Origin of the sequence: Enterobacter sp. BNK-8 (assembly GCF_048685095.1) — a bacterium.
Lineage (GTDB): Bacteria > Pseudomonadota > Gammaproteobacteria > Enterobacterales > Enterobacteriaceae > Enterobacter > Enterobacter quasiroggenkampii.
In genome coordinates, this window is record NZ_JBLQTN010000001.1 from 1,874,883 (window position 1) to 1,930,029 (window position 55,147).

The 55,147-nt window shown below is 56.9% G+C and carries 58 protein-coding genes (1 of these 58 running past the window's edge); 31 read left to right on the forward strand and 27 right to left on the reverse strand.

The genetic code is table 11. The features are described from left to right. Positions 1–15 precede the first annotated feature (15 nt). The 4 genes from ACMGGU_RS09015 to ACMGGU_RS09030 are packed head-to-tail and all read left to right on the forward strand — an operon-like array spanning position 16 to position 2,509. Complete coding sequence (locus tag ACMGGU_RS09015) at positions 16–519, forward strand: hypothetical protein (protein ID WP_420300452.1); 504 nt, start codon at positions 16–18, stop codon at positions 517–519. Positions 520–528: 9 nt separating this feature from the next. Beyond that, the gene (locus ACMGGU_RS09020; protein WP_008502280.1) at positions 529–975 is read left to right on the forward strand and encodes a DUF421 domain-containing protein; all 447 of its coding nucleotides are present in this window, start codon (positions 529–531) and stop codon (positions 973–975) included. An 11-nt stretch (positions 976–986) separates the two neighbouring features. After that, positions 987–1,505, forward strand: a complete 519-nt coding sequence (locus ACMGGU_RS09025; RefSeq protein WP_420300453.1) for a 2-oxo-tetronate isomerase — start codon at positions 987–989, stop codon at positions 1,503–1,505. 17 nt (positions 1,506–1,522) lie between these two features. Next, entirely contained in the window at positions 1,523–2,509 is a 987-nt protein-coding gene (locus ACMGGU_RS09030) for an SDR family oxidoreductase (RefSeq protein ID WP_196364597.1), read from the forward strand. Here the strand turns inward: ACMGGU_RS09030 and ACMGGU_RS09035 are convergent, their stop codons facing one another. The 8 genes from ACMGGU_RS09035 to ACMGGU_RS09070 all read right to left on the reverse strand — a co-directional run bounded on the left by ACMGGU_RS09035 (position 2,510) and on the right by ACMGGU_RS09070 (position 9,048). Then, positions 2,510–4,135, reverse strand: coding sequence for an alpha-amylase family protein (locus tag ACMGGU_RS09035; RefSeq protein ID WP_395299265.1), 1,626 nt, complete (start codon positions 4,133–4,135; stop codon positions 2,510–2,512). It abuts the gene before it with no gap. 8 nt (positions 4,136–4,143) lie between these two features. Continuing rightward, complete coding sequence (cydB, locus tag ACMGGU_RS09040) at positions 4,144–5,154, reverse strand: cytochrome d ubiquinol oxidase subunit II (RefSeq protein WP_420300454.1); 1,011 nt, start codon at positions 5,152–5,154, stop codon at positions 4,144–4,146. Beyond that, on the reverse strand, positions 5,154–6,557 hold the full coding sequence (locus ACMGGU_RS09045) for a cytochrome ubiquinol oxidase subunit I (RefSeq protein WP_045910508.1): 1,404 nt from the start codon (positions 6,555–6,557) through the stop codon (positions 5,154–5,156). The genes cydB and ACMGGU_RS09045 overlap by 1 nt, the downstream gene beginning before the upstream one ends. A gap of 67 nt (positions 6,558–6,624) precedes the next feature. Next, positions 6,625–7,497, reverse strand: coding sequence for a manganese catalase family protein (locus ACMGGU_RS09050; protein ID WP_008502274.1), 873 nt, complete (start codon positions 7,495–7,497; stop codon positions 6,625–6,627). A 17-nt stretch (positions 7,498–7,514) separates the two neighbouring features. Then, positions 7,515–8,021, reverse strand: coding sequence for a ferritin-like domain-containing protein (locus ACMGGU_RS09055; protein WP_014883791.1), 507 nt, complete (start codon positions 8,019–8,021; stop codon positions 7,515–7,517). 25 nt (positions 8,022–8,046) lie between these two features. Next, the gene (locus tag ACMGGU_RS09060) at positions 8,047–8,250 is read right to left on the reverse strand and encodes a hypothetical protein (RefSeq protein WP_013096662.1); all 204 of its coding nucleotides are present in this window, start codon (positions 8,248–8,250) and stop codon (positions 8,047–8,049) included. A gap of 23 nt (positions 8,251–8,273) precedes the next feature. Continuing rightward, on the reverse strand, positions 8,274–8,768 hold the full coding sequence (locus ACMGGU_RS09065) for a ferritin-like domain-containing protein (protein WP_023311678.1): 495 nt from the start codon (positions 8,766–8,768) through the stop codon (positions 8,274–8,276). A 94-nt stretch (positions 8,769–8,862) separates the two neighbouring features. Next, complete coding sequence (locus tag ACMGGU_RS09070; protein WP_004150795.1) at positions 8,863–9,048, reverse strand: general stress protein; 186 nt, start codon at positions 9,046–9,048, stop codon at positions 8,863–8,865. Between the two features lie 527 nt (positions 9,049–9,575). Between ACMGGU_RS09070 and ACMGGU_RS09075 the strand changes: the two genes are divergently transcribed. After that, on the forward strand, positions 9,576–10,919 hold the full coding sequence (locus ACMGGU_RS09075) for a VOC family protein (RefSeq protein ID WP_420300455.1): 1,344 nt from the start codon (positions 9,576–9,578) through the stop codon (positions 10,917–10,919). Positions 10,920–10,962: 43 nt separating this feature from the next. After that, on the forward strand, positions 10,963–12,468 hold the full coding sequence (locus ACMGGU_RS09080) for a carboxylesterase/lipase family protein (protein ID WP_420300456.1): 1,506 nt from the start codon (positions 10,963–10,965) through the stop codon (positions 12,466–12,468). Here ACMGGU_RS09080 and ACMGGU_RS09085 read toward each other — a convergent pair. Next, positions 12,455–13,297 carry a LysR family transcriptional regulator gene (locus ACMGGU_RS09085; RefSeq protein ID WP_063621593.1) on the reverse strand — a complete coding sequence of 281 codons (843 nt, stop codon included), beginning with the start codon at positions 13,295–13,297 and terminating at the stop codon, positions 12,455–12,457. The genes ACMGGU_RS09080 and ACMGGU_RS09085 overlap by 14 nt on opposite strands. Positions 13,298–13,411: 114 nt before the next feature. Between ACMGGU_RS09085 and ACMGGU_RS09090 the strand changes: the two genes are divergently transcribed. From ACMGGU_RS09090 to rimL, 4 genes are all read left to right on the forward strand, one after another. After that, entirely contained in the window at positions 13,412–14,581 is a 1,170-nt protein-coding gene (locus tag ACMGGU_RS09090) for a pyridoxal phosphate-dependent aminotransferase (RefSeq protein ID WP_045910512.1), read from the forward strand. Between the two features lie 22 nt (positions 14,582–14,603). Further along, complete coding sequence (locus ACMGGU_RS09095) at positions 14,604–15,377, forward strand: transporter substrate-binding domain-containing protein (protein WP_420300457.1); 774 nt, start codon at positions 14,604–14,606, stop codon at positions 15,375–15,377. 242 nt (positions 15,378–15,619) lie between these two features. Then, entirely contained in the window at positions 15,620–17,275 is a 1,656-nt protein-coding gene (locus ACMGGU_RS09100; RefSeq protein ID WP_252073308.1) for a glucan biosynthesis protein D, read from the forward strand. 102 nt (positions 17,276–17,377) lie between these two features. Continuing rightward, the gene (gene rimL, locus ACMGGU_RS09105; RefSeq protein ID WP_063417384.1) at positions 17,378–17,917 is read left to right on the forward strand and encodes a 50S ribosomal protein L7/L12-serine acetyltransferase; all 540 of its coding nucleotides are present in this window, start codon (positions 17,378–17,380) and stop codon (positions 17,915–17,917) included. On the opposite strand, the gene ydcK is transcribed toward rimL, so the two are convergent. Beyond that, entirely contained in the window at positions 17,912–18,892 is a 981-nt protein-coding gene (ydcK, locus tag ACMGGU_RS09110) for a YdcK family protein (protein ID WP_223540484.1), read from the reverse strand. The two genes, rimL and ydcK, sit on opposite strands and share 6 nt — an antisense overlap. 134 nt (positions 18,893–19,026) lie before the next feature. Between ydcK and tehB the strand changes: the two genes are divergently transcribed. After that, positions 19,027–19,620, forward strand: coding sequence for a tellurite resistance methyltransferase TehB (tehB, locus tag ACMGGU_RS09115; RefSeq protein WP_048030510.1), 594 nt, complete (start codon positions 19,027–19,029; stop codon positions 19,618–19,620). On the opposite strand, the gene pepT is transcribed toward tehB, so the two are convergent. Then, a complete protein-coding gene (pepT, locus tag ACMGGU_RS09120; protein WP_420300458.1) occupies positions 19,617–20,846 on the reverse strand; it encodes a peptidase T in 1,230 nt (409 codons plus the stop codon). The genes tehB and pepT overlap by 4 nt on opposite strands. Before the next feature lie 111 nt (positions 20,847–20,957). Here pepT and ACMGGU_RS09125 point away from each other — a divergent pair, with 111 nt between their 5' ends. Together ACMGGU_RS09125 and ACMGGU_RS09130 are read left to right on the forward strand one after the other, a co-directional pair. After that, positions 20,958–22,553 carry an ABC transporter substrate-binding protein gene (locus tag ACMGGU_RS09125; protein ID WP_420300459.1) on the forward strand — a complete coding sequence of 532 codons (1,596 nt, stop codon included), beginning with the start codon at positions 20,958–20,960 and terminating at the stop codon, positions 22,551–22,553. Between the two features lie 135 nt (positions 22,554–22,688). Next, positions 22,689–23,363 carry a DUF3313 domain-containing protein gene (locus tag ACMGGU_RS09130; protein ID WP_045910520.1) on the forward strand — a complete coding sequence of 225 codons (675 nt, stop codon included), beginning with the start codon at positions 22,689–22,691 and terminating at the stop codon, positions 23,361–23,363. A gap of 34 nt (positions 23,364–23,397) precedes the next feature. Here the strand turns inward: ACMGGU_RS09130 and ACMGGU_RS09135 are convergent, their stop codons facing one another. Continuing rightward, positions 23,398–24,294 (reverse strand): DMT family transporter, encoded by an 897-nt coding sequence (locus ACMGGU_RS09135; RefSeq protein ID WP_420300460.1) that lies wholly within the window; start codon positions 24,292–24,294, stop codon positions 23,398–23,400. Between the two features lie 173 nt (positions 24,295–24,467). Here ACMGGU_RS09135 and ACMGGU_RS09140 point away from each other — a divergent pair, with 173 nt between their 5' ends. Next, on the forward strand, positions 24,468–25,340 hold the full coding sequence (locus ACMGGU_RS09140; protein WP_420300461.1) for a helix-turn-helix transcriptional regulator: 873 nt from the start codon (positions 24,468–24,470) through the stop codon (positions 25,338–25,340). Here ACMGGU_RS09140 and ACMGGU_RS09145 read toward each other — a convergent pair. Then, a complete protein-coding gene (locus tag ACMGGU_RS09145) occupies positions 25,320–26,486 on the reverse strand; it encodes a benzoate/H(+) symporter BenE family transporter (RefSeq protein WP_126533892.1) in 1,167 nt (388 codons plus the stop codon). The two genes, ACMGGU_RS09140 and ACMGGU_RS09145, sit on opposite strands and share 21 nt — an antisense overlap. 92 nt (positions 26,487–26,578) lie before the next feature. Here ACMGGU_RS09145 and ACMGGU_RS09150 point away from each other — a divergent pair, with 92 nt between their 5' ends. Both ACMGGU_RS09150 and ACMGGU_RS09155 read left to right on the forward strand, forming a co-directional pair. Further along, a complete protein-coding gene (locus tag ACMGGU_RS09150) occupies positions 26,579–27,106 on the forward strand; it encodes a helix-turn-helix domain-containing protein (protein ID WP_420300462.1) in 528 nt (175 codons plus the stop codon). 80 nt (positions 27,107–27,186) lie between these two features. Next, positions 27,187–29,151: a peptidase U32 family protein gene (locus tag ACMGGU_RS09155; RefSeq protein ID WP_023618976.1), complete on the forward strand. Its 1,965-nt coding sequence runs from the start codon at positions 27,187–27,189 to the stop codon at positions 29,149–29,151. Here the strand turns inward: ACMGGU_RS09155 and ACMGGU_RS09160 are convergent, their stop codons facing one another. The 3 genes from ACMGGU_RS09160 to ftrA all read right to left on the reverse strand — a co-directional run bounded on the left by ACMGGU_RS09160 (position 29,152) and on the right by ftrA (position 31,251). Continuing rightward, positions 29,152–29,382 carry a DUF2554 family protein gene (locus tag ACMGGU_RS09160; protein ID WP_045910627.1) on the reverse strand — a complete coding sequence of 77 codons (231 nt, stop codon included), beginning with the start codon at positions 29,380–29,382 and terminating at the stop codon, positions 29,152–29,154. Between the two features lie 291 nt (positions 29,383–29,673). Continuing rightward, complete coding sequence (locus tag ACMGGU_RS09165) at positions 29,674–30,210, reverse strand: dihydrofolate reductase family protein (RefSeq protein WP_047075346.1); 537 nt, start codon at positions 30,208–30,210, stop codon at positions 29,674–29,676. 33 nt (positions 30,211–30,243) lie between these two features. After that, positions 30,244–31,251 (reverse strand): transcriptional regulator FtrA, encoded by a 1,008-nt coding sequence (gene ftrA, locus ACMGGU_RS09170; protein ID WP_045910525.1) that lies wholly within the window; start codon positions 31,249–31,251, stop codon positions 30,244–30,246. Positions 31,252–31,324: 73 nt separating this feature from the next. On the opposite strand from ftrA, the gene ACMGGU_RS09175 reads away from it, so the two are divergent. The 8 genes from ACMGGU_RS09175 (at position 31,325) to zinT (ending at position 39,344) form a co-directional block, all read left to right on the forward strand. Continuing rightward, on the forward strand, positions 31,325–31,738 hold the full coding sequence (locus ACMGGU_RS09175) for a rhodanese-like domain-containing protein (protein ID WP_048223169.1): 414 nt from the start codon (positions 31,325–31,327) through the stop codon (positions 31,736–31,738). Between the two features lie 156 nt (positions 31,739–31,894). Beyond that, positions 31,895–32,998 carry a cobalamin-independent methionine synthase II family protein gene (locus tag ACMGGU_RS09180; protein ID WP_045910526.1) on the forward strand — a complete coding sequence of 368 codons (1,104 nt, stop codon included), beginning with the start codon at positions 31,895–31,897 and terminating at the stop codon, positions 32,996–32,998. Between the two features lie 203 nt (positions 32,999–33,201). Beyond that, on the forward strand, positions 33,202–34,473 hold the full coding sequence (urtA, locus tag ACMGGU_RS09185; RefSeq protein ID WP_023618714.1) for an urea ABC transporter substrate-binding protein: 1,272 nt from the start codon (positions 33,202–33,204) through the stop codon (positions 34,471–34,473). Positions 34,474–34,497: 24 nt separating this feature from the next. Further along, positions 34,498–36,072 carry an urea ABC transporter permease subunit UrtB gene (gene urtB / locus ACMGGU_RS09190; RefSeq protein ID WP_063621601.1) on the forward strand — a complete coding sequence of 525 codons (1,575 nt, stop codon included), beginning with the start codon at positions 34,498–34,500 and terminating at the stop codon, positions 36,070–36,072. Further along, a complete protein-coding gene (urtC, locus tag ACMGGU_RS09195) occupies positions 36,072–37,145 on the forward strand; it encodes an urea ABC transporter permease subunit UrtC (RefSeq protein WP_420300463.1) in 1,074 nt (357 codons plus the stop codon). The genes urtB and urtC overlap by 1 nt, the downstream gene beginning before the upstream one ends. Then, on the forward strand, positions 37,145–37,942 hold the full coding sequence (urtD, locus tag ACMGGU_RS09200; protein WP_045910529.1) for an urea ABC transporter ATP-binding protein UrtD: 798 nt from the start codon (positions 37,145–37,147) through the stop codon (positions 37,940–37,942). The genes urtC and urtD overlap by 1 nt, the downstream gene beginning before the upstream one ends. A 9-nt stretch (positions 37,943–37,951) precedes the next feature. Continuing rightward, positions 37,952–38,650: an urea ABC transporter ATP-binding subunit UrtE gene (gene urtE, locus ACMGGU_RS09205; RefSeq protein WP_229225857.1), complete on the forward strand. Its 699-nt coding sequence runs from the start codon at positions 37,952–37,954 to the stop codon at positions 38,648–38,650. A 52-nt stretch (positions 38,651–38,702) separates the two neighbouring features. Continuing rightward, the gene (zinT, locus tag ACMGGU_RS09210; protein WP_045910531.1) at positions 38,703–39,344 is read left to right on the forward strand and encodes a metal-binding protein ZinT; all 642 of its coding nucleotides are present in this window, start codon (positions 38,703–38,705) and stop codon (positions 39,342–39,344) included. 43 nt (positions 39,345–39,387) lie between these two features. Here the strand turns inward: zinT and ydeE are convergent, their stop codons facing one another. Continuing rightward, entirely contained in the window at positions 39,388–40,605 is a 1,218-nt protein-coding gene (ydeE, locus tag ACMGGU_RS09215) for an efflux MFS transporter YdeE (protein WP_277718894.1), read from the reverse strand. Between the two features lie 194 nt (positions 40,606–40,799). Here ydeE and eamA point away from each other — a divergent pair, with 194 nt between their 5' ends. Then, positions 40,800–41,705 carry an O-acetylserine/cysteine exporter gene (gene eamA, locus ACMGGU_RS09220; RefSeq protein ID WP_420300464.1) on the forward strand — a complete coding sequence of 302 codons (906 nt, stop codon included), beginning with the start codon at positions 40,800–40,802 and terminating at the stop codon, positions 41,703–41,705. Between the two features lie 32 nt (positions 41,706–41,737). Here eamA and marB read toward each other — a convergent pair whose 3' ends face one another. From marB to marR, 3 genes are read right to left on the reverse strand one after another with little or no spacing between them, the layout of a single operon-like run. Next, a complete protein-coding gene (gene marB, locus ACMGGU_RS09225; protein ID WP_008502238.1) occupies positions 41,738–41,956 on the reverse strand; it encodes a multiple antibiotic resistance protein MarB in 219 nt (72 codons plus the stop codon). Positions 41,957–41,989: 33 nt separating this feature from the next. Then, positions 41,990–42,370 (reverse strand): MDR efflux pump AcrAB transcriptional activator MarA, encoded by a 381-nt coding sequence (marA, locus tag ACMGGU_RS09230; protein WP_008502237.1) that lies wholly within the window; start codon positions 42,368–42,370, stop codon positions 41,990–41,992. 22 nt (positions 42,371–42,392) lie between these two features. Continuing rightward, a complete protein-coding gene (marR, locus tag ACMGGU_RS09235; RefSeq protein ID WP_008502236.1) occupies positions 42,393–42,827 on the reverse strand; it encodes a multiple antibiotic resistance transcriptional regulator MarR in 435 nt (144 codons plus the stop codon). A 255-nt stretch (positions 42,828–43,082) separates the two neighbouring features. Here marR and ACMGGU_RS09240 point away from each other — a divergent pair, with 255 nt between their 5' ends. Further along, entirely contained in the window at positions 43,083–43,748 is a 666-nt protein-coding gene (locus ACMGGU_RS09240) for a MarC family NAAT transporter (protein ID WP_032651801.1), read from the forward strand. Positions 43,749–43,844: 96 nt separating this feature from the next. Here ACMGGU_RS09240 and ACMGGU_RS09245 read toward each other — a convergent pair whose 3' ends face one another. Continuing rightward, positions 43,845–45,041: a sugar transporter gene (locus ACMGGU_RS09245; protein WP_223540495.1), complete on the reverse strand. Its 1,197-nt coding sequence runs from the start codon at positions 45,039–45,041 to the stop codon at positions 43,845–43,847. A gap of 177 nt (positions 45,042–45,218) precedes the next feature. Between ACMGGU_RS09245 and ACMGGU_RS09250 the strand changes: the two genes are divergently transcribed. Both ACMGGU_RS09250 and ACMGGU_RS09255 read left to right on the forward strand, forming a co-directional pair. Beyond that, the gene (locus ACMGGU_RS09250; RefSeq protein ID WP_111966680.1) at positions 45,219–46,007 is read left to right on the forward strand and encodes a PhzF family phenazine biosynthesis protein; all 789 of its coding nucleotides are present in this window, start codon (positions 45,219–45,221) and stop codon (positions 46,005–46,007) included. Between the two features lie 27 nt (positions 46,008–46,034). Continuing rightward, entirely contained in the window at positions 46,035–46,826 is a 792-nt protein-coding gene (locus tag ACMGGU_RS09255; RefSeq protein WP_252077146.1) for a PhzF family phenazine biosynthesis protein, read from the forward strand. Here ACMGGU_RS09255 and ACMGGU_RS09260 read toward each other — a convergent pair. The 6 genes from ACMGGU_RS09260 to ACMGGU_RS09285 form a co-directional block, all read right to left on the reverse strand. Then, entirely contained in the window at positions 46,823–47,500 is a 678-nt protein-coding gene (locus tag ACMGGU_RS09260) for an SDR family NAD(P)-dependent oxidoreductase (RefSeq protein WP_032640183.1), read from the reverse strand. The genes ACMGGU_RS09255 and ACMGGU_RS09260 overlap by 4 nt on opposite strands. Position 47,501: 1 nt before the next feature. After that, positions 47,502–47,972 carry a YhcH/YjgK/YiaL family protein gene (locus tag ACMGGU_RS09265; protein ID WP_234083139.1) on the reverse strand — a complete coding sequence of 157 codons (471 nt, stop codon included), beginning with the start codon at positions 47,970–47,972 and terminating at the stop codon, positions 47,502–47,504. Further along, a complete protein-coding gene (locus ACMGGU_RS09270) occupies positions 47,969–49,132 on the reverse strand; it encodes a sialidase family protein (protein WP_420300465.1) in 1,164 nt (387 codons plus the stop codon). Before ACMGGU_RS09270 ends, ACMGGU_RS09265 begins: the two co-directional genes overlap by 4 nt. 1 nt (position 49,133) lies before the next feature. Continuing rightward, the gene (locus tag ACMGGU_RS09275) at positions 49,134–50,546 is read right to left on the reverse strand and encodes a sodium:solute symporter family protein (protein WP_032640176.1); all 1,413 of its coding nucleotides are present in this window, start codon (positions 50,544–50,546) and stop codon (positions 49,134–49,136) included. 76 nt (positions 50,547–50,622) lie between these two features. Continuing rightward, positions 50,623–51,507 carry a dihydrodipicolinate synthase family protein gene (locus ACMGGU_RS09280; RefSeq protein WP_420300466.1) on the reverse strand — a complete coding sequence of 295 codons (885 nt, stop codon included), beginning with the start codon at positions 51,505–51,507 and terminating at the stop codon, positions 50,623–50,625. 17 nt (positions 51,508–51,524) lie between these two features. Next, the gene (locus tag ACMGGU_RS09285; protein ID WP_104948567.1) at positions 51,525–52,667 is read right to left on the reverse strand and encodes an iron-containing alcohol dehydrogenase; all 1,143 of its coding nucleotides are present in this window, start codon (positions 52,665–52,667) and stop codon (positions 51,525–51,527) included. 173 nt (positions 52,668–52,840) lie between these two features. On the opposite strand from ACMGGU_RS09285, the gene dtnK reads away from it, so the two are divergent. The 3 genes in view from dtnK to ACMGGU_RS09300 are tightly spaced (at most 1 nt apart) and all read left to right on the forward strand, a layout consistent with a single transcriptional unit that may run on beyond the window. Further along, positions 52,841–54,058 (forward strand): D-threonate kinase, encoded by a 1,218-nt coding sequence (gene dtnK / locus ACMGGU_RS09290; RefSeq protein ID WP_229225865.1) that lies wholly within the window; start codon positions 52,841–52,843, stop codon positions 54,056–54,058. Further along, positions 54,051–55,037, forward strand: coding sequence for a D-threonate 4-phosphate dehydrogenase (locus tag ACMGGU_RS09295; RefSeq protein WP_063621615.1), 987 nt, complete (start codon positions 54,051–54,053; stop codon positions 55,035–55,037). Before dtnK ends, ACMGGU_RS09295 begins: the two co-directional genes overlap by 8 nt. 1 nt (position 55,038) lies before the next feature. Then, positions 55,039–55,147 carry the 5' portion of a DeoR/GlpR family DNA-binding transcription regulator gene (locus ACMGGU_RS09300; RefSeq protein ID WP_023311787.1) on the forward strand. Its footprint extends 653 nt past the window's final position, so the window shows 109 of its 762 coding nt (coding positions 1–109); it begins with the start codon at positions 55,039–55,041; its stop codon lies off the right edge, out of view.

Genomic DNA, 55,147 nt, shown 5'->3' on the forward strand with positions numbered 1-55,147 from the left:
ACGGTGACGATGACCATGAAGCGTGAAAATGAAAAGTTGCCCGGGATAGATGAGAGTTATCGCTTGCTGACGTTTGAATACGCGTTTCGTCAGGTGGGTTTTATTGTTCTGTTGGCTATTATCATCGCAGCCATTGCCGGTCTGTTTTCAAGCGGGTGGGTCAGCGATACGGTTAAAACCAATTCCGCTAAATCACTGACCATAAGCTATGAACGGTTTGGCCGCCGGGAGACGGAGACGCGAATGGAGCTGGGGTTCCCGGTGCGAACAGAGGGAAAGTATGTTCTCAGTATGGCCAGCGAGGGCAGCGATGTTTACGAGCCTGGCAGCGTCTGGCCGCAGCCGGACAGCATGTTCAGCCGTGGCAAGACCCTCTATTTTGTCTATAACAACCTGAAAAAGTCAGACCGCTTCGCGGTGTTACTCTTCACCACGCCTTCGAGAGCCGGTAAATGGAACACGACCGTTCGTGTAAACAACGAGCCGGAGATAACCCTCTGGCAATTTATTTACCCCTAGGAGGCTGATATGGATATGGTCTTTCGTGCGCTGGCGATTTATCTGTTCCTCGTGGTGGTATTTAAAGTGGCCGGGCGGCGTGCGCTGCTACAGATGACCAGCTTCGATCTCATTCTGCTCCTGATAATTAGTGAAGCTACGCAGCAGGCGCTTCTCGGACAAGATTTTTCCGTCACCGGTGCGATGATTACGATTACCACCCTGGTGGTAGTGGATATTATTTTTGGCCTTATGAAGAAGTATTTTTCCCCGGTGGAGAATATTCTTGACGGCACTCCTGTGATTCTGGTGGAAAACGGCGTACCCCTGGCGGATAAACTCAAAAAAGTCGATGTCTCTTGCGATGATATTCTGGTGTCAGCGCGTCAAAATAATGGTATTACCGAAATAAGCCAAATTAAATATGCCATACTTGAGCGCAATGGACATATTTCAATCATTCCTTTTGAGAAATAAGAGGCGAAAAGATGAGCAATCTTTTTCACGACAACAATTATACCGTGGGTGAACTGACGAAAAAACTGGCGAGCAAACTAACCGATCTCGGGCTTCGCTTAACCACGGCGGAATCCTGCACCGGCGGAAAACTATCGGTAGCACTTTGCGCCGAAGAGAACACGGCCGATTTTTATGATGTTGGCCTGGTCGTATTCAGCGACGAAGCCAAAGGGCGGATCCTCGGCGTTCGTCCTGAGACGCTCGCGCGCTATACCGCCGTCAGTGAGCAGACGGTGACCGAGATGGCCGCCAGCATCCGCGACATCGCCCAGGCGGATATCAGTATCGCCATCAGCGGCTATGCTGGCCCGGAAGGGGGCGACGATGGCACGGCGGCGGGGACGGTCTGCTTTGCGTGGAACATCCAGGGCGAGACGCAAACCCGCACCGTGCTTTTCTCCGGCGACTGTCAGGACGTGGTGAAAAAAGCGGTGCATTTTTCGCTGGCCGAGCTGGTGACAGCATTGTCGGACGGGCATAACGGTTGATTTCGCGTGGAGGTTCTATGGCTGTCATAGTAATTACCGGTGGGACGGCGGGCGTGGGAAAAGCCACGGCGCTGCACTTTGCAAAAGCAGGTTACGATGTCGGCCTCATCGCCCGCGATGAGGCAAGCCTGCACTCCACCCAGGAAGAGTTGCGCCGCTTCGGCGTAAATGCACACGCCGTGCAGGCTGACGTCGCCGACAGTCAGGCGGTGGTGGACGCGGCTAACGACATTGAGTATCGCCTCGGCGCGATTGATGTCTGGGTTAACAATGCCATGGGGGCTGTGCTGGCGCCGTTTCGCACCCTTACGCCGGACGAGTTTCGTCGCGTGACTGAGGTGACGTACCTCGGCTACGTGAACGGTACCCGCGCGGCGCTCGAGCTTATGGTTCCGCGCGACAGGGGCGTGATTATCCAGGTAGGGTCCGCGCTGGCCTACCGTTCCATTCCCCTGCAGTCCGCCTACTGCGGGGCCAAAGCGGCGATCCGCGGGTTTACCGACGCGGTACGTACCGAGTTGATGCATGAGAACAGCCGGGTTCAGCTTTCGATGGTGCAGATGCCGGGGCTTAACACGCCGCAGTTTGAATGGGCAAGGAACAAGTTCGCGTGGGCGATGCGCCCGGTACCGCCGGTGTTCGAGCCTGAAGTCGCCGCCAGCGCCATCTTCAGGGTGGCGCAAAAGCCGGTGCGTGAGCTGTGGGTAGGCAGCAGCACCATCCAGTCGATTGTCGGGCAGTTCCTCTTCCCGGGGTTTCTGGACCGGCTGATGGTGAAGAAAGCCTGGGAAGGTCAGATGACGGACGATCTGAACGCGCCGGACCGCCGGGATTATCTCGACCAGCCGGTTAACGACCTGCACAGAATCCATGGCCGTTTCACTGACGAAGCGAAAACCCGCGCGACGTCCGTGACCTCCGGTATGCCGGGCAAAGTGGCGTTAGGGGGGCTGGCGTTGGCGGGGATTGTATTAACGCGTTTGCTCACCCGCCGGAAACCGTAATCAGCGCAGCGCGCTGCGGTGCGTCCAGAACCAGCGATAGCCGTAGCCGCCAAGGCTGAGCTCGACGGTTTTACCGCAAACCAGCGCGTCATCGTAGCGTTTGTCCGCAAGACAGGCGGTCCAGGTGGCGTTGCGGATCCCCTTGACGGTGAACCGTACCGGCTGGTCGCTGAAGTTAACAAAGGTCAGGATGCTGCGTTCTTCGGTCTCGTAATAGATCCCCAGCACCGCGTCACTATCGATCGTGAGGAGCCGAAAGGGCGCAACGGCGATTTCGGGGAACTCCGAGCGGGTATTGGTGATATCAATGATCCGGTGCAGAAGCGAGTTGCGGTGGAGCAGCGAATCGGCGACGTTGATTTTCTGATAGCGATAAGGGCCGCGGTCGATAATCGGCGCGATAAATTTTTCCGGGTCGGCTGCCGAAAAACCGCCGCCTTGCGATCCCGCCCACTGCATCGGCGTGCGGACGGCGTAGCGCTCCTCCAGTTCGAGGTCATCCCCCATGCCGATCTCATCGCCATAGCGCATCACCGGAACGCCAGGCAGGGAAAAAAGTACCGCGTGGCAGAACGCCAGCCGCTTCAGATCGCCGTTGAGCATCGGGGCCAGGCGACGGCGGATCCCGCGCTGGTAGACGTTCATCTCGTCGTCAGGGGCGAAGGTATCGAGGACAAACTGTTTGTCTTTCTGGCTGATGCCCTCCAGATCCAGTTCGTCGTGATTGCGCAGCCAGTTGGCAAAACAGCATGAATCGGGCGGGACGATCATCTTCTTCACCGCGTTGCGCAGCGGGCGGGCGCTTTTTCGGGCCAGGCTGACGTAAAAATACTTGTTGAGCCAGAAATTGAGCACCAGATTCAGGCGGTCATTATTGCCAAAGTAGTCCTGATAGGCCTCCACCTCGACGTCCACTTCACCCAGCAGGATCGCCTCCGGATTATGCTCCTCAATAAGACGGCGCATATGCTCGAGGATCCACAGACCCTTTTTTTCATCACCATTTCCCGCCTGCGTGGTCAGGTGCGAGGCGGCATCCAGGCGGAACCCCGATACGCCCAGCTTGAGCCAGAAGAGGATGATGTTCTCAATCTCTTTTAGCACCGCGGGTGAGGTCAGGTTCAGGTCCGGTTCGTGGCGATAGAACATGTGCCGGTAGTATTGTCCCGCCTCGTCGTCCCAGCTCCAGATGCTCTCCTCCACGCCGGGAAACATCGGGGGCGTATCGTCCTCGTCAGTATCTGACCAGAGGTAGTAATCCCGGTAGGGTGACGCCGGGTTACGGCGGGCCTGCTGGAACCAGGGGTGCGCGTCGGAGGTGTGCTGGATCAGCAGCTCAATAATGACCTGCATGCCCAGCTCGCGGGCCTGTTCGATAAGGGCGATGATATCGGCCAGTTTTCCGAAGCGGGGGTCCACCTGGAGATGGTCGCTGACGTCATAGCCTTCATCGAGAAAGGGCGTGAGGTAAAACGGGGTGATCCAGATAACCGTCGCCCCCATCCGGCGAATGTAGCGCAGCTTGGCCGCTATCCCGGCGATGTCCCCGCAGCCATCGCCGTTCAAATCATAAAAGAGCGCGGTATCAATCTGGTAAATAATGGCCCGTGTATGCCAGTCCGTCATAGCGTTCCTCAGTGATAGCCTTCAGTATCCGAGACCTTGCCCCGGAAAACGTAGTAGCTCCAGGCGGTGTACACCAAGATCACTGGAATAATCAGTAACGTCCCAACCAGCATAAACAGCTGGCTGGCAGGCGGGGCTGCGGCCTCCCACAGGGTGATGCGTGGCGGAATAATATTTGGCCAGAGGCTGATGCCCAGCCCGCTAAACCCGAGGAAAATCAGCCCCAACGTCAGCAGGAAAGGGCGAGAGTGGCTGTCCGGATTGCGGGTCAGGCGCCAGATCAGCACGCTGAAGATACCGACCAGCAGAGGAACCGGCAGGAACCAGAAGAAGTTGGGCAGGGTAAACCAGCGGTCGGCGACGTACTGCCAACCGAGCGGCGTCCAGACGCTGACTACCGCGATAACCACCATTAGCGCCAGCAGCACGTGGCGGGTCAGCTCGCGCATGCGTTGTTGCAGCGCGCCTTCGCTTTTCATAATGAGCCAGGTGGTGCCCAGCAGCGTGTAGGCGACGACCAGACCGATGCCGCAGAAAAGGTTAAAGGGGGTGAGCCAGTCCAGCGCCGAGCCGACAAAGCGTCGGCCCTCCACGTCAAAGCCGTTGATCACCGCCCCCACCACCACGCCCTGGCTAAAGGTGGCGAGCAGGGAGCCGCCGGCAAAGGAGTAGTCCCAGAACCGGCGGTGTGAGGGGGTGGCTTTGAAGCGGAACTCAAAGGCGACGCCGCGAAAAATGAGACCGATCAGCATTGCGCTGAGGGGGATCGTCAGCGCATCAATAATCACCGCGTAGGCCAGCGGAAACGCACCGAACAGCCCCGCACCGCCGAGCACCAGCCAGGTCTCGTTGCCGTCCCAGACGGGCGCTACGCTGTTGACCATCACATCGCGCTCTTTCGCATCGCCCACGAAGTTAAACAGCAGGCCAATGCCCAGATCGAAGCCATCCATAATGATGTACATCAGCGTGGCAAACACGATAATGGCAAACCAAATCACTGAGATATCGACGCCCATCAGATTCTCTCCTCTTCCGGAACAGACTCAGCGGCAGACAGCGGACGGGCAGGCGTGCCCGAGGTGTTTGACGTCAGCGTATCGACGGGCTGAGGTCCTTTCTTAATCAGCCGGATGAGATAAACATAGCCCACGCCAAACACGGATGAGTAGACGACGAAGAACGCCAGCAGGCTGATGCTCATCTGTAGGGTACTGTGCAGCGATACCGCGTCGATGGTGCGCAGGTAGCCATAGACGACCCACGGCTGACGGCCCACTTCGGTTGTCACCCAGCCGGCAAGCAGCGCCAGCAGCCCGGCAGGCCCCATGCAGAGGGCAAACCACTGGAACGGACGTGAGTGGTAAAGTCGATGGCGATAGCGTAGCCAGAGGCTGACCAGACCAAGGGTAATCATCAGCAGTCCCATCCCGACCATCACGCGGAACGACCAGAAAACGATGGTCGAGTTTGGGCGATCCTCTTTCGGGAAGTCTTTCAGCGCCGGGACCTGCTTGTCCAGACTGTGCGTCAGGATCAGGCTGCCGAGCGCGGGGATTTCCAGGCCGTATTTGGTGCGCTCTTCCTCCATATCCGGCAGACCAAACAGCAGCAGCGGGGTGGCTTCACCGGGGGGATTTTCCCAGTGACCCTCAATCGCGGCAATTTTTGCCGGCTGATGTTCAAGCGTGTTAAGGCCGTGCATATCGCCCACTACCGCCTGAATGGGCGCGACCAGCAGCGCCATCCACATCGCCATCGAAAACATGGTGCGAACGGCGGGCGTATCGTTACCGCGCAGCAGATGCCATGCCCCCGATGCTCCGACAAACAGCGCGCTGCTCAGAAACGCGGCGATAGCCATATGAATAAGACGGTAAGGGAAGGAGGGGTTAAAGACGATGGCCAGCCAGTCCTGCGGGATCACCTGGCCGTTCTCGATAGTAAAACCCTGTGGCGTGTGCATCCAGCTGTTAGAGGCGAGTATCCAGAAGGTCGACATCAGCGTGCCGAGCGCCACCATGCAGGTCGAAAAGAAGTGCAGCCCCGGGCCGACCTTGTTCCAGCCGAACATCATAACGCCAAGGAATCCGGCCTCCAGGAAGAAGGCGGTTAACACCTCATAGGTCAGAAGCGGGCCGGTAATGCTGCCCGCGAACTGGGAGAACCCGCTCCAGTTGGTGCCAAACTGGTACGCCATCACCAGCCCGGAAACGACGCCCATGCCGAAGTTAACGGCAAATATCTTGAGCCAGAAGTGGTACAACGATCGCCAGACGTCGTTTTTGGTGCGCAGCCACATGCCCTCCAGCACCACCAGGTAGCTGGCGAGACCGATGGTGATCGCGGGAAACAGGATGTGGAACGAGACGGTAAAAGCGAACTGAATTCTGGCCAGATGAAACGCATCGAGTTCGAACATGGTCCGTACCTCTGAGACGATGGGGCACGCGAATTGCCGGGCAGTTCAGGCCTGCCCGGCAAACCGATTACGGTTTAGTCTTTCCGGCACCCAGCTCGGCACCGGTCAGCGGGTCGGAATGTGGATCGGATTTCGTGCGGGCAGACATCGCCTTGACCAGGGTTGCCTGCTCGGTTGTGAGCGTGACGCTGGCACTGCCATCGCCGCCATCCACCGCAGGCTGGGGGGACTCAACGTAATCGAAGTGTTTATCGCTGTTCCAGCTTCCGCGAACCTCTCCACCTTCAGACATATTGTAGTACTTGTTGGTGAATTCCTCGATTGGCGGCAGTTTTCCCGGCGGGAAATTATTACGGATGGACTGCAGCGCCTTCTCAAAGGAGAGCTGATGCGCCGCCTCACGCGTCATCAGAAACGCCAGGGCATCTTTAACGCCGGGATCGTCAGTCACGTTGATCAGCCGTTCATAGATGATTTTGGCTCTGGCCTCGGCCGCCACGTTTGAGCGCAGGTCCGCCGTCGGCTCGCCAATGGTGTCGACGTAGGCCGCCGTCCACGGCACGCCCGCCGAGTTGGTGAGCGGGGTACCGCCGCCGTAGAGCAGGGAGGTGATGTGGCTGTCATTGCCGTTTTCGGTCATGGAGCGATACAGCTCGGCCTCATTTTCCACCCCTTCCGCCAGCGCGCCCTTGGCACCTTTATTCAGCATACCGACCAGGGTACCGATGATTTCGAGGTGGCTTAACTCCTCGGTCGCGATATCCATCAGCATATCCTTGCGGCCCGGATCGTCATCGCTCAACCCTTGCGTAAAGTAGCGGCAGGCGGCGGCCAGTTCACCCTGCGGTCCGCCAAATTGTTCCAGTAAAAGGTTGGCCAGGCCGGGATTCGGTTCGGCGACGCGAACCGTGTATTGCAGCTGTTTGACGTGTCGAAACATAGGCACTCTCCTGTGGATTATTTTTTCGCTTCGACACCCGATGCGTCTGAGCGCAGCAGGAACTGTTCCGTCGTTTGCGGGATATGGCGAATCAGCCAGTCGGCCATTTCGCGCTCTTCTGCGAGGATCGTCTCAATAGCGGGTATCGAAGCGGTGTCCCCGGCTTTTTTGGCCGCTGCCAGCAGGGAGGTATAGCAGGCGATTTCAAACTGTTCGAAGACATAGCCGCTGATCGAGCCCTTCACGATTTCGTCTGAAGGGAACATGCCGCCGATGGATTGCCCCAGCGCCGCCATTTTGCTCATCGAGTCTTTTAAGACCGAACGAGAAATATCATTACGGTCGAGGATTTCCTCCAGCAATGTGATTTGCCGTTTTGTCTCATTAATATGCTGTTCAATTCTGGCGCGAACATCAGGATAATTATCGATACGGCTGGCCATGGATTCCAGCATAGATTCGGCTTGCTTTTCCATTGCATGGGCATCGCGTAGCCAGTCATGGTAGTGTTCTACGTGATTCATCATTGTATCCTCATTAGGGGTTCGCTTATTTGGTCTCACTTTCAGCAGCCTGATCGGCACGTGCGGCACTGTAGCCAGATAAATGGCCGACAATATTGGCATAGATACTGATGATAATGACCCATAGCACGCTGTTCTTCCACCATATTACGGAAGGGATAGCGAGTATGAACCATATTATAGCTGCCGTTAAATGGCACCGTTTAATTGTCCTGGGACTGATGCTCATTTTATTTAACCTGTGTTATTGCGTCATTTCTGCGCTTTTTGGTTAATATTTCCAACGGCCAGGTCGGTGAGTTTAAGGTCGGTCTCTTTTTCTTCTTCCAGCGTTTCGGCAAGAAGTTTAACGGCTTTTTTATAGCCCAGTTGTTCTGCTAATGTGGCAAGGGTACCGTAGCTGGCTATTTCATAATGCTCAACTTTTTGTGCAGCAGCAATTAACGCGGCATCACGCACTTCATTTTTTTCCGTGCTTTCGATAACTTCGTTGGCTTCTTCAATTAAGCCTTCCATCGCCACGCATTTCATGCGTTTGATCTTAATACCGTCTTCCTGCTCGACGATCTGGTCGATACGTTCAATCTGACCTTGCGTCTCTTCAAGGTGTGCGGTAAAGGCGGCGCTCAGCTTCTCGCTGGAGGCGGCGCGGGCAAGTTTACTTAACGCTCGGGTAAGCTGCTTTTCTGCGCTGTAGGTATCCGATAGAAGATGAATAAATACATCCTCAACACTTTTCATATTCATAATAATTACGCTCCGGTAAAATAATGAAAGGGTACTGCGAGCTTTTCAGCCCGCAGCATGCTCTCTGGTTTTATTAAAAGAGTACTAAATAAGATCAGGAGTTATCAGACTTACGGCCTCCGCCGTGACTGTTCTGTCCCCCTTTCTTACCCGCTTCAGATGCGCGTTGCGGATCGTTTTTAAAATTACCACCGCTGTGCTGGCCACCTTTACGTCCAGCTTCTGATGCTTTTTCACGGTCTTCTGCGAAATTACCGGAACCACCACGATGCTCTGCCATATTAAACCTCATAGTCATATATTGGTTATGTCAGTACGATACGAAAATATTCCGTATCACTCGTCGTTCGAGTAATAACTCTAGTCGCTGTGCGTCATCCGTCAAATGCGTTTTGCTATTTGCGGCTGCGTTATTTTTAAATATTTGTAAATTTACGCTTCGCTTAAAATGGAAATATGGATAGGCAGGAGGGACTTGTAAACAACCATTCGGATTAATCCTAACTTCGAACTAAAAATTTGAAAGGTGAGGAAAAAATAATGGCGCACTCAAATTGGTTAATTTGCAGTCAGGAAAAAAGCAAAAAATACTCCTTTATAGCTAGCAAGCGGAACCCTAAATAATTATAAGGAAAATCCTGGATAAAAGCGTTCAGGTTGAAAGGGCGGTTTCGTTAAGGCTCGTTCAGAGGCATGTAGCACACGGTTTGACCACTGTCGTCTTAAGATCACAAATCAGAAATTCTTCCCCCCGGAAGGAACGGGTTTCTCTACACTCCAGGTAATATTCACTGGAGGCATGACATCATGGCGAACACCATCACGGCTGATGACATTCGGGAACACTTTTCGCAGGCTATGTCGGCGATGTACCAGCAGGAAGTTCCGCAGTATGGCACCTTGCTCGAACTGGTTGCGGACGTAAACCTGGCGGTGCTGGAAAATAACCCACTATTACATGAACAAATGGCAAACGCCGATGAGCTTGCGCGCCTGAACGTGGAGCGTCACGGGGCGATCCGCGTTGGCACAGCACATGAACTTTCAACCCTGCGTCGTATGTTTGCCATTATGGGGATGTACCCGGTCAGCTATTACGATCTCTCCCAGGCGGGGGTGCCGGTCCACTCAACGGCGTTTCGCCCGATCGATGATGCGGCGCTGTGCCGTAATCCGTTCCGTATCTTTACGTCGCTGCTGCGCCTTGAGCTGATTGACAACGTCGCGCTGCGCGAACGGGCGGCGAAAATCCTCTCTCACCGAAACATCTTTACCCCGCGCTGCCTGGCGCTGCTCGATCTGTATGAATCTGAGGGGCAGTTTACTGACGAACAGGCGCACGAGTTTGTGCAGGAAGCGCTGGAAACCTTCCGCTGGCACCGTCATGCGACGGTCGATCAGGAAACCTATCAGGCGCTGCATAACGAGCATCGCCTGATTGCCGATGTGGTCTGCTTCCCGGGCTGCCATATTAACCACCTCACGCCGCGCACGCTGGATATTGATCGGGTGCAGGAGCTGATGCCGAAGTACGGTATCGAGCCGAAAATTTTGATTGAAGGGCCGCCGCGTCGCGAGGTGCCCGTCCTGCTGCGTCAAACCAGCTTTAAAGCCCTGGAAGAGCCGGTGCTGTTTGCCGGGGAACATAAGGGCACCCACACTGCGCGCTTCGGTGAGATTGAGCAGCGCGGCGTGGCGCTGACCCCGAAAGGGCGTGAACTGTACGATAGCCTGCTTTCCCAGGCCGGTACCGGCAAAGATAACCTGACGCATCAGCTGCATCTGCGGGAGATCTTTAGCGCCTTCCCGGACAGTGAACTGCTAATGCGCCGTCAGGATCTGGCGTATTTCCGCTACCGTCTGACGCCTGCGGGTGAAGCGCATCGCCATGCGTTCCGGCCGGGCGATGATCCGCAGCCGCTAATCGAGCGCGGATGGGTGGTCGCTCAGCCGATCACCTACGAAGATTTCCTCCCGGTTAGCGCCGCCGGGATATTCCAGTCCAATCTCGGGAATGAAACCCAGGCCCGTAGCCACGGCAACGCCAGCCGCGATGCGTTTGAAGACGCGCTGGGCTGCCCGGTGTATGACGAGTTCACGCTCTACCAGGAGGCTGAAACCCGCAGCAAACAGCGTTGCGGTTTGCTCTGAAATCGTTACTCTGCTGGGGTGTGATGGAAAAAATAAGGTCGTTATGCAAAATCCTTCCGCCCCTGTGGTTGAAACGCGCCAGGGCGCACTGTCTGGTTTAACCGATGAAAATGTCCACGTCTGGTGCGGCATTCCCTACGCCGCACCGCCCGTGGGCGAGTGGCGCTGGCGCTCCCCGCGGCCCCCTGAACCGTGGGATGGCGTTCGCGAGGCCACCGCCTTTTCGGCCTCAAGCTGGCAAAGCAGCGAATATTGTCAGGAGTTGGGCGGGGGCGATCCCGGTCAGTTCTCGGAAGACTGTCTTTATCTGAACGTCTGGTCCCCCAAAGAGCGCGCCGGGGCGCTTCCGGTTATGGTCTGGCTGCACGGGGGCGGGTTTACGATTGGTGCAGGCGGTCTGCCGCCTTATAACGGCAAATCGCTGGCCACACGCGGGGTGGTTGTGGTCACGATTAACTACCGTCTCGGCCATCTCGGCTTTTTCGCCCATCCCGCGCTGGAAGGCGAGGAAGATCGCGTGGTGCATAATTTTGCCCTGCTGGATCAGATCGCGGCCCTCGAATGGGTTAGGGAGAATATCGCCGCATTTGGTGGCGATCCTGGCAATGTGACCCTGTTTGGCGAATCCGCCGGTGCGCGCAGCGTACTCTCTCTGATGGCATCGCCCCTGGCGGCTGGCTTGTTCCACAAGGCGATTGTGCAAAGCGGGTATACCTTGCCGGACACGCCGCGTGAACAGGCGCTGCAAAAAGGGGAGGCGCTGGCCGCCCATTTTGGCCTGGAGAAGGCGACTGCTGAACAGCTGCGCGCCATTCCGCCGGACGCGTTCTGGCCGCTCACCGCGCCGCTGAACGTCGCCCCGGCGCCCATCGTTGGGGACTGCGTTCTGCCCGAAGCGATGCTGGACGTCTTTTTCGCTGCCCGCCAGCATCCCGTACCGGTGATGATTGGGTCGAACAGCGATGAGGCCAGCGTGATGGCGGTGTTTGGCATCGATCTCGCCGGGCAAATCCAGAAGCTCCGCCGGGAGCGGCGCTTCGGGCTGGGGCTGATTAAGCTGCTCTATCCGGGCGTCAAAGGTGATGAGGAGTTGGGCAGGCAGGTGTGCCGTGACATGGCGTTCACCACGATGGGCTATGTCGTGATGCAGGCGCAGCAGCGCGTCGGCGGACTGTGCTGGCGTTACTGGTTTGACTATGTCGCGGAAGCAGAACATACCACCTATATTAACGGCGCCTGGCACGGCAATGAAGTGCCCTACGTCTTCGATACCCTCGGCCAGGTGGAGCCTTCACGCCAGTATGTCAACGAACGGGATTTACAGTTTGCTGCCCACGTGGCCGATTACTGGGTGAGCTTTGCGCGAGACGCAGGGCCTCGTGAGATCCTGCCAGGGCCGACGCACTGGCCCGCATGCCGAAAAGGGCGGGACGTTTTGTTACGCATTGGTGTGAATAAACATGCAGGATTCCGGCTTGAAAACCGCTTTATGCGCGCCCGCATGAGCCTCTTCAAACGGGTAATGAAGCACCACGTCAGCCTCGATTAAGCAAACAGGCGCGAAACGCCGCCAGTCCATTTTCCTCCCCTGGCGTTTCGCGCAGCACCAGCCGGTAGCTCGCGCCGGTTTTTATGCTGGTTTCATAAGGCCTCATCAGTCTTCCCGCGCGGACATCTTCGGCCACCAGCGTTTCGTCGGCAATGGCCACGCCCAGCCCCTGAATGGCGGCCGTGATGGCGAGATCCATCGTGTCGAAGTGTTGATTTTTGTGCATGGCAAAGCCCGGACCTTCCTGTTTCGTCAGCCACAGCGACCAGTCTGTCTTATCCCTTGTGGGGTGCAGGAACGTCAGCGATCCCAGCGCTGCACCCGCCCGTACCGGGCTTATCACCGGGGTGAGCGCCTCTTCGAACAGCAGGTCGCCTGCGCTCATGTGTGTGCCGAACACGATGGCCGCGTCGTAAGATTCGGTTTTGAAATTGACGTTGTGATCGGTGGTGGTGGTCAGGGCGATCTGCAGATCCGGCTGCTCACGCTCCACCTCCAGCAGGCGCGGCACCAGCCAGCGCATGGCACAGGTGGGCGCCTTAAGCCGGATCACGGTCTGCTGGCTGCGGGCCTGGTCGGCCACGGTCAGCAAGTGTTCGAAAGCAGACTGCAGTTCCGGGAGCAGGGCGCTGCCCTGCGAAGAGAGACGCAGGCCGCGTGCGTGGCGTTCAAAAAGCGGAAAGCCAAACCACGCTTCAAGGGAGGCTATTTTGCGGCTCACGGCCCCCTGCGTCAGGCAAAGTTCTGCGGCAGCATGGGTCAGATTCAGGTGACGCGCGGTGACTAAAAATGCGTCGATGGCATTGAGCGGGAGCGAACGGCGCGACATGGAAACACCTCAGCTATGCATTTTTCTCATGGCTATTATGACAACAATTCGATTGTCCCGACAACAGAGATGTTGTTTGAATAGTTATGCAATGTCCATGAGAAGGGAAAGAGGATGACTTTACGAACGCCAGTGCAAACGCGCTCTAAACTGCCCGATGTGGGCACCACCATTTTTACCGTTATCGGCCAGCTCTCGGCGCAGCATAACGCGATTAACCTTTCTCAGGGCGCACCGAATTTTTCCTGCGACCCGAAGCTTGTTGCGGGCGTTACCCGCGCAATGGAGGCGGGGCATAACCAGTATGCGTCGATGACCGGTCTGCAGCCGCTCAAAGAGCGCATTGCTGATAAAATTGCCACCCTATACGGCACGCGGTATGACCCGGCCAGCGAGGTGCTGGTGACCGCCAGCGCCAGCGAAGGGCTCTATTCGGCAATCAGCGGGCTGGTGCACCCGGGTGATGAGGTGATCTACTTTGAGCCGTCATTTGACAGCTACGCGCCGATTGTCCGTCTGCAGGGGGCAACGCCGATTGCCATCAAGCTCACCGTGCCGGATTTTGCCGTCAACTGGGACGAAGTCCGGGCTGCCATCTCCCCGCGCACGCGCATGATCATCATCAATACGCCGCACAACCCGAGCGGCCAGGTTTTTTCAGCCAACGACCTGCAGCAGCTGGCGGCGCTGACGCGCAATACCGACATCATTATTTTGTCTGACGAAGTGTATGAACACGTGGTGTTTGACGGTGAGCCGCACCACGGGATGGCCACGCACCCGCAGCTGGCGGAGCGTAGCGTGATTATTTCCTCTTTCGGAAAAACCTATCACGTCACCGGCTGGCGCGTGGGTTACTGTGTTGCACCGGCGGTGCTGATGGACGAGATTTGTAAAGTCCATCAATTTTTAATGTTTTCTGCCGATACGCCAATGCAGCACGCGTTTGCTGAACATATGGTCGACCCGCAAACCTGGCTGTCGCTGTCGGCGTTTTACCAGCGCAAGCGCGATCTGCTGCAGAGTCTGCTGGCCGATTCGCCGTTCACGCTGCTGCCCAGCGCCGGATCGTTCTTCATGCTGGCGGACTACAGCCAATTCAGCAACGAGCGCGACAGCGAGCTGGTGAAACGGCTGATCGTTGAGTACGGTGTAGCTACCATTCCGCTGTCGGCGTTTTATGCGGACGGTACGGATAATAAATTGATTCGTCTCTCTTTTGCGAAAGATGAGGCGACGTTACGGGCAGGTGCCCAAGCCCTGTGTCGGGTTAAACCACGCTGAGATAGGCTCTGAGGAGTTTGAGATGAAAATACGCGCGCTAGTTGTCGGCATGGGATTGCTGTGTACCTTTTCCTCCTTCGCGGCGTCCGAGCTGCGTTACGGTCTGGAAGCCGAGTATCCGCCGTTTGAAAGCCGCAATACGGCAGGCGAACTGGAAGGGTTTGACGTTGAGCTGGGGAATGCCATCTGCAAAGCGGCAGCGCTGAAGTGCAGCTGGGTGGAAACCTCGTTTGATGCGCTGATCCCGGGCCTGGTGGCGAAGAAATTCGACGCCATCAACTCGGCGATGAATATCACCGAGCAGCGCCGCAAGAGCATTGATTTTACCCAGCCGATTTACCGTATTCCGTCGCAGCTGGTCGGCAAGGCCGGCACGGCGGTTGAGGCGACGCCAGAAGGGCTGAAGGGGAAAACCATCGGCGTGCTGCAGGGATCCATTCAGGAAACCTATGCCAAAGAGCACTGGGAAAAGCAGGGTGTCACCGTGGTGTCGTATAAAGATCAGAATATGGCCTGGGGCGATCTGCTGAATGGCCGTATCGACGCCTCGCTGGTCATGTCCGCGGCCGGGCAGGCAGGTTTCCTCAGCAAGCCGCAGGGAAAAGGGTTTGGTTTCATCGGCAAACCGGTGTCTGACGACACTATCCTCGGCAGTGGGATCGGCTTTGGGTTGCGTAAAGGTGACGAGGCCACCAAAAAGCAGCTTGATGCCGCAATTGATAAAGTACGTGCCGACGGCACGATCGCCAAACTCGCTGATAAGTACTTCCCGGGTATCGATGTCAGCGTAAAATAACCGCCTCATTCGCCCCGTCAGCTGATGTCCTGACGGGGCATTTTTATACACATTTTCCAGGCTTTCTTTACACCACTTTCGGGCCGTTCTGGTCGACAGAAAATATTTCTCACTTTGTTCAGATAATTACCGGCCAACAATTGGATTCTTAACCATTTTTGTTTAGGCTGTGCGTTCTTTCTTGCCGTCATTTCGCCGAGCGCGAAACACATTCACACGACCATAAGGACGTTTTTCCAGGCATGAATCGCAGACGTTTTCTAAAAGGCTCGCTGGCAGTGGCAGCCCTGAGCGGCACATCCGGCCTTGCTTCCCTGTTTTCCAAAGCGGCTTACGCTGCTGACTCTGACATTGCTGACGGCCAGAGCCGTCGTTTTGACTTCTCCGTCCTGCAATCCATGGCGCATGACCTGGCGAAAACCCCGTGGGGTGGTGCGCCGCGCCCGCTGCCGGAGACGCTGGCCACGATGACGCCGCAGGCGTACAACGCCATCCGCTACGATGAAAAGCAGTCACTGTGGAACAACATTGAAGGGCGTCAGTTGGACGTGCAGTTCTTCCATATGGGAATGGGGTTCCGCCGTCGCGTGCGGATGTTCTCGCTGGACCAGTCCACCTCTATGGCGCGCGAGATCCACTTCCGTCCGGAGCTGTTCAGCTACGGTGAAACGGGAGTGGATACCAAACAGCTGGAAGGGCAAAGCGATCTCGGCTTTGCGGGCTTCCGCGCGTTTAAGGCGCCGGAGCTGGCGCGTCGCGATATCGTCTCTTTCCTGGGCGCGAGCTATTTCCGCGCGGTGGATGACACTTACCAGTACGGCCTTTCCGCCCGCGGCCTGGCGGTAGATACCTTCACCGACACGCCGGAAGAGTTCCCGGACTTTACCTCCTTCTGGTTTGAGACCGTCAAGCCCGGCGACACAACCTTTACCGTCTATACGCTGCTCGACAGCCCGAGCATCACGGGTGCCTATAAATTCGTGATCCACTGCGAGAAGAGCCAGGTGATCATGGATGTGGAAAACCACCTCTACGCGCGTAAGGACATCAAGCAGCTCGGCATTGCGCCGATGACCAGCATGTTCAGCTGCGGCAATAACGAACGCCGCATGTGTGACACTATTCACCCTCAAATCCATGACTCCGACCGCCTGGCGATGTGGCGCGGCAACGGGGAGTGGATCTGTCGTCCGCTGAACAACCCGCAGAAGCTGCAGTTCAATGCCTATATGGACAAAAACCCGAAAGGGTTCGGTCTGCTGCAGCTCGATCGCGATTTCTCGCACTATCAGGACGTGATGGGCTGGTACAACAAGCGTCCAAGCCTGTGGGTGGAACCGCGTAACGACTGGGGTAAAGGCGCGGTTGGCCTGATGGAGATCCCGACCACCGGTGAAACGCTGGATAACGTGGTCTGCTTCTGGCAGCCGGAAAAAGCCGTCAAAGCGGGCGACGAGCTGGACTTCAAATATCGCCTCTACTGGAGCGCGATGCCGCCGGTGCGCTCCCCGCTGGCCAACGTCTACGCCACCCGCACCGGCATGGGCGGCTTCCCGGAAGGCTGGGCACCGGGCGAAAACTACCCGAAAGTGTGGGCCCGTCGCTTTGCCATCGACTTCGTCGGCGGCGACCTGAAGGCTGCTGCGCCAAAAGGCATCGAGCCGGTGATTACGCTCTCCAGCGGTGAAGCGAAGCAGGTAGAGATCCTCTACGTTGAGCCGTTTGACGGCTATCGCATTCTGTTTGACTGGTACCCAACGTCGGATTCGACGGAACCGGTGGATATGCGCCTGTTCCTGCGCTGCCAGGGCGATGCCATCAGCGAAACCTGGCTGTACCAGTATTTCCCGCCAGCGCCGGATAAACGTCAGTATGTTGACGACCGGGTAATGCGTTAACTTTTGTGGGATTGTGCCGGGTGGCGGCTTCGCCTTACCCGGCCTACGTTTCAGTACTGTAGGCCCGGTAAGCGCAGCGCCACCGGGCGATGACGAGGCACCATGACATCTGAAATCATCCCCGTTTCACAACACATCGAACTACGTTCCGTCGAAGAGCGCTACACCGCCGACCTGCACAATCTCGTCGTCAAAAACAGAGCCTTTCTGCAAACCGCCTTTGACTGGGCGCAGCACGTGGGCAGCGAAGAGGATACCCGCCGCAACGTGCAGAGTAACCAGATGCTGCACCAGCGCGGCTACGCCAAAATGTTTCTGATCTTCAAGGATGATGCGCTGGTTGGCGTCCTGTCGTTCAACACCATTGAACCGACCAACAAAGCCGGCTACATCGGCTACTGGCTGGATGAAGCCCACCAGGGTCAGGGCATTCTCTCTCAGTCACTGCAGGCGTTTATGCGCTACTACGCTGAACGCGGTGAGATCCGTCGTTTTGTGATCAAGTGTCGGGTGGCGAATCAGCACAGCAACAGCGTTGCCGTGCGCAACGGTTTTACGCTGGAAGGGTGCCTGCGGGAAGCGGAATACCTGAATGGCCGCTTTGACGATGTCAATATCTACGGCCGGATCTATACCCTATAACGCGCCCAGCAGCGGCGTGCGGGTGATGCGCTGGTCGCCATTAATCACTTTTTCGCCGCGCAGGTGAATGCTCTCGCCGGCAAACGCTTCAATGACCGCATCGTCGGTGATTTCAACCCGGTGTTCGATAAGCACATCTCCGCTGATGCGCGCGCGCCCCTGGATCACCACTTTATCATCCAGCATGATTGGCCCGCCGCGCAGCCAGGCCTGCCCGCCAATCAGGACGTGATGCTTAATGACGCAGTTGCCTTCGACCACGGCATTCTCCGCAATCTGAGAGCTATAGCGCACCGTGGGGATGGCATCGTCGTCAAACCCGGCTATCACGCGGGCGTTACCATAGACTTTTGCGCAGTCGCACACCCAGACGTTGTTGAGTTCGTTACCCTCCAGGATCGCGTTGTCAAAGACCTCGGCCCGGTGTTCAACAAAGGCAAAATTGACCATCGCCTCGCCGTAGATTTGCGCCTGGTGCACAATCCGCGACTGGCTCACCGTCGCCTTGTCGTAGATTTGCAGGATCTGTTCATGGTCCGGCGTCAGCCCTTTGGCGGCAATGACAACACTGTGATGCAGCACGCGCGCGTCGCCGGAGATATGACACTCGCCCCGTACGCAGGATTGCTGAATGGTGACGTTGTCACTTATTCGCGCCCCGTGGCTGACCTCTGCGCCGTCCAGCCAGCAGCTGTCGCCGATATGCGCGTTATGGCTAATGATGCACGGAAGGGTAAGACGCGCGTTGCCGGAGACGACTGCACCCGCGAACACCACGCTGTTTTCATCGTAGATCCAGCAGTCGCCGTCCTGCGCGAGGGCGCGCTCATCGTCAATCCAGCCGCCTCTCGTGCCGACTGTCACGTCGTTAAAGTCCGCCGTGGCGATAATCTGCCGCAGCGTGGTGGCGTGGGTGGTTTCGCCGTTTTTCCATTGCCAGAGGCGGGTCTCGTCGCTAAGGCGATATTTGTTCATCTTCATGTCTCTGATAAGCGTCTTCACTAAACGTAGCAAAGTTTTCGCTTTTCGAGCGGCTGGCAACCAGACGGCAAACGCCTTAAAATGGCATGTAAAATGCACTTTCACTTTATGCGAACGCAGGAAAAACAATGACCGTCGATGAGAATTACTTCACAGAGAAATATGGCTTAACCCGTACCCATTCAGAGGTGCTGTACAGCGCGGAGATTGTGAAGCCCGGTAAAACGCTCGATCTGGGCTGCGGCAACGGCCGTAACAGCCTGTACCTTGCGGCCAACGGGTACGACGTGACCGCATGGGACAAGAACCCGATGAGCATCGACAATATCGAGCGCATCAAGGCGGAAGAAGGGATTGCTAATCTGCATACCGCGATTAAGGATCTGAACAACCTGAGCTTTGACGGCCAGTACGATTTTATTCTCTCTACCGTGGTGATGATGTTCCTGGAGGCAAAAACCATCCCGGGCCTTATCGCCAATATGCAGCGCTGCACGACGCCGGGCGGTTACAATCTGATCGTTGCCGCCATGGATACGGCAGACTACCCCTGCACGGTCGGCTTCCCGTTTGCCTTCAGGAGCGGTGAGCTGAGCAACTACTACGAAGGCTGGGAGTTGCTCAAATACAACGAGGACGTTGGCGAACTGCACCGCACTGATGAAAACGGCAACCGCATCAAGCTGCGCTTTGCCACGATGCTGGCACGCAAGCCCGCTTAACGGGCGGCCAGCAGGCAGATCTGCAGGGCAGTCTTATAAGACGCCTCGAACGAGGAGAGCGGCAGGAATTCAAACTTCGAGTGGAAGTTATGCGCCCCGGTGAAGAAGTTCGGCGTGAGTAGCCCTTTAGCCGAGAGCGCCGCGCCGTCGGTGCCGCCGCGCATTGGCGTCGGTTTCGGCGTGATGCCGAGCGATTCCATCGCCTCGAACATCAGATCGATGGCACGCCGGTCTTCGCCAATCGCATTGCTGATATTGCTGTAGGTATCTTCAATGCGATAGTCCACGCTGGCCGTCGGATATTGGGCGGCAATCAGCGCGGCTACGTCGGCAATCTGCTGCTTGCGCGCGGCAAAGCTCTCCTTATCAAAGTCGCGTATATTGGCCTTAAGAACGGCCTCGTTCTGTCCGGCCTGAATGCCGTTAAACCAGATATAGCCTTCACGTCCCTCGGTGCACTCGGGCGTTTGCTGGCGGTCAAAATGGGTGATGTAATCAGTCGCCATCAGCAGGGGATTCACCAGCACGCCTTTGGCGGACATCGGGTGCGCCGTCACGCCGGTAAAACGGATTTCCGCGGCTGCCGCATTAAAGTTCTCGTAGACAATCTCACCCAGCTCGCAGCAGTCAATGGTCCAGGCAAAGTCGACGTCGAAGCGCTTAAGATCCAGCGCTTTGGCACCGTTCAGGCCGATCTCTTCGTCAGGCACAAACGCCACGACGATATCGCCATGCCGGTGCTCCGCCGTCAGGTTTTCCAGCACCGTCATGACCACCGTGACCGCCGATTTATTATCGGCGCCCAATACGCTGGTTCCGTCGCTGAAAATAATCTCCTCGTTCGGATAAGCCAGAATTTCGGGATGCTCGTTTACCCGTAGCCAGATGTCTTTCTCTTTATTCAGACAGAGATCTTCACCGGTAAACGTTAATATTTGTGGATGAATATCCGGTGAAAGTCCCACGTCGACGGTATCAATATGGGTAATAAAGCCGATGCGCGGCGCACCGGGCACGTTGCCTTTTTTAACCGCCGTCACCGTGGCGAATTCATCAATCACAATGTCGTCTAACCCCAGCTGTGCCAGCTCCTGCGCCAGCTCGCGCGCCATGTCATGCTGGCCCGGCGTTGAAGGCAGGGTTTTGACTCTGGGATCGCTCTGGCTGGTGATCGCGAGATAGCGGAAAAAACGGTGCGTTAATTGTCTGGAAAGCGGCGAGCCCATAGTGATTTATTCCTTATTTATTTTTCAGGTGTTTGCCACATCACTTTAATGTTATTTATGAAATGGCAAAAGAATTAATTAGCCGTCGAATTAAAAAGACAGGAATAAATGATGACAAGCAAACTCACAACTTTCACATTGGCGCTCGCGGCACTCACGGTCAGTTCCGCTGTCGCTGCGAAAACGCTGGTGTATTGCTCCGAAGGATCGCCGGAAAACTTTAACCCTCAGCTTTACACTTCGGGAACCAGCGTCGACGCCAGCGCCGTGCCGGTCTATAACCGTCTGGTCGATTTCAAACCCGGCACCACGGAGCTGGTGCCGAGCCTGGCGGAACGCTGGGAGGTGAGCGACGACGGCAAGGTTTACACCTTCCATCTGCGCAAGGGCGTGAAGTTCCAGAGCAATAAATCCTTCACGCCGACCCGTGACTTTAACGCCGACGACGTGATCTTCTCGTTTATGCGGCAAAAAGACGTGAATCATCCCTACCACAACGTCTCTAACGGCAGCTATTCCAACTTCGAAAGCCTGGAGTTCGGCAGCCTGATTACCGCCATTGATAAAGTCGATGACCACACCGTGCGCTTTACCCTGGCGCACCCGGAAGCGCCGTTTGTCGCCGATCTGGCCTGGTATTTTGCCTCGATCCTTTCAGCGGAGTATGCCGACGCGATGCTGAAAGCGGGCACGCCGGAGAAGGTGGATATGGAACCCATCGGCACCGGACCGTTTAAGCTGGCGCAGTATCAGAAGGATTCCCGGATCCTGTTCACGGCGTTTGCCGACTACTGGCAGGGGAAATCGAAGCTGGACAGGCTGGTGTTTAGCATCACCCCGGATGCCTCCGTGCGTTTTGCCAAAATTGAGAAGAACGAATGTCAGGTGATGCCGTTCCCGAACCCGGCCGATCTGCCGCGCATGAAGGCCAACAAAGATATCAACCTGATGAGCAAGGCCGGACTGAATACCGGCTTCCTGGCGTTCAATACGCAGAAGCCGCCGCTGGATAACGTGAAGGTCCGTCAGGCGCTGGCGATGGCCATCAATAAACCGGCCATTATTGATGCGGTGTTCCACGGTACCGGCACCGTGGCGAAGAATCTGCTGCCGCCGGGCGTCTGGAGTGCCGACAGCGAGCTTAAGGATTACGACTACGATCCTGAAAAAGCCAAAGCGCTGCTGAAAGAGGCCGGCTTTGCCAGCGGCGTCAGCATCGATTTATGGGCGATGCCGGTCCAGCGTCCCTATAACCCGAATGCGAAACGCATGGCGGAGATGATTCAGGCGGACTGGGCGAAAATTGGCGTACAGACCAAAATCGTTACCTACGAATGGGGCGAGTATCTGAAACGCGTGAAGGGCGGAGAGCATCAGGCCGCGCTGATGGGCTGGACGACGGCCACCGGCGATCCGGATAACTTCTTCGGCCCGCTCTTTACCTGCACCTCGGCGAACGGCGGATCAAACTCGGCGAAATGGTGCTACAAGCCCTTCGATAACCTCATTGCCGAGGTGAAATCGATAACCGATCATGATAAGCGCGTGGCGTTGTATAAAGAGGCGCAGCAGATGATGCATGACCAGATGCCTGCGGTGATGATTGCGCATTCAACGATTTTCGAACCGGTACGCAAGGAGGTGAAGGGCTATGAAATCGACCCGTTTGGCAAACATCTGTTCTGGCAAGTGGATATAAATCAGTAATTTTTCACTGCCCGGCATGCGTCCGGGCAATCTTTTTGCAATTTGTGCTCACCGCATCATTTTTTGTCACAACAAACCCGCCCGTCTTTTGCTATAACTTCAAATGCATACTTGCAGATAACATGGAAAACTATCATGCGTACTCAAACTTTTTTTAAAGTTGCAGTGCTTACTGGTCTGTTGGCGTTGGCGGGCTGTTCTTCAAAAGTCGCCGCTCCAGAACAATACTCCGGCTTTTTAAAAGACTACTCAGGCTTGCAGCAGACAACGTCTGCGACGGGTAAACCAACGCTGCGTTGGGTTGACCCTTCTTATAATGAAGCTAACTACGACAGTATTCTCTGGACACCGATTACCTATTACCCAACGCCAAAACCGACCACGCAAATTGGTCAAAAAACGCTTGATGAGTTGTTGAATTACACCAATAACAAAATGAAAACGGCGATTGGTACGCGTAAGCCGGTTGTGACCACGCCGGGTAAACATAGCCTGATTTTCCGCGGCGCGATTACCGGGGTGAGTTCACAGAAAGAGGGGCTGCAGTTCTATGAAGTGGTGCCTGTTGCGCTGGTGGTGGCCGGTACGCAGATGGCAACCGGACACCGCACCATGGATACGCATCTCTTCTTTGAAGGCGAGCTGATCGATGCGGCCACCAATAAACCGGTCATGAAGGTGGTACGTAAAGGCGAAGGTAAAGAGCTGAATAACGAAAGCACACCAATGACCTTTGCGACGCTGAAGCAGGTTGTTGATGATATGGCGACGGATGCCACCATGTTTGATGTGAAAAAGACCGCAAAATAAAATAAAACGGCCTGCGTAATGCAGGCCTTTTTATTTACGCCATCCGTAAGCGTCTGAACCAGGTTTCCGGTTTGGTAAACATCACCATATTTCCTCCCAGGATCAGCACTAATCCCACGATACCGTTGACATGCCAGACGTAGCCTTCATAGACCGTGGAGAAGGAGAGCGCCACCAGCGGAAAGAGCAGCGTGCTGTAGGCCGCTTTGCCCGGACCAATGCGTCCCACCAGCGTGAAGTAGGCACCAAAAGCAATCACCGAGCCAAACAGGGCCAAATACACCAGCGCGCCGAGATAGCTCACCGTCCATTCCGGTACAAAGCTATCGCCTCTGAACAGCGCAATGCAGCCCATCACCAGCGTGCCATAGAGCATCGCCCAGGCGTTGGTGGTCATGGTTTCCAGGCCTCTGCGCTGATGGCGCATGCTGATCATATTGCCCAGCGAGAAGCCGTAGGTTCCGAGCGCGGAAAGCCCAATACCGGTCAGGAGTGACGCGCTCCAGCCACTGGCCAGCAGATCGTCCCAGAAGAGGGTGACAATCCCAACCAGCCCCAGTGCCGCCGCCGTCCAGAAACGCGCGGGCGGGCGCTGCCCGAAGAAAATAAAGCTGTTAATGGCGTTATAGAGCACCGCCATGGAGAAGATCACCGACTCCAGTCCGGTATTGATATGTGCCGCTGCCGTGTAAAAACACCAGAAGTTAAAGCAGAAAACACAGCATCCCTGAAGCAGGCAAAAAAGATGATCCCGAAGCGCCAGCGTGCGCAGGCGACGCAGGGCGAGTAACACCACCATCATGGTGAGGCTGGCGACGGCGAAGCGCCAGAAAATCGACACCGGCGCCGCGACGGGGCCCTGCTGCAGGAAAATCGCAATCCAGGTGGTTCCCCAGATAATGACCACGAGTCCATATAATAATGCGTTCATAGTTGTCTCTTCTCAAACCGCGGAAGCCCGCAGTATGGCGCTGAACTGCGTAACGGGCTTTCACCTGCTTGCGGGTGACTTGCAAAATCTTGCGCTTTTTTCTTCCCTGGGGTCTGGCAACGGGGGACAACTCTTTTTAGACTGATATTCCGATCATTCATGCGCTAACGGTTATGTCTCACGCTTACGATACCTTTGAAACGCTTTGCCAACAGAATGCGGTCCTGCGGGAAACCGTCTCGCTGAATTCGGGTATTCAGCTGGCAGCGTGGTACAACAAGCACGACACGATAACCGTTAAAAGCAACCATCATACCCTCAGCCTGTACGTGGCGGACGGCTACGAAAGCTATCAAAAAACGCCGGGCGGTTGGAAGAACGGTGGGGGGCCGGACCGTTTCTGCCTGATGCCCAAAGAGAGCGAATCGACGTGGGACATCCGTGATGATCTGTCGTTTGTGCATCTCTACTGCACCGATGAACACCTGCGCGATGTGGGGGAGAAAATCTGGGACAAGCGACCGCTTTCGCTGACCCTGGACGAGCGCATTTTTGGCAGCGATCCGAAGATCACCACGCTGTATCGCCAGTTTTTACTGGGCTGTGACTGGCAGCAGCACGCCAACCAGCTGACCCTGAGCACGGCCTCCACGCTGCTGCTGACCCATCTGCTGCAAAACTACTCAAACGTGCAGTGGAAGCTGCCGGTTGTCACGGGAGGGTTGTCGCCGTTTGTGCTGCGCAATGTCCTCGCCTTTATCGAAGAGAATCTCGGGCAGCCCCTGACGCTGGCCGAACTGGCGGCGCAGGCTGCCCTCAGCGAATACCATTTTGCCCGCATGTTCCGCCAGTCGACGGGGCTGGCGCCGCATCAGTATGTGATGCAGAGGCGAATGGATAAAGCGAAAGCCCTTGTCCAGCATACGACGACGCCGCTAACGGAGATCGCGTTTGCCTGCGGGTTTAACTCCGCCAGCCACTTCAGCAACCGCTTTCGCAGCGCGACGGGCATGACGCCTTCGCAACTACGCGCGGCGAGCGCGTGAAAACAGGGCGTAGCATACTCCGCCCAGCACCAGCCCCCAGAATGCCGAACCGATGCCCAGGATTGTCACGCCGCTTGCGGTCATCAGAAATGTGACGATAGCCGCGTCGCGCTCCGCTTCGTGACTCAGCGCCTGATATAAACTCCCGCTGATGGTGCCCAGCAGTGCCAGACCGGCCAGCGTCTGGATCCAGCTGAGCGGCAGCGCGGCCATCAGCCCGGTAATGGATCCCCCGAAAATTCCCGCCAGCAGATAAAACCCTCCCGCAGCGATGGCCGCCAGCCAGCGTTTACCCGCATCCGGGTGTGCATCCGGGCTTTGGCAAATGGCGGCGGTAATGGCCGCAATGCAGATTGAAAAGACACCAAACGGAGAAAACAGCAGCGCCATTCCCCCCGTAACGATAATGAGCGGTGAGACCGCCAGCGGGTAACCGGAGGCTTTCATCGTGGCGAACCCCGGCGCGTTTTGTGAGGCCATGGTGACCAGGAAGAAGGGTAAGCCAATACTCACCAGGCTGGTGAAGGTGAAGGCGGGCGCAATAAATTCGGGCATCACCAGTGAAAGCGTGAGCTTATCCGTGACAACGTCACCACCGACCCATGCCACCATACCGCCCACCAGGAGCGTGACCACGATGGCATAGCGCGGCGACAGCGCTTTGGCGATCAGCCACGCCGCAATCATGCTGCCGCACAGCAGAAAGTGCCCCTCAAGATGCGCAAACGCGTGGAGGCCAAACTGCAGCAATACCCCGGCCAGCATGGCGGCAGCAAGCGAATGGGGGATCAGCTTCATCAGACGGGCGAAAAGCCCGGTAACGCCGCAGAGCAAAATAAGCGCGTTCGCAAAGATGAACACGCCAATGGTTTCCGCCAGCGTGACGCCGTGCAGGCTGGTAGCGAGCAGCGCCGCGCCGGGCGTCGACCAGGCGGTCAGTACGGGTGCTTTGTACCACCAGGAGAGCGCCAGCGTGCTGACGCCCATCCCAATCCCCAGCGCGGTCATCCAGCCCGCAATCTGCTGCGCGCTGGCGCCAGCCGCGGCGGCGGCCTGCCAGATGATGGCTGCCGAGCTGGCGTAACCGACCAGCACGGCGACAAATCCAGCCAGTGCGACTGGAATAAGATGAGAGGAAGGGCGCATGAAAACTCCGTTGTGCGTTATAACGTCCGCAGTAAGGTAGCACTGTGCGCTATAGCGTACAAGTGGTATGCTGAATGTCACCAGGAGGGAACATGGACATCACACGACATCTTGCAACCACATTGAAAACGCTGCGCCAGGCACGCGGCTGGAGTTTGTCGAAGCTCGCGGACGAGACCGGCGTGTCAAAGGCCATGCTCGGGCAAATCGAGCGAAATGAATCCAGCCCCACGGTGTCGACGCTGTGGAAAATTGCCACAGGACTGAACGTGCCGTTTTCCGCCTTCATCACGCCTGAGGCGGACCGACAGGCGGTGTTTGACCCGCAGCAGCAGGCGATGGTCGTCAAGCCGCTCTTTCCGTGGGACGAGGCGCTCCGGTTTGATTATTTCTCCATTACCCTGGCCCCCGGCGCCCTGAGTGAATCCACGCCGCATGAGGCGGGGGTGATTGAACATGTGGTGGTGATCAGCGGCGAGCTGGAGATGAAGCTCGAGGGCAAGTGGCAGACGATTTCTGCCGATTCGGGCGTCCGCTTCGCCGGCGATAAACCGCATGCCTACCGCAACAGCAGCGACCGGACGGTGCATTTTCACTCCATGATTCATTATCCCCGCTGAGGCTACGCAAAACTGTTTCGCTGACGCAGACTTCTGACTACAATAGCCGCCATTTTGACCATAACGGATAACGACGAAGTATGCGCCTGCAATCCCATCATCTTGAACTTTTAAGCCCGGCCCGTGACGCCGCCATTGCCCGTGAAGCGATCCTTCATGGCGCAGATGCCGTCTACATTGGTGGTCCTGGCTTCGGTGCCCGCCATAACGCCAGCAACAGCCTGAGCGATATTGCTGAACTGGTGCCGTTCGCCCACCGTTTCGGGGCGAAAGTGTTCGTGACCCTGAACACCATTCTTCATGATGATGAGCTGGAGCCTGCGCAACGTCTGATTACCGATCTCTATCAGGCCGGGGTGGATGCCCTGATTGTTCAGGATATGGGCGTGCTGGAGCTGGATATTCCGCCCATTGAACTACACGCCAGTACCCAGTGTGATATCCGCACGGTTGAGAAGGCGAAGTTTCTCTCTGACGTCGGCTTTTCGCAGATCGTCCTGGCCCGCGAGCTGAACCTGAATCAAATCCGCGATATTCACCAGGCGACAGACGCGACGATTGAATTCTTTATCCACGGCGCGCTGTGCGTCGCCTATTCCGGTCAGTGCAACATTTCCCACGCGCAGACGGGGCGCAGCGCCAACCGCGGCGACTGTTCACAGGCCTGCCGTCTGCCGTATACCCTGAAAGACGATCAGGGCCGCGTCGTGGCATTTGAAAAACACCTGCTCTCGATGAAGGATAACGATCAGACCGCCAACCTGGGCGCGCTGATCGACGCGGGCGTGCGTTCCTTCAAGATTGAAGGGCGCTATAAAGATATGAGCTACGTGAAGAACATCACCGCGCACTATCGCCAGATGCTGGATGCCATTATCGAGGATCGCGGTGACCTGGCGCGCGCGTCGGCCGGTCGTACCGAGCATTTCTTTATTCCGTCGACGGACAAAACGTTCCACCGCGGCAGCACGGACTATTTCGTGAATGCCCGTAAAGGGGATATCGGCGCGTTTGACTCACCGAAGTTTATCGGCTTACCGGTTGGCGAAGTGCTGAAAGTGGCGAAAGATCACCTTGATGTTGCGGTGACGGAGCCGCTGGCGAACGGCGATGGCCTTAACGTGATGATTAAGCGTGAAGTGGTGGGCTTCCGCGCCAACACAGTCGAAAAAACCGGCGAGAACCGCTACCGCGTGTGGCCGAATGAAATGCCGGCCGATCTCTACAAGGCGCGACCGAACGCGGCGCTTAACCGTAACCTCGATCATAACTGGCAGCAGGCGCTGCTGAAAACCTCCAGCGAACGTCGTATCGCGGTGGATATTGAACTGGGCGGCTGGGAAGAGCAGCTGATTCTGACCATGACCTGTGAAGACGGCATCAGCGTAACGCATACGCTTGATGGCCTGTTCGAGGTGGCAAACAACGCGGAGAAAGCGCTCAACAGCCTGAAGGATGGCGTCGCGAAGCTGGGTCAGACGATTTACTACGCCCGCAACGTTGAGGTCAACCTGCCGGATGCCCTGTTTGTACCGAACAGTTTGCTCAACCAGTTCCGCCGTGAAACCGCCGAGATGCTGGATGACGCGCGCCTGGCGAACTACCCGCGCGCTAGTCGTAAAGCGGAAGCCGTTCCTGCGCCCGTCTACCCGGATACGCATTTATCCTTCCTGGCCAACGTCTATAACCATAAAGCACGTGAATTCTATCATCGCCACGGCGTGCAGCTGATCGACGCGGCCTATGAAGCGCATGAGGAGAAGGGCGATGTGCCGGTGATGATCACCAAGCACTGCCTCCGTTTCGCGTTTAACCTGTGCCCTAAGCAGGCAAAAGGCAACATCAAGAGCTGGAAGGCTACCCCTATGCAGCTCGTAAACGGTGACGAAGTACTGACCCTCAAATTTGACTGCCGTCCGTGCGAAATGCATGTGATTGGCAAGATGAAAAACCACATCTTCAAAATGCCGCAGCCCGGCAGTATTGTGGCGTCCGTCAGTCCGGACGATCTGATGAAAACGCTGCCAAAACGCAAGGGCAGCTAATTACCGAACGTGCGTGTCCGGTTTGCGCGATTTCTGCCACAGGTGGTGTTCGCGCAAACCTTCCGCCGACTCCTCCGCCGCACTTCGCAATTCATCGCTGTCGGCTTCATGACGCAGCTGATGCTCCACATTCTTTACCCACAGATATTCATGTCCTTTGTGCCCGGCCATAAGCTGGCCTGAAAAGAGGGCACAGATCAGCATCACGAGAGATAAACCTTTTTTAACCATGAAGTCACCGCCGAATAACATTGCGGCTTGATCATGCCGATTATTTATTATGGTTATTATTCAAAACTTCAAATTAGCGCAAAGGAAATGTCAAAGAGTATGATTTCGGGCGCGCTGCAGCGGGTTAAAAAAGGCTGTTTAACCTTCGTTAAGACAACGGGTGTTAGCTTGTATGGGATCCGCAGCCCGGCCATGTCGTGTCGGGACGTAGAGACCAAAATACAAATCTATCCATGCAAGCATTTACCGCCATTTTTGGCGGTTTTTTTTTGCGCAGTGTTTACCGTGGTTTTACGGCATCAGTCGGTAGTGCGACTGCACCAGACCCGAAGGGAAGCTGCGGCTGGAGACCAGCGTCAAATCGATATCCCCGGGCAGGGCGCCAAACAGTGATTTTCCCGAACCGAGCAGGACCGGAACGGTCGTGATCACCATATCGGCGACCAGTCCTTCCCGCAGAAACGACTGTATCACCTGCCCACCATCAAGATAGACGCGATGGACGTTCTGCATCGCCAGATCGTCGAGCACCTCCTTTGGCGTGCGGCCTGAAAACTGTACTTTGCCCCTCAATGCGTCGGGCACCGGCGTGTCGGCCAGCCGTCGGGAGAGGACCAGCACGGGCCGATCATACGGCCAGGTGTCAAAAGTCAGCACCTTCTCATAGCTCCCCCGGCCCATCACGATCCACTCTTTGTCCGCGATGAACGCCGCATAGCCATGATCCTCAGTCGGGTCATCGCGCTGCAGCAGCCACTCGATATCGTCATTGTGTCTGGCGATGTAGCCATCAAGACTGGTTGCGATAAAAACGTGTGTGGTGACCATCAGGTGCTCCGTATTAACCATAAAACTAACGCCTCAGCGGGCAGTACCGGAATGAGAAAATTGTTTACGGTACTGGGCCGGGGAAATCGCGAACTGCTGGCGGAAATGATGACGCAGCGTCGATGCCTGGCCAAACCCGGTCTGTTCCGCGATGCTGTCGATGCTTAAACGGCTGCTTTCAAGATAATCTTTCGCCCGCAGCAGGCGTTCATTGAGTAGCCAGCGGGCAGGCGTCGTTCCCGTTGCCGCTTCGAAGCGACGAAGAAACGTGCGCTGACTCATACCGACACGACGCGCCAGCGAGTCGACGCTGTGCGGCTCGGTAAGATGCGTGTGCAGAAAATCAAACAGCTGACCAAGGCGCTGGCTTTCGCGCAGCTGCGCCACCGGGCGACTCAGTTGTTGCGGCTGAGAGCCATCCCGGTGAGGGGGAATGACCAGCCGACGCGCCACGCTGTTGGCGGTTTCCATCCCATAATCTCTTCGTACAACGTGAAGGCAGAGATCGATCCCCGCCGCGCTGCCTGCGGAAGTCAGTATATCGCCTTCATCCTGGTAGAGCACATCCTCGACCACGTCGATGTCAGGGAAGCGGGTTTTTAGCGTCTCAATGTAGCGCCAGTGCGTCGTGGCTTTACGTCCGTTCAGCAGCCCCGAGGCGGCCAGCACAAATACGCCCGAGCAGATGGAGAGCAGCTGACAGCCTCGCGCGCTGGCCTGACGTAATGCGTTGCAGAGCGCGTCCGGCACCGGCGAGTCCAGCCCACGCCAGCCCGGCACCACGATCAGATCGGCAGACTCAAGCAGGGAGAGATCGCCATCGGTAATGATACGGATCCCGCCTGTCGCCCGAAGCTCACCGCTGTCAACGCTTGCCACGGCAAAACGATACCAGTCGTCGCCCAACTCGGGGCGCGGCAGGCCGAAGATTTCCACCGCCACCCCAAACTCAAAGGTACACAGACCGTCATACGCCAGCACCACCACCTTCGGGCGGGCAATCTGTCTTAACGTTGTCATCTTTTTGCTGTTTTCTGGCATAAGCGAGCGCATTCACGGGCTGGATTTGTGGATAGAGTAGTGTTAACACAAACCCCAAAGATGAGGAAGGATCATGAGCTATGTTACTGAATTTCCGGCTGCCGAGCCGCAGGAAGCCGTTACCCATTTCCTGCGCCGCCTGAGCGTCGAAACCGACTGCTCCGATGTGCATCATGCCATCACGCATAATGAGCAGGACTTTGTTTTACTGCACGTTGTGGGAAGCCCGGAGCAGTTTGCCCGTCGCCATGTGCCGGGCGCTCTGCATATGCCGTGGAGCCAGATGACCGCTGAGCGCATGGCCCAATGGCCTGAAGGAACGCTGTTCGTCGTCTACTGCGCAGGGCCGCACTGTAACGGCGCGGACAGAGCCGCGCTGAAGCTGGCGCGTCTCGGGCTGCCGGTCAAAATCATGCTCGGTGGGATCACCGGCTGGGAAGATGAACGCTACGCGTTTGCCAGCGAGGCGTCCGTCGCCGCGCTGTGAAGATGAATTTTTTTCAACACCTGTGAAATTTTCTCGTTTGCCGGCACCGGTGAGGTATGACATTGTTTTTGGACATTTAGACATCCAGAAGTCTAAAGCTTCAAATGATGAATTATCACTGCTGGCAATTATTGTCGGCAGACTGAGGAGGTTTCCATGCAACGACACCACGCCCCGTTCCGCGCCGATGTAGTCGGCAGTTTTTTACGCCCGGATGCCATCAAGCAGGCTCGCCTGAAATTTGCCAGCGGTGAGATTGATGCCGGGCAGCTTCGCGCGGTGGAGGACGAGGCCATTCGCCACGTCGTCGAGCAGCAGTGTGCGTGCGGCCTGCATGTGGTGACCGACGGAGAATTTCGTCGTGCCTGGTGGCACTTCGACTTCTTCGATGGTCTACAGGGCGTTGAGCGTTACGATTCGCAGCAGGGCATCCAGTTTAACGGCGTGCAAACCAAAGCCCACGGCGTGCGCGTCACCGGCAAGCTGGGCTTTGGCGAGCATCCGATGCTGGAAGACTTTCGCTATCTGAAAAGCATCAGCGGGAACGCCCAGCCGAAAATGACCATTCCCAGCCCGAGCGTGCTCCATTTCCGCGGCGGTCGCAAAGACATTGATGCGACCGTCTATCCGGACCTGAACGTCTATTTTGACGATCTGGCCACCACCTGGCGCGACGCCATTCGGGCCTTCTACGATGCGGGCTGCCGTTATCTGCAGCTGGATGACACCGTCTGGGCCTATCTCTGTTCGGACGATCAGCGCCGTCAGATCCGCGAGCGCGGCGACGACGCCGATGAGCTGGCGCGCATCTATGCCCGCGTGCTGAACAAGGCGCTGGAGGGCAAGCCGGACGACCTGACCATCGGGCTGCACGTCTGTCGCGGCAATTTCCGCTCCACCTGGATTTCCGAGGGCGGCTACGAGCCGGTAGCGGAAGTGCTGTTCGGAACCGTCAACGTTGACGCCTTCTTCCTCGAGTATGATAACGACCGCAGCGGGGATTTCGCGCCATTGCGCTTTGTCCGCCCGGGCAAGCAGCAGGTGGTGCTGGGTCTTATTACCACGAAAAACGGCGAGCTGGAGAACCCGGAGGGGATTAAAGCCCGTCTGGAAGAGGCGGCGAAATACGTGGCGAAAGAGCAAATTTGCCTTAGCCCGCAGTGCGGCTTTGCCTCTACCGAAGAGGGCAACAGCCTGAGCGAATCCCAGCAGTGGGACAAAGTCCGTCTGGTCACGCAGATCGCCAGCGAAGTCTGGTAAAACCTTCCTCCTCAGCGCTGCATTATAAAAGTGCAGCGCTGTGCCATTGTGAGACGTTCTCTTTACATCCGGCGTTCCCCTCCCAGAAATAGCGCTATCTCCATTCTGGCATTCTTTTTGCTCCTGCTTCGCTGACACATTTATTTCCGCGTCCACGCCGTAACGGACGTTTTCGCACAGCGTTCTTTTTCAGGAGTGAAAATATGCACCGTCGTACTTTACTAAAAGCCTTCGCGTTGTCTGCGTCCGTCGTGGCGATGGGGATGAGTTTTGGCGCGCAGGCGGCCGATACCATCAAAGTGGGGATCATGCATTCTCTTTCCGGCACGATGGCTATCTCCGAGACCCCGCTGAAAGATGTCGCCCTGATGACCATCGACGAGATCAACGCCAAAGGCGGCGTGCTGGGCAAGAAACTGGAGCCGGTGGTGGTGGATCCGGCCTCAAACTGGCCGCTGTTTGCTGAGAAAGCCCGTCAGCTGCTGAGCCAGGATAAAGTGGCGGTGGTATTCGGCTGCTGGACCTCGGTTTCGCGCAAATCCGTACTGCCGGTCTTTGAGGAGCTGAACGGCCTGCTGTTCTATCCGGTGCAGTATGAGGGCGAGGAAATGTCGCCAAACGTCTTCTATACCGGCGCGGCGCCGAACCAGCAGGCGATCCCGGCGGTGGAATACCTGATGAGCGAAGACGGCGGCGCGGCGAAACGCTTCTTCCTGCTGGGAACCGATTACGTCTATCCGCGCACCACCAACAAGATCCTGCGCGCGTTCCTGCATTCGAAAGGGGTGGAGGATAAGGATATTGAAGAGGTGTATACCCCGTTTGGTCATAGCGACTACCAGACCATCGTCGCCAACATCAAAAAATTCTCTGCGGGCGGCAAAACCGCCGTGGTGTCGACCATCAACGGCGACTCCAACGTACCGTTCTACAAAGAACTGGCTAACCAGGGGCTGAAAGCGACCGACGTGCCGGTGGTGGCCTTCTCCGTCGGTGAAGAAGAGCTGCGCGGGATCGACACCAAACCGCTGGTGGGTAACCTGGCGGCGTGGAACTACTTTGAGTCCGTCGATAATCCGACTAACCAGGCGTTCGTGGCGGATTACAAAGCCTATGCGAAGGCGCACAAGCTGCCGAACGCCGACACCGTGGTGACCAACGACCCGATGGAAGCGACTTACGTGGGGATTCATATGTGGGCGCAGGCGGTGGAAAAAGCGGGCACTACCGATGTGGACAAAGTGCGTGCGGCGATGGCCGGTCAGTCCTTTAAGGCGCCTTCTGGCTTTACGCTCACCATGGATGCCACCAACCATCATCTGCATAAGCCGGTCATGATCGGTGAAATCGAAGGCAACGGTCAGTTTAACGTGGTGTGGCAGACCGAACAGCCGGTACGCGCCCAGCCGTGGAGTCCGTTCATCGCCGGGAATGATAAAAAACCCGACCAGCCGATGAAAACCGCCAGTAACTAAGCCATCACCGCAGGGAGAAACGTCATGAACGCCATGCGCCTGTTCATCGCTCTTGTATGGCTTTCCGGACTGCTGCCAGGGATGGTGCAGGCATCGGATGCCGATCGTTTTGTTGCCGCCAGCCGCAGCCAGCAGGCGGATTTGTTGACGCAGTGGGCCGCCGCGCCGGATGCGTCAAGATTGCCGCTCCTTGAGGCGCTGCAAAAAGAAAATCTCTACGTCGATACGCAAAAGCACGCCTTTGCACAACGCGATGGCAACGTCATCCCGCTGGGGGAAAGCCAGACGGCAGAGGGCCCAACCAAAGCCGTTCGTCTGACGAACCGGCTGCGCGTGCTGGCTGCGACCGCCATCGCCACGCATCAGCTGGTGAGTGACAGTGTCACCGAAAGGCGGGAGGCGGCGCGTCAGCTGCAGCGCGATGCCCGGCCCGACATGCTCGCTTTTCTGGAAAAGCGAGTGAGCGATGAAACGGATGCCGTGGCGCGTCAGGCGCTGCTGCTGGCGGTCGCGAATCTCCAGCTGGCAAGCCCGCAGGCCGAGGTGCGCCTCAAGGCCGTGGCGTTGTTAGGCCAGTCCGACGATCCGGACGTACAGTCCAGACTCACCCCGTTTACCCAGCCACAGACGGAGCCGGATAGCGGCGTTCGCGCGGCCGCAGAAGAGAGTCTTAGCCAAATCCAGCACCGACTGATGTGGGGCGATCTGCTGGGCCAGGCGTTTATGGGGCTGTCCCTCGGATCGGTACTGCTGCTGGCCGCGCTGGGGCTGGCTATCACCTACGGCCTGCTGGGCGTGATTAACATGGCCCACGGCGAGATGCTGATGCTGGGGGCATATGCCACCTGGATGGTGCAGCAGGCGATGGCCGGGCTTGCACCCCAGTGGCTGGCGCTCTATCCCGTTATCGCCTTGCCGGTCGCGTTCTGCCTGACGGCGGGCATTGGAATGGTGCTGGAGCGCACGGTGATCCGTCATTTGTACGGTCGTCCGCTGGAGACGCTGCTGGCGACGTGGGGCATCAGCCTGATGCTTATCCAGCTGGTGCGCATGACCTTTGGCGCCCAGAACCTCGAGGTGGCGAACCCGGCATGGCTCTCCGGCGGGGTGCAGGTTTTTGCCAACCTGACGCTACCGTGGAACCGCATTGTGGTGCTGGGCTTCGTGCTGCTGGTGCTGTTCTTCACCTGGCTCATTCTGAATAAAACCCGTCTGGGGCTCAACGTGCGGGCGGTGACGCAAAACCGCAGCATGGCCGCCTGCTGCGGGGTACCGACAGGGCGCGTCGATATGCTGGCGTTCGGGCTTGGCTCCGGGATTGCGGGGTTAGGCGGCGTGGCGCTATCGCAGCTGGGTAACGTCGGGCCGGAGCTGGGACAGGGCTATATCATCGACTCCTTCCTTGTGGTGGTGCTTGGAGGCGTAGGCCAGCTGGCAGGCAGCGTGGCCGCGGCATTTGGTCTGGGGATCTTTAATAAAATCCTTGAACCGCAGATGGGGGCTGTGCTGGGCAAAATCGTGATTCTGGTGGCGATCGTGCTGTTTATTCAGAAACGCCCCCAGGGACTGTTTGCGCTGAAAGGGAGGGTGATTGACTGATGAGCCAGCCGCTGACCTTAACACTGGCGCGCAAAGCGCCACGCACCACGCAGATAGCAGGCAGCCTGCTGGTGGTGTGTTTGCTGATATTACCGTTTTTCGCCTTACTACCTGCGACGCATTCGCTGGCGCTGTCGACCTGGATGCTGACGCTGATTGGCAAGATCCTCTGCTATGCCATCGTTGCGGTGGCGCTGGATCTGGTGTGGGGCTATGCCGGTATGCTGTCGCTTGGGCACGGGATCTTCTTCGCGCTGGGCGGCTACGCGATGGGCATGTACCTGATGCGCCAGGCCGCGGGTGACGGCCTGCCCGCGTTTATGTCGTTTCTCTCCTGGAGCGAACTGCCGTGGTTCTGGTGGGGCACCCAGCATTTTGCCTGGGCGCTGGTGCTGATTGTACTGGTGCCGGGGCTGCTGGCGCTGGTATTTGGCTGGTTTGCCTTCCGCTCGAAGATCAAAGGGGTCTATTTCTCGATTATGACCCAGGCGCTGACCTATGCCGGGATGCTGCTGTTCTTTCGCAACGAAACCGGCTTTGGCGGCAATAACGGCTTTACCGGCTTCACCACGCTGCTCGGGTTTTCAGTAACGGAAACGACGACCCGTATCGCGCTGTTTCTGGCCACCGTGCTGTTGCTGCTCCTGGCCCTGGGCACCGGGTTTGCGCTGGCGAAGAGCAAGTTTGGCCGCATTCTGACCGCCGTTCGCGACGCCGAAAACCGGCTGACGTTTTGCGGCTACGATCCGCGCGGGTTCAAGCTGCTGGTGTGGACGCTCTCTGCCGTACTGTGCGGTCTGGCGGGGGCGCTCTATGTGCCGCAGGTGGGCATTATCAACCCGGGCGAAATGTCGCCGACAAACTCGATAGAGGCCGCCATCTGGGTGGCGCTGGGTGGGCGCGGCACGCTGGTGGGGCCGGTGATTGGCGCGGCGCTGGTGAACGGGGCGAAAAGTTTCTTCACCGTTGCGATGCCGGAATACTGGCAGCTGTTTCTGGGGCTGATTTTTATCGCCGTTACACTGTTTTTACCGCGCGGCGTCTACGGACTGTTTCGTAAGGGAGAAAAATAATGCAGCCAGCCGAAGGGTTATTCACCCGCCAGCTACCCGGCGATCGTTACCGGGACCAGACTGACCCTGTACTTCAGCTTGAATCCATTAACGTCAATTTTGATGGTTTTCAGGCCCTGACCGATCTCTCGCTGAATATCGGCGTGGGCGAGCTGCGCTGCGTGATCGGTCCCAATGGGGCGGGTAAAACCACGCTGATGGACGTCATCACCGGCAAAACGCGGCCAAAGAGCGGCAGGGCGATTTACGATCAGTCCATCGACCTGACCGCGCTGGAGCCTGCGGCCATCGCCCGCCAGGGCATCGGGCGTAAATTCCAGAAGCCCACGGTTTTTGAAGCGCTGACGGTGTGGGAAAACCTGGAGATCGCTATGAAAACCGATAAATCCGTCTGGGCGAGCCTGCGGGCAAAACTCAACGGCGAGCAGCGTGACCGGATCGACGAGATGCTGGTTTTGCTGCGCCTTAGCGCGGAGCGCGACCGACGGGCCGGGCTGCTTTCCCACGGGCAGAAACAGTTCCTAGAGATCGGCATGCTGCTGGTGCAGGACCCGCATCTGCTGCTGCTGGATGAACCCGCCGCTGGAATGACCGACGCAGAAACGGAATACACCGCAGAGCTGTTCAAAACGCTGGCAGGCAAACACTCCCTGATGGTGGTGGAGCACGATATGGGCTTTGTTGAAACCATCGCCGACCATGTGACCGTGCTGCATCAGGGGCGGGTGCTGGCGGAAGGGTCGCTTCGCGAGGTGCAGGCCAACGAGCAGGTGATTGAGGTCTATCTGGGACGTTAAGGAGAGGGAATGTTACAGGTCAACGAACTGAATCAGTATTACGGCGGCAGCCATATCCTGCGCGGCGTGAGCTTTGAGGCCGTCACCGGGGAAGTCACCTGTCTGCTGGGGCGCAACGGCGTGGGGAAAACCACGCTGCTAAAGTGTCTGATGGGGCTGATCCCGGCGAAAACCGGGGAGGTCATCTGGCAGGGAAAAACGATCACCCACAGTAAACCGCACCAACGGGTGCAGTCTGGTGTGGCGTATGTCCCGCAGGGACGGGAGATTTTCCCGCGCCTGACCGTGGAGGAGAATCTCCAGCTGGGGCTGTCGCGATTTTCCGCCCGCGAGGCGAAGCAGGTGCCGGAGGAGATCTGGCAGCTGTTCCCGGTGCTCAAAGAGATGAAGCATCGTCGCGGGGGCGATCTCTCCGGCGGGCAGCAGCAGCAGCTGGCGATTGGGCGTGCGCTGGCGAGCCGTCCGCAGCTGCTGATCCTGGATGAACCGACTGAAGGCATACAGCCTTCCGTTATTAAAGAGATCGGCCACGTGATCCGCACCCTGGCAAACAGAGGTGACATGGCGATCCTGCTGGTGGAGCAGTTTTACGACTTTGCCGCCGAGCTGGCCGACAGCTATCTGCTGATGTCCCGCGGCACCATTATTCAGCGCGGGCGGGGCGAAAACATGGAGCAGGAGGGCGTGCGCGGCCTGGTTGCGATCTGAAATGTTATAATATAACATTCTCATTCTTATAAAACGGAATGAGGGCGTTACTTTGGCTGCACATATTGGAAAATTTGCCATGACTCTGGGAGCGCTGCTGGTCAGCGGCCAGCTGTTTGCTCACTCGCACGGCCATCAGATGACCGAAGCGGAACAGAAGGCGGCGAACGGCGTGTTTGAGGATAAAGACGTGAAGGACAGAACGCTTTCTGACTGGGACGGAACCTGGCAGTCGGTCTATCCGTTCCTGCTCGATGGTTCGCTGGATCCGGTCTTTAAGCAGAAAGCGCAGAAGGATAAAAGCAAATCCTTTGATGAGGTGAAAGCCTACTACCGCACGGGATATGCGACGGATGTGGATGCCATCGGCATCGAAAATAACGTGATGGAATTCCATCAGGGCAAAGCGGTCAGCCGGTGTCAGTATGATTACAGCGGCTACAAAATTCTGACCTACGCGTCAGGTAAGAAAGGCGTTCGCTATCTGTTTGAGTGTAAGGACGTCGCTAGCAAGGCGCCGAAGTTCGTTCAGTTTAGCGACCATACCATCGGACCGAAGGCCTCGTCTCACTTCCATATCTTCATGGGCAACACCTCTCAGGAGGCGCTGCTGAAAGAGATGGACAACTGGCCGACCTATTACCCGAACGAGATGTATAAAGAGCAGGTGGTGGAGGAGATGTTGCACCACTGATGCTTTATTGCCGGGTGGCGGCTTCGCCTTACCCGGCCTACGATTAGGGTTTTGTAGGTCGGGTAAGTGCAGCGCCACCCGACACGCTATCTTCACTTTTCACGCTCATCCCACGCAAAATCATCAGCCAGGCCACGGCGATGGCGACCATCATGATCACAAATAAGGACCAGTGCGGCAGGTTGGTCAGGATGATACCGGTGATCATCGGGTTTGCCGCCGCGCCGAGCCAACCCAGCGCCTGCGCGGAGAAATAGCTCGCTTTCATACCCGGTGGCGCAATGTTGTCGATCAGCATGTATTCACCCGGCGCATAGATAATCTCACCCAGCGTGAAAATGGCGGCAGCGATGCCCCAGTAAACCAGGTTTTCCCCGGAGAGCATAAAGCCGCCCAGTCCCACGATAAAAAACAGGGTGGCAAGGGTCATCAGCGGGCGGATATTGCTGGCTGAGATTTTGCGGCCCAGCGCATATTGCAGCGTCACCACCACGGCAGCGTTGACCGGGAGCACCACGGCCACCACCTTTTCGGCGAAATCACTGTCCGCATGCGCGGCCAGAACGTATTGCGAAATACAGCTCGCGAACGACCCGCCCACGTAGGACGCCAGCAGGCCAGAGAGCGTGTACCAGAACAGCGCGCGGTCTTTCAGCAAGACCGACGGCTGCCAGGGCGTCTTCTCCTCTGCGGTATCTAACGCCACGCTTTTTTGCACAAAGAAATGGATAAAGCCCAGCGGCAGGGCGGCACAGAAGGCTGCCAGCCAGAACGGCAGCTGCAGGCTGTACATCACCAGCAGGGTGCCAATCGGCGGGCCGACCGTCCAGCCAATGTTCAGGAAGCTGTAGTTCAGCGAGAAGACCCGCGCCTTCTGGCTGGACGTCAGTACGTCGGAGAACCAGGCTTTCAGCACCGTCGAAAAGACGGAGTAGGCGCAGTTAATCAGCGCAAAGAACAGCACCACCAGCGTAACGTTATTGACCAGCGGGATCGCCACAAAGCCGGCGATAAACGCCACAATCGCGATCAGCATGTAGCGTTTTTTATCAAACTTATCGGCCAGAATGCCAAATCCCAGGCTGAATACCACGCCAATGGTCAGCGCCACGGTCAGGGCATAACCAATATTCTCGACGCTCATGCTGTAGACGCGCGTGAGATAGATGGTCATGAACGGCAGCGTTGCCCCTCTACCGATGGTTAACAACAATGACGATGCCAGCAGCGCTGCGGTTGAGCGCCTGAGAGATGGTTTCATATTCCTGCCCGACAGTTGCTTATGCTTTTATTAGATGTGTGTTAACAGGATTACCATGACATAAGGGGCTTGTATAGCACCTGATTTATCCCTAAGTGCTTCAGCTGCCTGCCAGAAATAATGATCTTCTCGTGACGTACTTTTTTCTGTTACCTTGAAGTGTTAACAAATTATTAATAATTCAGGGGCGGGATATGACGCGGAAAGACGGGCTGCTGGCATTGCTGGTGGTCGTAGTATGGGGGCTCAACTTTGTGGTCATTAAGCTGGGGCTGCATAACATGCCGCCGCTGATGCTGGCCGGTTTACGCTTTATGCTGGTCGCTTTCCCGGCCATCTTTTTTGTGGCGCGTCCAAAGATCCCCTTTAAACTGCTGCTGGGCTACGGTATGACCATTAGCTTTGGCCAGTTCGCGTTTCTCTTTTGCGCCATCAAGTTCGGTATGCCGGCGGGTCTTGCCTCGCTGGTGTTACAGGCGCAGGCGTTCTTTACCATTATTCTCGGCGCGTTCGTGTTTGGCGAGCGCCTGCAGGGCAAACAGCTGGCGGGGATCACCCTGGCGGTGTTCGGCGTGCTGGTGCTGATCGAGGCCAGCCTGAATGGTCAGCATGTGGCGCTGCTCGGGTTTATGTTGACGCTGGCGGCAGGGCTGAGCTGGGCCTGCGGGAATATCTTCAATAAGCTGATTATGCAGCACGAGGCGCGCCCGGCGGTGATGTCGCTGGTGGTGTGGAGCGCACTGATCCCGGTTATTCCGTTTCTGCTGGCGTCGAGTATTCTGGACGGTCCGGCGGTGATGCTGAACAGCCTGGTCGACATCGATATGACCACGATCCTGTCTCTCGTCTATCTGGCCTTTGTCGCCACCATTGTTGGCTACGGGATCTGGGGATCTCTGCTGGGGCGGTATGAGACCTGGCGCGTCGCGCCGTTATCTCTGCTGGTGCCGGTGGTAGGACTTGCCAGTGCGGCGATATTGCTGGATGAAACGCTAAGCGCGCTGCAGCTGTTGGGTGCCGTGCTGATCATGGCCGGGCTGTACATTAACGTGTTTGGTCTGCGGGTTCGTCGGACGACGCGGGTAAGCGAAAAGGCATAAAAAAAGCCCCGCATCTGCGGGGCAAAAACGAATCAGAAGCCGTGCTGATTATAATAAGGCACGCCTAATTCGTCGGATTTGTCGCTACCAGCACCCATGTGGTTGAAATCATAAGGCGACTGGTCATGTGCTGACGGCAAAATCATCGTATCAGGATTATTTTGCTGCGTTGCACGAGGGGTTTGCTCCGCGAAGGTCTGGCTGGAGAACAGCACCAGCAAGGCGAGGGCGGCGGAGGCGATAACTTTCATGATTTCCTCGGTTACGTCTGTTACAGGCGATGATTAACTACAGTGTTTTAACGGATACAGGTATCGGGATTCGCCCGGCACGCTGGTGATTCGGTACTTATGAGGCGGCACGTCAAAATAGTTCTTGAACGTACGCGTCAGGGTTTGCTGTGATTCAAATCCGTAACGCTCCGCCAGATAAAGGATCGGCTCATTGCTTTCTTTCAGTTTCTGGGCAATTTCCGTCAGCTTGCGGCTGCGAATATATTGACCTAATGAATGACCGGTCTCTTTTTTGAACATCCGTTGCAGGTGCCATTTGGAGTAACCCGAACGCTCTGACACTTTTTCAAGGGAGAGCGGCGATTCCAGGTTATCCTCGATCCAGTCCAAAATGCTATGAATGGTGATAGCGTCAGTATTGCGTCTGGACATCGTCATACCTCTTTTTTTCTGTTTACGGCAGGATTTTCTTCAGCAGAAGCTCAAGGGTTGCCACTTCATCTGCCGTTAAGTTTTTTGTTAGTTCCTGATGCAGTGTTTGTCCTACTAATTGATGACATTGCTCGCACATGGCCGCGCCATCGCTGGTTAGCTTCACCAGTACGCCGCGTTTGTCATTCGGGTTAGGGCTTCGTTCTATCCATCCTTTGCAGACGAGACGATCGAGCATGCGGGTTAACGCACCCAGATCGACAGAGAGCACCTTTTTCAGCTCAACCGGCGTGATACACACTTCGCAGCGAATGGAACACAGCACTTTGAACTGTGTTGCGGTGATATCCAGCGGTGACAGGTAGTCATTGAGCAGGCGATCTTTTTTCTGATTGACCATATGAATAAGACGACCCAGCGGAACAACGTCGTTAAAGATATCACTGGTGCTTTTCACAATGGTTGCCCTGGCAAGTAGTTAGTCACGGCAGATATTATTGCTCAGGCAAGTATAAGTCAACTGAATGAATCAGCCGATGCCACGAATTGCTAAAACGTTTCATGAACTTTTTTTGAGGTCTTTCAAATCATAGAGATAACTGACAGTTATCTTTTCTGAAGGAAAATAATCGTTACGTTGCCCCCATGGCTGAATGTCACACTTTCCCCCTATAATTGCTGTGTTAAATATGGATAAGGACGACAACGCACTATGTTGGATTTAATTAAAGCAATCAGCCTTGGGCTGGTGGTCTTGCTGCCGTTGGCTAACCCGTTAACGACGGTGGCGCTTTTCCTCGGGTTGGCAGGGAACATGAACAGCGCAGAGCGCAACCATCAGTCGATGATGGCCTCGGTGTATGTGTTTGCCATCATGATGGTGGCTTATTACGCCGGACAGGTGGTGATGAATACCTTCGGGATTTCCATCCCTGGTCTGCGTATCGCCGGGGGGCTGATTGTGGCCTTTATTGGTTTCCGCATGTTGTTCCCGGCGCAAAAAGCGCATGAGTCGCCGGAAGCGACCAGCAAATCGGAAGAGCTGGAAACCGAACCGAGTGCGAATATCGCCTTTGTGCCGATTGCCATGCCGAGCACGGCGGGGCCGGGGACTATCGCGATGATCATCAGCTCCGCGTCAACGGTGCGTGACAGCGCAACTTTTCCTGACTGGGTACTGACGGTTGCGCCACCGCTGATTTTTGCGATTATCGGTCTTATCGTGTGGGTGTCGCTGCGCAGCTCCGGCGCCATTATGCGCTGGGTAGGTAAGGGCGGTATCGAGGCAATTTCCCGTCTGATGGGCTTCTTACTGGTCTGTATGGGCGTGCAGTTTATTATCAACGGCGTGCTGGAGATTATTAAGACCTATCACTAAGTTCATTGCCGGGTGGCGGCTTCGCCTTACCCGGCCTACGAAATCCGTCTTTTTGTAGGCCGGGTAAGCACAGCGCCACCCGGCACCAACAATCCCTCACCCGTGCTGCCCCTGTTCCTCCAGCGCCACCGGCCACTTACGGAAGATGAGTACCGACCAGATCAGCGCCACCAGGGCCGGAATAGCCCCCAGATAGCCAATCGCCGACATCGACACGTGCAGGATGACCTGATTTCCCACCAGCGCCCCCGCGCCAATGCCCAGATTGAAAATCCCCGAGAACAGCGACATGGCGACGTCCGTCGCATCCGGCGCCAGGGCCAGCACTTTCACCTGCATGCCCAGGCCAATAATCATGATCGCCACGCCCCAGAAAAGGCTGAGGATCGCCAGATGGCTTTCACTGCCCGCGGCGGGCATCAGCAACAGCAGACAGCCCAGCAGCAGGCCGATGGCGCTGCTCACCAGCAAGGAGGCGTGCCGGTTACCCAGCTTGCCAAACAGCACGCTGCCGATAATGCCCGCGCCGCCGAGGATCAGCAGTAAGACGGTGGCAAAGTTGGCGCTAAAGCCCGCCACCACCTGTACAAACGGTTCAATGTAGCTGTACGCCGTGTAGTGTGCCGTCACGACGATGGCGGTCAGCAGGTAGATGCTCAGCAGTGCAGGGCGACGCATCAGCAGCGGCAGGCTTTTCAGCGAGCCGGAATGTTCGCTCGGCAGCGTGGGCAGCAGTTTAATCAGGCATACCAGTGTCACCAGCGCGCCCATACCGATGGCGAAGAAGGTCGTGCGCCAGCCGAAGTATTGCCCCACGATGCGGCCAATTGGCAGACCCAGCACCATCGCCAGTGCGGTACCGGTAGCAATCAGGCTCAGCGCCTGGGCGCGTTTACCTGCCGGCGCCAGGCGAATCGCCAGCGACGCGGTAATCGACCAGAACACCGCATGGGCAAAGGCGATGCCGATTCGGCTCATGACCAGCACCGTAAAATTCCACGCCATAAACGACAGCACATGGCTCGCAATGAACAAGACAAACAGACCGATCAGCAGCTTGCGCCGCTCCATCTGGCTGGTCAGCAGCATAAACGGCAAAGACATCAGCGCCACCACCCAGGCGTAGATGGTCAACATAATGCCCACCTGCGCTGTTTCCATCTGGAAACTGTCAGCGATGTCAGACAACAGCCCAACCGGCACAAATTCTGTGGTATTAAAAATAAACGCGGCAACTGCCAGCGTGACCACGCGTAGCCACGCGACCCTGCGGGAAACTGTGTTCGTTGTCATAGGGATGTCTGAGATTCGTTGCTGAAAAGAAGAGGAGACGATCTTAAAACGTCGAACGGCGAAAACTCAACCATTATGTGACGCAGATCTCAATATTTACCTTATAAAAGCGGTAGCCGGGGACGCTGTTTTCATTGAATATAAAAGAACAACACAATAAAAACAGGCGGTAAGACAATGCAGGAGATTGATTTTTATCTGGTCGATGCGTTCAGCGATACCACGTTTGGCGGTAATCCGGCCGCCGTGTGCCCGCTGAAAGCATGGTTACCCGATGAGATCTTGCTGAAGATGGCGCAGCAGCATAATCAGTCGGAAACGGCGTTTTTCGTCTGCAGCAAAGGGGGCATTGAGCTACGCTGGTTTACCACGCTTAGCGAAGTCAATCTCTGCGGTCACGCTACGCTGGCGGCGGCGCACGTACTGTTTACCGAGCTGGATTATCCGGACGCGCGGATCCACTTTGATACCGCCTCTGGCCGCCTGACGGTCACCCGGGAGGGGGACTGGATGACGCTGGACTTCCCGGCATGTCCAACCCATGAAGAGACGCCCCCGCCGGAAATGCTTTCGGCGCTGGGTATCAGCCGCTACGTTGAAGCCCGTAAAGGGCGCGCCTGGGTCATCGTTCTGGAAAATCGCCAGCAGGTCGAGGCCCTCGCCCCGGATTTTTCGGCGATGACGCCGGGCGAGCATAAGGTGAGCGTGACGGCGCGCGGTGAGGGGGAATACGATTTTGTCAGCCGCTTTTTCTCCCCCGGCGTTTCCGTACCGGAAGATCCGGTCACCGGCTCCGCGCACACCATGCTAATTCCCTGGTGGAGCGAAAAATTGGGGAAAACAGCCATGCTTGCCCGTCAGGTTTCCGCGCGCGGCGGCGACGTGCGCTGTGAACTGAAAGGCTCGCGTGTGCTGATGAGCGGACAGGCTTCACTTTATCTGAAAGGCACAGTTTTTCTGCGCTAAATACCCATAACAAGAGAGGAAGAGACAATGCAGGAAATTGATTTTTATCTGGTGGATGCCTTCAGCGACAAAACCTTTGGCGGCAACGCGGCAGCGGTATGTCCTCTGGAAGAGTGGCTGCCGGACGAGACGCTGCTCAAAATGGCGCAGCAGCATAACCAGTCTGAGACCGCCTTTTTCGTCCGTACCGACGGTGGGTTTGAGCTGCGCTGGTTTACCACGCTGGATGAAATTAACCTATGCGGCCATGCCACGCTTGCCGCATCGCACGTTATTTTCGAATACCTTGACTATCCGCACACTGAAATCACCTTCACCACGCGCTTCGTGGGCGAGCTGACGGTTAAACGCAGCGGCGACTGGCTGACGCTGAACTTCCCCGCGTGGTCAACGGAGGTGGTCGAGAACCCACCTGCGCTGTTGTTTAGCGGCCTGGGCATCACAGAGGCAAAAGAGGTGCGCGTTGGACGTGATTACCTCGTGGTGCTGGAGAGCCAGCAGCAGGTAGAAGCGTTAACGCCGGATATTGGGGCGATGCTTCCGCTGGATAAAATGATCTGCGTGACGGCGCCGGGCGATAAATATGACTTCGTCAGCCGCTTTTTCTGCCCGGGCGAAGGGGTGCCCGAAGATCCGGTCACCGGATCTGCCCACAGCATGCTGATCCCTTACTGGAGCGAAAGGCTGGGTAAAACGTCACTCAATGCCCGCCAGGTGTCACACCGTGGCGGGGATCTGCGCTGCGAATTGAAGGGCGACCGCGTACTGATCGGCGGTCAGGCCACCCTGTATCTGAAAGGGCGCGTTTTCCTGCGCTAGCCGAGTGAGGCGCCGCCGCATATCACCATCTCCTGACCGGTGATAGCGGCGGCTTCATTGCTAAGTAAGAAATTCACCAACCCCGCCACCTCCTCTGGGGCGATCAGACGTCCGATTGGCGGACACTTCGGCGGCGAGGTTTCTCTCCCCGGTGCGCTGAGCATCGGCGTTTGGGTAGCCCCTGGCGCGACCACGTTAGCGGTGATCCCGCGCGGGGCCAGTTCCGCCGCCCAGCTTCTGACCATCCCTACCATCGCTGCTTTGGTGGCAACGTACTGCGATCGTCCTGCTGCACCGCGAGAGGTTCTGCTGCCAATCGCCACAAACCGTCCACCTGCGGCCATTGCGGGCGCAAAATGGTTAAACAACGCCTCACAGGCCCGGACGTGGAGTTGCCACAGTGAGGTGCTCACATCGCTTTCGAGCTGGCCCAGGGGCGCAGCGGCCATCATCCCTGCAGCATGGATCACCGCCTGGGGCGTCGCGATGGTTTGCAGGGCGCTGCACAGCGCAGCAGGATCGCTGATATCCACGCGCAGGCTCGTGAAGCCAGGGGCATTCAGCATCACTGCCCGGCGGCTGAGCCCGGTGACCTGCCAGCCTTCCGCCAGTAAACGCTTGACGATGGCTTCACCAATTCCGGAGCTGGCCCCGGTGACGACGGCGTGACGCATGTCAGACCTCCAGCATCGCTCGGGGAATTTTAAATACCGCTTTGCGAACGGTCAGCGGCGCCTCTGCGGCGCACAGCGCCTGGTGGGGTTCTCCCGGACAAAAGACCGCAAAGTCTCCTGCGGCAAGACGGATCCTCACGCTGTGTTCAGCAGGTGAAGTAATAAAGAGATCCGGTTTACGCTCTTCGTCCTCCGGCTTGCCAGTGGGGCGAGCGCCAGCATAAATATGTTCTTCTCCTGCCAGTACAACCTGAATATCGGCCCACTGGCGATGATACTCCGTATGCCGATCTGCACGTGGCTGCGTCTGCGCCGGACCAATCTGGCAAAACCAGGTTGCATTTTCCGGCTGCCAGCGCCCGTCATCGCGTTCGCTGAGCGCCTGCAGCGTGCAGTCCGGACGGGATAGCAGGGCGTACAACGTCGACGGAAGCCCTGCCAGCGGCAGGGCGTTGAGATGACCGATAATCATATGGACTCCTTAACCCATTCCGGGGTCACCCGCACATATTTGATGGCCTGGCGGAAGTAGGTGTACGCGATATGAAGCGCGCCATCGGGCCCCTGTTTGATGCTGGGATAGGAGAATTCGCGGTTCAGCTTTTCCAGAGAGTTGTTGGTCATGCAGTAACCATCCCCCTCGTCCAGATGACGCTGCCACGGCCAGGTTTTTCCGCCGTCAGGCGAAATGGCGACGGTCATCGGCGCCCGCGGTGCGCCCCAGAAGGCCGTCCGACCGTGGGTAACAACCGGCTCCTTGCGGTCATCACCATCGTCAATTTCATCGTATAACGAGGCGCGACGTTCCCGCGCCCCGGCGGCGCTCATGGGGTTAAAGACCAGCGCGAGTTCACCGCCCGCAAGCGTGGTCACCTGGATAGAGGAGTTATTATTAGGGAGCTCCGTGGGCTCCGGTACGGACCAGCTTTCGCCGTTATCCGTTGACTGGCTGTAATAGATATTGTCTGCCCAGCGGCTGCGGAACAGGGCGACCAGTGTGCCGTTGAGCAGGCGGGTAATATTCATATGTACGCAGCCGAGGCTTTCCGGTACTTCAACATCGCGCCACGTTTTGCCGCCGTCCCCGGATATTTTTACCGCGCTGATATCGTCGTTTCCGACCCATTTCTCACTTGGTTGGGTACGGCAATAAAACACCGGGAGCAGCCAGTTACCGTTATCCACCACGACAATCGGCTGGCGGATAAACGTGCCCGGTTTATCGAGCAGGGTAGCGATCTCCCCCCAGGTTTTCCCCAGATCCCGGGACTGGCGATAGCGAACGATAGCCGTATCCTGATTACCTGAGATCTGCGCGGTCCACAGCAGCCACAGGACGTTGTCCGGGGCCAGGAACAGAACCGGGTTCTGTTCGGAACGCGTGGCATCGTCCGACAGTTTTGCCGCATCACTCCACTGCTGGCTGCCCGGTGCAAGGCGTGACCCCCACACGGAGATATCGGCAATGCCTTCCTGGGTGCCGCCAAACCAGACGCACATCAGCGAGCCATCCGGCAGCGGCAGCAGATTCGCCGCGTGGTTTTGTGGGCAAGAGGAGGGCAGCATGGCGGTTTGCACGTGCGCATCCTGTTGTGGTCGAACAATCCCGTCGCGGGTTACGGTTACAGACATATCAGACTCCATTATTTTGAGCGGGGGTTGGCGCTTTACCCTGCGCTTTTCCCGGAATGAGGCGATCGATCGCCATGATGACGGCAGGGGTCAGCAAGGCAATGTACATATTGTTGATGCCGAAAGGGTCGCCCAGTAGATACCAGACGGAGGTGACGACGCAGGCGCCAATCAGGCCCGCATTGGCACCGCGGGTGCTGCGGAAGAACGGCGCGTAAAACGCAATAACGGCCACCACGGAAATCGACAGGCGAATGGCGCGGGTAAAGAACGAGAGCTTCAGGACTTCAGGTACCAGCAGAACAAAAATCAGCGGCAGGAAACCAATCAGCAGGGAGATCCAGCGGGTGGCCTTAAACTCCTGATCGGGCGTTGGGTTGCGCATCGGCACGTAAAAGTCTTTTACCACCAGGGAGGCGATAGCCAGTGCCACGGTACTGACGCTGACGAAAATAGACGCCACCAAAGAGGTGGTGACCAGGCCGGCCAGCCACGGGTTCATGTCCTGCAGGAAAATCGGCATTGCATACAGGCTGTTAATTTCCGGGTGCAGGTATTTTGCCGCCACCCCAATCACCGCAATGGCCAGCGCAATCGGCAGGCAGAAGAAGAAGGCGACCCAGGTAGAGCGTTTGGCCGATTTCACATCTTTGGTGGAGGAGATTGCCTGGATTACAAACTGGGTACAGAAGATAGAGCCGATGGTGCCGATGAGCCAGGCGAAAATGGTCGACGCACCGATGTTACCGTCCCAGGTCCAGTAGAAGGCCGGCATGTTTTCAATCATTGGCGTAAAGCCGCCGGTTTTGGAGAGCGCAAAGCCCATGATAGCGAGGATACCAAAGTATTTCAGCGCGCTGTGCAGTACGGTCACCCAGGCTACCCCCTTCATGCCGCCAAAGGCGAAGTAGAAGGTACTGACGATGGCCGTAATGAAGGCGGCAACGGGCAGGTTGACTTTCAGTACGGTGGAAATAGCCGCTGCGCCGCTGACGTAATTTCCCACGTTAACCAGCAGCAGGGCGTAAATCATGATGACAGAGATAATGTTTTTGGTGCTGTTACCGTATTTTTCAGCAATCGCACCAGAGATAGTGATTTTCCCGGTGTTGTAGATGCGTTTTACCAGCAACAGGCCAAAGAGCGGGAAGCCAATCGCGGCCCCGATGACCGACCATGACGCGGCAAAGCCGTCTTCAAACGCCGCCTGTGCGGTGCCGATGGTGGATTTAGCGCCGATATACTCGGACATCAGCAGGATCCCGACAATAAACGCCGGCATCGCGCGGGAGCCTTCCATAAAATCGCCTGAATTTTTACTGCGGATCCGGAAGGTCAGCCAGGTGGTGAAAAGGATGTAAGCAATAACAATGCCCACAATGATTAGGGTATCTTCAGCGGTAAAATTATTCATCTTTGCCTCTCTTCAGGGCGAGTGAATCCTGGGCACCTCAGGTACCCGGTATTCTTATTGACGAAACCAACGCCGTTTAGTTAAGTGACGTTGTCACTATTCGGCGTATCTGTTGGCACTGCTGCTCGCTAAATGCCACGGCATATCGACTCTCACCGACGTCTTCCCCCATGATCTGCAGCGCTTTTTTGACCGCGGCAGGGGAAAACGCCACGTTGTACAGCTCGGTGCGCAGTTGGGTGACGCTCTCCTGCGCAAGGCGGGAACCGTCAATATCCCCCGCGTTAAAGCGTGACCAGATAGCGTTGATGGCCGTTGGCGCCACGTTTGCCAGCCCGGAAATGCAGGCCGAACATCCGTCGACGAAGCCCTGGTGGATAAGCGAATCTGGGCCGTTGAGCACGTCGAATCCATCCATGTCCCTCACCGCATTAAGGAATCCGCGCAGGCTTTCATAGCTCCCGGCACTGTCTTTAATACCGACGATGTTGGGATGTTCGGCCAGCGCGCGTGCGGTAGCGGGTTCAATGGTATTGCCGGTACGCGCTGGAATGTTGTACAGAAATACCGGTACGGCTAGCGCGTCGGCGATAGCGGTGTAGTGCGCGATGAGTTCAGACTGTTTCAGCGGAACGAAGTAAGGGGTAATGACGGAAACGGCATCGACGCCCAGCGAGGCGATCTGTTTCCCCAGACGGATGGTTTCGCGGGTCGAAATTTCCCCAATGTGCGCCACGACCGGTGCGCGCCCGGCCACCGTTTCCACGCAGGTGCGGGTGACGGCGATTTTTTCTTCTTCGTTAAGCACGAAGAACTCGCCGTTTGTGCCGCCACAGAAGATGCCGTTGCCAGCACTGAGTTGACGATCGATCTGTCGTTTCAGGCCCGACAGGTTCAGCGCGCCTTCCATGTCAAAGGGGGTTACAACGGCCGTTAGCACGCCTCTGATGTTGTTACGCATTACACACTCCTTGGCTATTAATGTTGGGGAAACAGTGTCCGGTAAATCGCCTGCACCTCGTCGTGATTAACCTGACAGGGTGCATTGTTCATGAGCCGCTTAACGTTAAGGGCCGCATCACTGAGGGAGGCGATATCTTCACGCGGTACGCCCAGTGTCTCCAGGTTATCCGGCAGGTTGAGTCTGCGAACCAGCGCGGCAAAGTACTCCACCAGCGCGTGGGATTTTTCTTCGTCTGACAGCGACGTATCCGCGCCGGGCACCAAATCCCAGACTTGCGCAAATTTTGTCACGCAGTGGGGACGAACCACGCGCATGCAGGGCGCCAGCAGAATCGCGTTGGCCACCCCGTGAGGCAGGTGATATTTGCCGCCGAGCGGGTAGGACAGGGCATGAACCAGGTGCGTGCCAGCATGTGCGATGGCGACCCCGCCGTAGTAAGACGCCCACAGCATCTCCAGCTTCGCCAGCAGATTGCCCGGTTCGGCGCAGGCCGTTTCAATGTTGTTGAGCAGCTTAGACAGGCCCATCAGCGCGGCGTTATCGCTAACCGGATTAGCGACCGTTGAGGTGAAACACTCAATCAGATGGCACAGGGCATCAATCCCGGTGGATGAGGCAATGTGTGCGGGCATGCTGGTCGTCAGCTCCGGCAGCAGGGCGACATAATCGGGCAGCAGGACGGGGGAGATGATGCCCACTTTCGTGCTTTGCTCCGGTATGGCCAGAATGGCATTCGGCGTTGCTTCCGATCCGGTTCCTGCAGTGGCCGGGATCAGCAGTGACGCGATGCGTGCCACCGGTTTTATGCCCGCGAGCAGGTTGTCTAGCCCTGGAGAAAGCGGGTGACAAAGTACTGAAAGCAGTTTGGCTACATCCAGTACGCTACCGCCGCCGAGCCCGACGACCAGCCCAAACGTTCCCTTTAACGTCGAGAGCAGTTGGTTAACGTCGTGATGGGTGGGTTCAGGCGGGACATTGTCGATAATTGTGACGCCGCGCTGGTCCTCTTCGAGGATCGCGCGGATCTGCTTTGCTGCCTCCAGACGCGCAATATTGCCGTCCGTCACCAGCAGGATCTGCGTTTTATCAGTAAGTAATGGCCTGATGGCGGCGATGGCATTCGCCCCGCTAATCAGGGTGCTGTTGATCGTAACCACGCTTTTCTCCTGTCTCTGTATCCATGATTGATTTCGCTCAAGCAAGACGCTTCATGGTCATCGTGTGGCTAAATTTATAATTTATTCGCAAACTGATTAACTTGATCTTGCTCACATATAATCAATCATGATTGAATATAATCATTAACGGGAAAGGCTAACCCGAAGTGGGGATGAAAGTGAGCAATGTGAACAGAGAGGTCGTGGTCGTCGCCGATGACTTTACCGGCGCAAATGATGCCGGTGTCAGCCTGGCGCTGTGCGGCAAAAAAGTCAGCGTGGCGTTTCATACACCGTTTACCCAGGCGAGCGATGTGCTGATCGTTAACACCGATTCCCGGGCGCTGAAGGCATCGGAGGCGGCCGAAAGGGTGGCCGCACTCGGGGCTGAAATCGCGGATGCCCGCTGGCTCATTAAAAAGATGGATTCCACGCTGCGTGGCAATGCAGGAGCCGAATCTCAGGTTCTTAAGGCATTAAGCGGCAGGCGGCAGGTGATCGTGGCGCCGGCATACCCGTCAGCAGGGCGGATCACGCGGTACGGCAGGTGTCTGGTAAACGGCGTTCCGGTGAATGAAACCGAATTTGCCAGCGATCCCAAAACGCCTGTCCCGTCTGCCGCTATTGCTGACCTGTTTACCGGGGTCAGCGCTAAAAGCGTGACCGTGAAAACGCTCACTGCCGAACTTGCCCGAGGAACGGAATGGCTCATCGTGGATGCGCACACCGATGAGGAGATGGACGCCATTATCGATGCCGCGTTGGCCTGCTCACAGACGCCGCTGCTGGTGGGCTCTGCCGGACTATGCGATGCGCTGGCCCGTCATCTGGCCCCGGTCCGGCGTAAACAACTGCTGGCCGTCGTCGGCTCGATGAGTGAGATCGCGCAACGACAGATTGCGCTGGCGGTAAGCCAGGCGGACGTCTCGTCGGTACTCATTGATGTGAATGACGCGCTGCGCGGAGACACGTCCCGGTATCTCGAACAGATTGCGCAGGTACTTCAGTCTGGCCATCACTGCATTGTGCATACCTGTGCGGGCCACGAGGCTCGGCATCAGGTCGAGCAACTCTGCCAGCAGTATCGCGTCACCCGCGCAGGCCTGGGCGAAAAAATTTGTACGTTTTTAGGCGAACTGACCCGACAGGTGCTGGCGGCGCAGACGCCTGACGCGCTGTACGTCTCCGGTGGCGACGTGGCGATGGCTGTCGCGAGGGCACTGGACGCTCGGGGGTTTGAGATTACCGGGTGCGTCGCACAGTGCGTGCCAGTCGGAAAATTTCTGGGTTGTGGCTGGCAGCAGCCGGTAATGACTAAAGCAGGGGGCTTCGGAAACGAAGAGACGCTGCTTGAGGTGTTGCATTTTATCGAGGAGAGACTGAGTGACTAAAATTATTGCTGTAACCATGGGTGACCCGGCTGGCATTGGCCCGGAAATCATCATCAAATCCCTCACCGAGGGTGAGTTGTCAGGGGCGCCTGTGGTGGTTGTGGGCTGCGCCAGAACGCTGCAGCGGGTGCTTGAGAAAGGAATCACCGGGCAGGCGGATATCCGCACTATCGACACGGTCAGCGGCGCGCGCTTTGCCGCTGGCGTGATTAACGTGCTTGATGAACCGCTGGCCGATCCTGATGCACTGAAGCCGGGTATCGTTCAGGCTGAGGCCGGGGATCTGGCTTATCGCTGCGTGAAGCGTGCTACCGAACTGGCGATGGCGGGTGAGGTGAAGGCGATTGCAACGGCTCCCCTGAATAAAGAGGCGCTGCACCTGGCCGGTCATCTCTATCCGGGTCATACCGAGCTGCTGGCGCATCTGACCGACAGCAAAGATTACGCCATGGTGCTGTATACGGACAAACTGAAGGTGATTCACATCACGACCCACATTGCGTTGCGCAAATTCCTTGATACGCTCAATCAGGATCGGGTAAAAACCGTGATTGGGATTGCGGATAGATTCCTGAAACGCGTCGGCTTTCAACAACCGCGCATTGCGGTTGCCGGCGTTAACCCGCATGCGGGTGAAAACGGCCTGTTTGGCGATGAAGAGATCAAGATTGTCGGCCCGGCTGTCGACGCGATGAAAGCGCAGGGGTTAAACGTCACCGGACCGTGTCCACCGGATACGGTATTTATGCAATGCCACGAAGGAATGTATGACATGGTCGTTGCGATGTATCACGATCAGGGGCATATTCCGCTAAAATTACTCGGCTTTTATGACGGGGTGAATATCACCGCCGGCTTGCCGTTTATCCGTACCTCTGCGGACCACGGTACCGCATTCGATATTGCCTGGACCGGCAAAGCGAAGTCTGAGAGCATGACGGTGTCTATCCAGTTGGCTATGCAAATTACACGGGAATGATATGAAGGGATATAACCGGTTAGAGCAGATAATGGATTACCTGAAAGGGCACAATCTGGTGACGGTGGATCAGCTGGTGGCAATTACCGATGCCTCTCCGGCGACGATCC

Excerpts from the sequence above, each read along its gene's own strand:
- ACMGGU_RS09015 (WP_420300452.1), top strand. The coding sequence starts at position 16 with ATGAAGCGTGAAAATGAAAAGTTGCCCGGGATAGATGAGAGTTATCGC.
- ACMGGU_RS09020 (WP_008502280.1), top strand. The coding sequence starts at position 529 with ATGGATATGGTCTTTCGTGCGCTGGCGATTTATCTGTTCCTCGTGGTG.
- ACMGGU_RS09025 (WP_420300453.1), top strand. The coding sequence starts at position 987 with ATGAGCAATCTTTTTCACGACAACAATTATACCGTGGGTGAACTGACG.
- ACMGGU_RS09030 (WP_196364597.1), top strand. The coding sequence starts at position 1,523 with ATGGCTGTCATAGTAATTACCGGTGGGACGGCGGGCGTGGGAAAAGCC.
- ACMGGU_RS09035 (WP_395299265.1), bottom strand. The coding sequence starts at position 4,135 with ATGACGGACTGGCATACACGGGCCATTATTTACCAGATTGATACCGCG.
- cydB (WP_420300454.1), bottom strand. The coding sequence starts at position 5,154 with ATGGGCGTCGATATCTCAGTGATTTGGTTTGCCATTATCGTGTTTGCC.
- ACMGGU_RS09045 (WP_045910508.1), bottom strand. The coding sequence starts at position 6,557 with ATGTTCGAACTCGATGCGTTTCATCTGGCCAGAATTCAGTTCGCTTTT.
- ACMGGU_RS09050 (WP_008502274.1), bottom strand. The coding sequence starts at position 7,497 with ATGTTTCGACACGTCAAACAGCTGCAATACACGGTTCGCGTCGCCGAA.
- ACMGGU_RS09055 (WP_014883791.1), bottom strand. The coding sequence starts at position 8,021 with ATGAATCACGTAGAACACTACCATGACTGGCTACGCGATGCCCATGCA.
- ACMGGU_RS09060 (WP_013096662.1), bottom strand. The coding sequence starts at position 8,250 with ATGAGCATCAGTCCCAGGACAATTAAACGGTGCCATTTAACGGCAGCT.
- ACMGGU_RS09065 (WP_023311678.1), bottom strand. The coding sequence starts at position 8,768 with ATGAATATGAAAAGTGTTGAGGATGTATTTATTCATCTTCTATCGGAT.
- ACMGGU_RS09070 (WP_004150795.1), bottom strand. The coding sequence starts at position 9,048 with ATGGCAGAGCATCGTGGTGGTTCCGGTAATTTCGCAGAAGACCGTGAA.
- ACMGGU_RS09075 (WP_420300455.1), top strand. The coding sequence starts at position 9,576 with ATGGCGAACACCATCACGGCTGATGACATTCGGGAACACTTTTCGCAG.
- ACMGGU_RS09080 (WP_420300456.1), top strand. The coding sequence starts at position 10,963 with ATGCAAAATCCTTCCGCCCCTGTGGTTGAAACGCGCCAGGGCGCACTG.
- ACMGGU_RS09085 (WP_063621593.1), bottom strand. The coding sequence starts at position 13,297 with ATGTCGCGCCGTTCGCTCCCGCTCAATGCCATCGACGCATTTTTAGTC.
- ACMGGU_RS09090 (WP_045910512.1), top strand. The coding sequence starts at position 13,412 with ATGACTTTACGAACGCCAGTGCAAACGCGCTCTAAACTGCCCGATGTG.
- ACMGGU_RS09095 (WP_420300457.1), top strand. The coding sequence starts at position 14,604 with ATGAAAATACGCGCGCTAGTTGTCGGCATGGGATTGCTGTGTACCTTT.
- ACMGGU_RS09100 (WP_252073308.1), top strand. The coding sequence starts at position 15,620 with ATGAATCGCAGACGTTTTCTAAAAGGCTCGCTGGCAGTGGCAGCCCTG.
- rimL (WP_063417384.1), top strand. The coding sequence starts at position 17,378 with ATGACATCTGAAATCATCCCCGTTTCACAACACATCGAACTACGTTCC.
- ydcK (WP_223540484.1), bottom strand. The coding sequence starts at position 18,892 with ATGAACAAATATCGCCTTAGCGACGAGACCCGCCTCTGGCAATGGAAA.
- tehB (WP_048030510.1), top strand. The coding sequence starts at position 19,027 with ATGACCGTCGATGAGAATTACTTCACAGAGAAATATGGCTTAACCCGT.
- pepT (WP_420300458.1), bottom strand. The coding sequence starts at position 20,846 with ATGGGCTCGCCGCTTTCCAGACAATTAACGCACCGTTTTTTCCGCTAT.
- ACMGGU_RS09125 (WP_420300459.1), top strand. The coding sequence starts at position 20,958 with ATGACAAGCAAACTCACAACTTTCACATTGGCGCTCGCGGCACTCACG.
- ACMGGU_RS09130 (WP_045910520.1), top strand. The coding sequence starts at position 22,689 with ATGCGTACTCAAACTTTTTTTAAAGTTGCAGTGCTTACTGGTCTGTTG.
- ACMGGU_RS09135 (WP_420300460.1), bottom strand. The coding sequence starts at position 24,294 with ATGAACGCATTATTATATGGACTCGTGGTCATTATCTGGGGAACCACC.
- ACMGGU_RS09140 (WP_420300461.1), top strand. The coding sequence starts at position 24,468 with ATGTCTCACGCTTACGATACCTTTGAAACGCTTTGCCAACAGAATGCG.
- ACMGGU_RS09145 (WP_126533892.1), bottom strand. The coding sequence starts at position 26,486 with ATGCGCCCTTCCTCTCATCTTATTCCAGTCGCACTGGCTGGATTTGTC.
- ACMGGU_RS09150 (WP_420300462.1), top strand. The coding sequence starts at position 26,579 with ATGGACATCACACGACATCTTGCAACCACATTGAAAACGCTGCGCCAG.
- ACMGGU_RS09155 (WP_023618976.1), top strand. The coding sequence starts at position 27,187 with ATGCGCCTGCAATCCCATCATCTTGAACTTTTAAGCCCGGCCCGTGAC.
- ACMGGU_RS09160 (WP_045910627.1), bottom strand. The coding sequence starts at position 29,382 with ATGGTTAAAAAAGGTTTATCTCTCGTGATGCTGATCTGTGCCCTCTTT.
- ACMGGU_RS09165 (WP_047075346.1), bottom strand. The coding sequence starts at position 30,210 with ATGGTCACCACACACGTTTTTATCGCAACCAGTCTTGATGGCTACATC.
- ftrA (WP_045910525.1), bottom strand. The coding sequence starts at position 31,251 with ATGCCAGAAAACAGCAAAAAGATGACAACGTTAAGACAGATTGCCCGC.
- ACMGGU_RS09175 (WP_048223169.1), top strand. The coding sequence starts at position 31,325 with ATGAGCTATGTTACTGAATTTCCGGCTGCCGAGCCGCAGGAAGCCGTT.
- ACMGGU_RS09180 (WP_045910526.1), top strand. The coding sequence starts at position 31,895 with ATGCAACGACACCACGCCCCGTTCCGCGCCGATGTAGTCGGCAGTTTT.
- urtA (WP_023618714.1), top strand. The coding sequence starts at position 33,202 with ATGCACCGTCGTACTTTACTAAAAGCCTTCGCGTTGTCTGCGTCCGTC.
- urtB (WP_063621601.1), top strand. The coding sequence starts at position 34,498 with ATGAACGCCATGCGCCTGTTCATCGCTCTTGTATGGCTTTCCGGACTG.
- urtC (WP_420300463.1), top strand. The coding sequence starts at position 36,072 with ATGAGCCAGCCGCTGACCTTAACACTGGCGCGCAAAGCGCCACGCACC.
- urtD (WP_045910529.1), top strand. The coding sequence starts at position 37,145 with ATGCAGCCAGCCGAAGGGTTATTCACCCGCCAGCTACCCGGCGATCGT.
- urtE (WP_229225857.1), top strand. The coding sequence starts at position 37,952 with ATGTTACAGGTCAACGAACTGAATCAGTATTACGGCGGCAGCCATATC.
- ydeE (WP_277718894.1), bottom strand. The coding sequence starts at position 40,605 with ATGAAACCATCTCTCAGGCGCTCAACCGCAGCGCTGCTGGCATCGTCA.
- eamA (WP_420300464.1), top strand. The coding sequence starts at position 40,800 with ATGACGCGGAAAGACGGGCTGCTGGCATTGCTGGTGGTCGTAGTATGG.
- marB (WP_008502238.1), bottom strand. The coding sequence starts at position 41,956 with ATGAAAGTTATCGCCTCCGCCGCCCTCGCCTTGCTGGTGCTGTTCTCC.
- marA (WP_008502237.1), bottom strand. The coding sequence starts at position 42,370 with ATGTCCAGACGCAATACTGACGCTATCACCATTCATAGCATTTTGGAC.
- ACMGGU_RS09240 (WP_032651801.1), top strand. The coding sequence starts at position 43,083 with ATGTTGGATTTAATTAAAGCAATCAGCCTTGGGCTGGTGGTCTTGCTG.
- ACMGGU_RS09245 (WP_223540495.1), bottom strand. The coding sequence starts at position 45,041 with ATGACAACGAACACAGTTTCCCGCAGGGTCGCGTGGCTACGCGTGGTC.
- ACMGGU_RS09250 (WP_111966680.1), top strand. The coding sequence starts at position 45,219 with ATGCAGGAGATTGATTTTTATCTGGTCGATGCGTTCAGCGATACCACG.
- ACMGGU_RS09255 (WP_252077146.1), top strand. The coding sequence starts at position 46,035 with ATGCAGGAAATTGATTTTTATCTGGTGGATGCCTTCAGCGACAAAACC.
- ACMGGU_RS09260 (WP_032640183.1), bottom strand. The coding sequence starts at position 47,500 with ATGCGTCACGCCGTCGTCACCGGGGCCAGCTCCGGAATTGGTGAAGCC.
- ACMGGU_RS09265 (WP_234083139.1), bottom strand. The coding sequence starts at position 47,972 with ATGATTATCGGTCATCTCAACGCCCTGCCGCTGGCAGGGCTTCCGTCG.
- ACMGGU_RS09270 (WP_420300465.1), bottom strand. The coding sequence starts at position 49,132 with ATGTCTGTAACCGTAACCCGCGACGGGATTGTTCGACCACAACAGGAT.
- ACMGGU_RS09275 (WP_032640176.1), bottom strand. The coding sequence starts at position 50,546 with ATGAATAATTTTACCGCTGAAGATACCCTAATCATTGTGGGCATTGTT.
- ACMGGU_RS09280 (WP_420300466.1), bottom strand. The coding sequence starts at position 51,507 with ATGCGTAACAACATCAGAGGCGTGCTAACGGCCGTTGTAACCCCCTTT.
- dtnK (WP_229225865.1), top strand. The coding sequence starts at position 52,841 with ATGAAAGTGAGCAATGTGAACAGAGAGGTCGTGGTCGTCGCCGATGAC.